Raw genomic sequence first — 57,671 nt, forward strand, 5'->3', positions numbered from 1 at the left:
AGGAACCCAAGGCACCCGCCGCGAAGGCCACCCCGGCCGCGAAGTCGCCCGGCGCCAACGTCCAGATCCCGAACCTCGGTTCCTTCACCGTGCCGGGTCTGAACGACAACCAGATTCCGCAGCAGTTCAAGCCCAAGGGTGGCGGAGCCATCTTCGGCGCACAGCCGACCGCAGCCCAGAAGGCCGTGCGCGTGGCCGAGAGCAAGATCGGCGCCCCGTACGTCTACGGGTCCGCAGGCCCCAACGCCTTCGACTGCTCGGGTCTCGTCTACTACTCGTACAAGCAGGCCGGCAAGACCATCCCGCGCGACAGCTACGGTCAGCTCGGCGGAGGCACCCCGGTGGCATCGCTCGCAGCGGCCAAGCCGGGCGACGTGCTGATCTTCAACGGCGGCGGCCACGCCGGGCTCTACGTGGGCAACGGCACCTTCGTCCACGCGTCGACCTCGGGTGTCCCGGTGAAGCGCGACAAGGTCAACAACTGGTCGCTCACCGGGATCCGGCGCTACTGAGCGTTCGGGCCGATGACGATGTGAGGTCTTAGTTTGGGCGGGTCACGCGAATGTGCGTGATCCGCCCAAACCACACACCCGGGAAACGGGATGATGGTCCAGACGGTCCATCTCCGAACCGGGTGGTCGGGGGGAAAGCGGTGGAGGAGAAGTGACAACCGTGGTTACCAGTTGGTCGGCCGCACGGAAGCGGTCGGTTCCCGCGATACTCGTGGCAGCGGTGACGGCGCTCGTGGTCTCCCTCTGCCAGTTGGGCGCGACGGCAGGCGCCGGCGATGCCACGGCGGTGCCGGTCCGGACGCCGGATCAGCTGCTCGTGCAGTACAAGAAGCTGAGCGACGACGCCGAGAAGTCGACCGAGGCGATGCACAACGCGCAGATTGAATACGACAAGCAGCGACGCATCGTGGCGACCGCGAAGAAGGCCTCGTCGACTGCGGATCGCACCCTCGTCTCCACGCAGCAACGTCTTGACGGCTATCAGGAGCGGGTCGACTCCGTCGTCCGCGCCAGTTACAAGGGCGCCCGCGTCAACCGCCTCTATGCCGTCCTGGTCAGCGATTCCCCACAGTCGCTGCTCGACCAGATGTCCGGGCTGGAACTGATCTCACGTCAGGCCGCGACAGATCTCAAGGGACTCAAGGAGGCCCGCCGCAAGACACTTGCGGCGAAGACCGCCGCCGACAAGACCGCCACCGAGGCGACCACGGCCGTCGCCGCCGCGGAGAAGACGCGCGGCGAGCTCCAGGCGAAGCAGGCCAACCTGCAGTTGCAGGCGATCCAGATCCGGGCCGTCTACCAGTCGATGACCGGCAAGCAGCTCGCCGCCCTGCGCGGACCCAAGTTCGACTTCGACCCGCGCTTCGTGCCCAAGGGCACCGCACCGGCGCTCGTCGCCGTCCAGGCCGCACTCACGCGAATCGGCGATCCGTACGTGTGGGGGGCGACCGGTCCCAGCTCGTTCGACTGTTCGGGTCTGATGGTCTGGGCCTACCGCCAGGCCGGCAAGACCCTGCCGCGCTCCAGCGAGGCGCAGAACAGCGGCGGCCAAGCGGTCGACCGCGGCAACCTGCGGCCCGGCGACCTGATCATCTACTACCCGGACGCCCACCATGTCGGGATGTACGTCGGCGACGGATACGTCATCCACGCATCCACCTTCGGTGTGCCGGTGAAGGTGGTGCCGCTCGACGAGGCCGGACCGTTCAGCTCGGCGCGCCGGTACTGATACATGTCCGCAATGGCACCCGCGTGAAGGGTGCGACGGGGTGATCCGTCCGGATCGCATGTGCCGGTCGGCCGCGGTGTGTTCCGGACTGGTCGTCGCCGCGGTGCTCGCCGGATGCGGAGGTCCGCAGGAGTCGACGTCGGCAGACCCGAGCAGCAGCACCCCCACGACGACATCGGTCAACGTCTACGAGCAGCAGCGCGCGGCGGGCGTGCAGGCCACCCTCGACGATCTGGGCAAGGCTCTGCGCGGCGGTGACCGGGCACGGATGAACGAACTTGTCGACGCCGCTGCATCGCCACAGTTCCGGCAACGCCTGCAGACGTCGATGGCCAATCTCTCCCCGCATGAGATGCCCGATGAACGACCAGCGCGGTCACCGTCGTCGACGGCCCGGCCCGACGGCTCGACGTCGGGTGCCGCGCCGAGCACGCCGCCCACCTCGTCCGAACGGATTCCGCCGCGCGGGACCGCGCTCGAGCTCGACGATTTCGGCTATCGACTCACGCCCACCGAGGAGGCCGAGACACCGGTGCCGACGCAGCTGCAGGCGCGCCTCGATGCGCAGGGGAGTTCGGACACCTGGGTCGCCCCGGTCGAACTCCACTATGCGCTCGGCGGTGCGGCGACCCCGGGGATCGACGAGCCCGACGTCGTCGTCCCGGGGCAACTGGTGATGGCGCGTTACGGCGACGCGTGGAAGGTCGTCGGCGACGCGACGGTGGTCGGCGGCACACCGGCGCCCACCCAGCTGTGGGACCTGCCCGGTCTCGCCGCCGACGACGTGTCCACGGCCGGCGGTACATCGGTGATCGCGTCGTACCCGGACACCGCCGCGGTGGTGGCGCGCGCACGACGGCTCCTGCCCGGCTCGATCGCGGCGGTGACCGAGTTCTGGGGTGCCGACTGGCCGCGTCGTGCGGTGGTGGTCGCCACGGACACGCCGGCCGAATTCCGGGGTCTCGCACAGAGCTCGGCGACCGACATCACCGGTGCGGCCGCCGCCACGGTCTACAGCCGCGTCGACACCGACGACCGGACCGCGATCGGGCAGCGGGTGATCCTCACTCCCAGCGCCGGTGAGCTCCCGGAGCCGGCGCTCGGGGTGGTGCTGCGTCACGAACTGACCCATGTCGCGGCGCGGGTCGTCACCGCGCCCGGCGCGCCGCTCTGGATCACCGAGGGTGTCCCGGAGTACGTGGGCCGCAAGGGCACATACACCCGATTCGAGGACGCCGCACCAGATCTGGCCATGCAGATCCGCGCCGGCGAGCTGCCGACCGGACTGCCGGCCGACGGCGACTTCGCCGTGGACGCCGACCGATCGATGGTTGCCTATCAATCCGCATGGTCGGTCGCGGCGTACGTCGCGGACCGCTACGGTGAGGACGATCTCAAGAAGCTCTACACCGGGGTGGCGGGGACCGACGATCCCCGACGGCAGGATGCCGCGATCAAGGACGCCCTGGGTGTGCCCCGGGCCGAGCTGGTCGCCGGCTGGCGGCGCTGGCTGACCGACCAGGTGCGCTGATGGAACGAACTCTGTTGATCACCAACGACTTCCCACCGCGGCCGGGAGGCATTCAGTCGTATCTGCAGAACCTCGTCGACCTGCTGCCGCCGGAGGACGTGGTGGTCTACGCCCCGCGCTGGAAGGGCCACGAGGAGTTCGACGCCCGGGTGCCGTACACCGTGGTCCGGCATCCGACGACGTTGATGCTGCCGACCCCGTTGGTCGCCCGCCGTGCCGCGAAGATCATTCGGGCCCACGACATCTCGGCCGTGTGGTTCGGCGCCGCAGCCCCGCTCGCGGTACTCGCACCTGCGATGCGCCGGGCCGGCGCCCGGCGGGTGATCGCGAGCACGCACGGGCACGAGGTCGGCTGGTCGATGGTGCCGCTGGCCCGTCAGGTGCTGACCTACATCGGTCGCCACGTCGACGTGGTCACCTTCGTCAGCCGGTACACGCGGGGTCGTTTCGCCGCGGCGTTCGGCGCCGAGGCGGCCCTGGAGTATCTGCCGCCGGGCGTGGACACGGCCCGATTCGCGCCGGATCCGCAGGCCCGGCAACGGATTCGGGAACGACTCGGACTCGGCGACCGGCCGACGGTGCTGTGTCTGTCGCGACTGGTCCCGCGTAAGGGGCAGGACGTGCTGATCCGGGCGTTGCCGTTGATCCGCCGGGAGATCGGCGACGTGGTCCTCGTCATCGTCGGCGGCGGTCCGTACGCGGAGACGCTGCACCGGATCGCCGCGGACACCGGCATGTCCGAACACGTGGTGTTCACCGGGTCGGTGCCCTCCGCGGAACTGCCCGCCCATCATGCCATCGCCGACGTCTTCGCCATGCCGGCACGCACCCGCGGCCGCGGGCTGGACGTCGAGGGCCTCGGCATCGTCTATCTGGAGGCCTCCGCGACCGGCGTCCCCGTGGTCGCAGGTCAGTCGGGCGGGGCGCCGGAGACCGTCGTCGAGGGTGTCACCGGAACAGTGGTCGACGGCACCGACATCGACGCCGTGGCGCTCGCGATCACCGCGATTCTCGCCGACCCGGCGGCGGCTGCCGAGATGGGTGCCCGGGGCCGCGAACACGCGGTGGCGACATGGGAATGGCGATCCATCGCGGCGCGGTTGCGGCAGCTGCTCTAGACGCAGCCGCCCGCGACACCGGGCGCATGACGAGCCGCCCGGTCACTTCGTGTAGATCGCCTCGATGTCACCCGCGAACTTCTGCACCACCACGTTCCGCTTGACCTTCAGGGTCGGGGTCATCTCCCCGGTCTCCTCGGTGAAGTCGTCGGGCAGGATGCGGAACTTCTTGATCGCCTCCGCATGCGAGACCGTCTTGTTCGCCTCGTCGACGGCCGACTGGACCTCGGCGCGCAGGTCGTCGTCGTCCATCAGATCGGTGACGGTCGCGTCGGCCGGCTTCCCATTGCGTTCCTTCCACGCGGGGAACGCCTCCGGATCGATGGTGATGAGCACGGCGATGAACGGTTTCGCGTCGCCGATCACGAGTGCCTGGGACACGAGCGCATTGGCGCGGATCACGTCCTCGAGACCGGCCGGGGACACGTTCTTGCCGCCCGCGGTGACGATCAGCTCCTTCTTGCGTCCGGTGATCGTGATGAACCCCTCACCGTCGACGCTGCCGAGATCGCCGGTGTGGAACCAGCCGTCGTCGAGAGCGGAGGCCGTCGCCTCCGCGTTCTGCCAGTACCCGTCGAACACGACGCCACCCCGCAGCATCACCTCGCCGTCATCCGCGATGCGTACGCTGTTGCCGGCCAACGGCTTCCCGACGGTACCGACCTTCACGGCACCGGGGGTGTTGACGCTGAAGGCCGCGGTCGTCTCGGTGAGTCCGTAGCCCTCGTAGACGGGGATGCCGATGCCGCTGAAGAAGTGCCCGAGGCGGGCGCCCAACGGGGCACCGCCGGAGATCGCCAATTCGCACTGCCCGCCGAGCGCTGCGCGCAGCTTGCCGTAGACCAACCGGTCGAACACCGCGTGCTTGAGTTTCAGCACGAGACCGACCGATCCGCGTTCACCGGCCGCGGAGTACTCGATCGCCGTCTCCGCGGCGGCATCGAAGATCTTGCCCTTGCCCTCGTCGTGGGCCTTCTGCCGCGCGGTGTTGTAGACCTTCTCGAACACTCGCGGCACCGAGAGGATCAGCGACGGACGGAAGTTGGCGAACTCGGGGACCAGGGTCCTGGTGTCGGCGTAGTGCCCGACCTCGACGCCGGCCTCGATCGCGACCAGGGTGATGGCGCGGGCCAGCACGTGCGCGAGGGGCAGGAACATCAGCATGCGCTTGCCCGGGCCCAGCAGGGTCCGCATCTCACCCTCGAGGACGCCGTACACCTCGGACAGCATGTTGGCGTGGGTCAGCTCGCATCCCTTGGGACGTCCGGTGGTCCCCGAGGTGTAGATCAGCGTCGCGGGATCGGCCGAGCCGACGGTCGCGCGGCGCTTGGCGACCTCGTCGTCGTGTACGTCGACGCCGGCAGCGGTGAGCACCCCGACCGCGCCGTCCCCGCCTGCCGGTGCGTCGATCTGGTAGATGCGCACCTCGTCGAGCCCGTCGATGGCATCGACGATCGCCCGGTGGCCGTCGTCCTCGAGGACGATCGCGGTGGCACCGGAGTCCTTCATGATCCACTCGACCTGCGGACCCGACGACGAGTCGTAGATGGGGACGGTGATCGCGCCGGCCGACCAGATGGCGAAGTCGACCAGGCTCCATTCGAGGCGGGTGCGGGACAGGAGTGCGACGCGATCGCCGGGGGAGATGCCCTCCGCGATGAATCCCTTGGCGATCGCGGTGATCTGTGCTGCCGCCTCCGCCGCTCGGACCGGGACCCAGTCCGAGCCCTCCTTCCGGCGGAACACCACCTTGTCCGGTTCACGTTCGGCGATCCGGAAGATGATGTCGGTGCAGTTCGCGTTCTCGGAGATGGAGAAATGTGCGGGAACACTGAACTCGCTCATCGAGGTACCCTTTCGCCGTTCGGTTCTCCCAGAGATCGTAGACCCGGCTCCCCGCCCGCCGTGGGCGCATCCTGAGAGGTCTCTGTCCCGGCGTCGGCCGAGTATGTGAAGCTAGTGGTCGTGACGAGTATTCAGGTGGCCGATGAGACCTTCGTGGCCGCCGCACCGTCGTTGGTGGCCGAGGTGATCGGCGATCGGGGCAACTGGCGACGCTGGTGGCCCGATCTCGATCTGGCCGTGACCGAGGACCGGGGGGCGCAGGGGGTGCGATGGCGGGTCGACGGCCCACTCACGGGCACGATGGAGATCTGGTGTGAGGCGGTGATGGACGGATTCGTGCTCCACTACTTCCTGCATGCGGAACCGACGCGACAGCTCGCCGGTGCGCGTGCACTCGCCGACGCCAACCGCGACCGGCGCGCGGCGGGCAAGTCGATGTCGTTCGAGGTGAAGGACCGACTCGAGGCGGGGCGACCGGTCGGCGGTCCCGCCGTCACCGACGACCGCGCCGACGACGCGCAACGGACGGTGGTGTGATGGCCGACCGTACCGAGCGGACCATCGTGATGAACGCCGACGCCGCCGACATCATGGCCGTGATCGCCGATTTCGAGAATTATCCGGAGTGGGTCTCGGCGGCCCGCGACGTCGAGGTCACCGAATCCGGCCCGGACGGACGTCCGCGTGAGGTCCGGTTCGTCCTGGACGCCGGGGTCCTGCAGGACACCTATGTGCTGGCCTATGACTGGGACCCTGACGGCCGGTCGGTGTCGTGGCATCTCGTGAGCAGCGACCTGCAGCGTGATCAGCGTGGACGTTATGTTCTCTCGCAGCAGGTTCCGGGGTCGACAAAGGTGACCTACGAATTGATGGTCGACCTGGTGGTGCCGATGATCGGCCAGCTGAAACGTCGAGCCGAGAAGGCGATCACCGAGGCGGCCCTGAACGACCTGAAGAAGAGGGTCGAAGACTGATCGATCTCACGCCCATCCATGTGGTGATCGGGCCGGGCGGTACCGGGGTCTCGGTGACCGCGGCCTCGGCCGCCCTGGGCCGGTCCGGCGCCCGCCGCACCGGCGGTACCCGTGATGCCGCCCGCAGCGGATCCCCCGTGACCGCGAACGACCGGGACACCCTGCTGATCACCATCGACAGGCACGCGCCGACGGCCGCCCTGCTCGGGGTGTACCGCCAGCCGGACGAACCGGTGATGGTCTCGTCGCGACTGCATCTGTTGTCGCTGGATCGTCTCGAGTTGCTCGAACGCACGTGGTCGGAGTTCACGTCCGTGCTGTCGGAGACGTTGTCCCGGTCGAAGGTGACGTTGCCCGGCCTCGGTGCGGTGGCCGACATCGCGGCAGGGGAGATCGCCACCCTGCCCGGGGTGGAGGACTTCCTCGTGCTGCGTCGCATCCGGGACGAGGCGATCAGCGGGCAGTGGCGACGCATCGTCGTGGACGTATCCGGACTCGGCGACCCCTTCGAGTTCCTACGCGCGTCGTCGGTGCTCAGCCAGACGTTGAATCGGTTGTGGCCCAGACATCGTCGCCTCGCAGCGGCATCCGAGCGACCGATGCTGGCGCAGCTGACCGGTGCCGTGGACGCGATCGACCGCGACTGTGTGGACATCACCGAGTTGGTGACAGATCCACACGTCGTCGCGGTACACGTGGTCGTCGGTGTCGACGATCGCGGCGAGCGACTGCTGCCGCATTTCCTCGCGACCGCCGACGTGATGGGCCTGGCATTGCGCTCTGTGGTGGTCAACCGCGGTGTCGGCGCCGACCGAGCGCACTCCGGATGCGAGGAGCGCGTCGCCCGCCTACGGTCGGTGGTGCAGGCCGACGGCGCCGACGTCGAGTGCACGGAGATACACCTGCTCGACGACGCGATCGATCGTGCGGCCCGGCTGCGCAAGCTCGGTGTCGGTCTACCGGCACCCAACGGTCGCTCGTACGGGTCCGGGGCGGCGCAGCTGACCGAGACGGCGGACAGCGGCGTCGGCACGTCCAGGGCATACGAACTCACCTGGCGGCAGCGGCTTCCGGACCCGGACGGCCTGCAGTTGGGCCGGTCCGGTGACGACCTGCTCGTCACCGTCGGCGGGTTCCGCCACCCGGTGCGCCTGCCGTCGGTGCTGCGACGCTGCGTCGTCGTCGACGCGGCGTGGGATGGCGTCCATCTCACCATCGGCTTCGTGCCGGACCCCGGCCTCTGGCCGCAGAGCCGCTGACGGCACCGGACCGCGTACACTACTGCCGGACCCGGACAGGAGAGTTGCCCAGATGACCTCGGACGACACGACCGGACCTGGCGACGACGACAACGTCGCAGGCCACGAGCGGGGCGCCACCGGCGACCCGGTGCGGGACTTCCTGCTCGGCGTGGCCACCCAGATCGATCAACTCGCCGCCGTGTTCGGCGGTACCGGCCAGCGCGGTGCGGCCAACGGATTCTCGGTCGACACCGCCGCCCTCGGTGACCTCTCCGGTGAGATCACCACCCTGATCACCGAGATCGGCGACCTGCTGGCGCGGCTGATCGCGGCACTGATCGCGGTCCTCGAGGCGATGGCCGGCGTACTCCGATCGGGACCAGCAACCGCCCCCGACGGCACCCCGCACTACCAGCCGATCTCGGTCCGGATCGACGTCACCGACCCGTCGTCGGCCACCCGACGACGGCAGCCCGAAGGCGAGAACTGATGCCGGACTTGACGATCGGCATCGACATCGGGGGCACCAGCGTGCGCGCATCGGTCGTCGACGACCACGGCGCCATGCTGGACACGCTGCGTGCGGCGACCCCGCCGACCGCGAACGCCCTCGAACACTGCCTGGACCGGCTGGTCGGGGAACTGACGTCGCGATGGGCCGCGAAGGCGGTCGGCCTGGCCATCGCCGGATTCCTCACCCCGGACCGTCGGGTCATCCGATTCGCCCCGCATCTGCCGTGGCGCGAGGCCGCGGTGGCGGAGGAGATGACCGCCCGCATCGGCATCCCGGTGTTCGCCGAACACGACGCGAACGCCGCTGCGGTGGCCGAATGGCGGTTCGGTGCGGCCGCCCGCGGCAAGAACTCGCTGGTCCTGGCGATCGGTACCGGGATCGGTGCCGGTCTGCTGCTCGACGGCGAGATCTACCGCGGCAGCTTCGGCGTCGCGCCAGAACTCGGGCATCTCACGGTGGTACCGGGCGGGCGGGTGTGTTCCTGCGGAAAGCTCGGCTGCTGGGAAAGGTACTGCAGCGGAACGGCTCTGGTGGATACGGTGCTCGAGTTGCTGGCCGACGGCGACTGGGGCCGCAGTCAGCTGGCCGCCGATGTCGCGGCCGATCCCGGCTCGCTCACCGGCCGTCGCGTGGCCGGTGCGGCCGCGGACGGGGACGCGGTCGCGCTCGCGGCGTTCGCCCAGTTCGCCGCGTCACTCGGTCAGGGGCTGGCCATGATCGCCGACATCTTCGATCCCGACCTGATCGTGCTGGCCGGGGGCGTCGGCGCGGCGTCGGGGCTGTTCCTCGACGAGGCCCGCGAGCACTACGCGCGCCTCGTGACCGGCGCCGGACACCGTCAACTCGCCCGGATCCGCGGCACGCAGCTCGGCGAGAGCGCCGGCGTGGTCGGCGCGGCTGAAGTTGCGCGGCAAGGAATCAGAGCGGCGATCGAACGCAATGTGCTCACCGAGACCTGAACAGGTCCGTATCGTTTTCTGCGGGTAAGGTCTGTGACGAGGTCGACTTCGGTGTGACGGCCGGAGACAAGTGGTGGCGGCGAGTACGGAGTCTTCGATGTGGTACTACACGTTCAAATACGTTCTGCTGGGACCATTGCTCCGCCTCATCGGCCGGCCGACGGTCGAGGGCCTGGAGAACATCCCCACACGTGGCCCGGCGATCCTGGCCAGCAATCACCTCGCCGTGATGGACAGCTTCTACCTGCCGCTGATGATCCGCCGGCGCATCTACTTCCTGGCGAAGGCCGAGTACTTCACCGGCACCGGTCCCAAGGGCGCGTTCCAGCGGTGGTTCTTCTCCGCGGTCGGTCAGATCCCCATCGACCGTTCGGGGGCGGAGGCCGCGGCGGGCGCCCTGATCTCCGCGCGGCGTCAGCTCGAGGCCGGTGAGCTGATGGGCATGTACCCCGAGGGGACCCGCTCGCCGGACGGTCGGCTGTACAAGGGCAAGACCGGACTCGCCCGGATCGCGCTCGACACCGGTGTACCGGTCATCCCGGTCGCGATGATCAACACCGAGAAACTCAACCCGCCCGGATCGGTGATCCCGCGTCCGGCACGGATCGTCGTGAAGATCGGCAAACCGCTCAACTTCGCCCGTTACGAGGGCATGCAGGGAAACCGATTCATCGAGCGTGCGATCACCGACGAGATCATGTACGAGCTGATGCAGCTGTCGGGTCAGCAGTACGTCGACATCTACGCGGCCTCGCTGAAGAACAAGGAGCCCAAGGCGGATTCCGAAGCGGCCACGCCCGCTTCGGCCGCCTGACCACGGCTGGGCGTCCCCGCCGGGACTCCGGCCGACGGCCGTCAGGGTGCCTGCGCGCCGGCCATCGCCGGTCGGGCGCCGGTGGTGCCGGTACCGGTGACCGGGGGCGGTAGCAGCCACACCACCAGGAGCACCGCGAGACCCCACAGCGTGTAGGAGTTGCCGATCAGATGGTCGACGGCCGACCACTGGCGGACCGCGGGCGACAGGAATTGGAACGGGCCGAGGGCGAAGATCACGAGCCCGGCGACGGCCAATGCGGTGTAGGCGGTTCGGACGCGACGATCGACGCTGCGCGCCGCGATGACCGCGGCGGCCAGGATCATCGGGATCGACCACACCCAGTGATGTGCCCACGATGTCGGGGAGACCAGCAATCCCCACACCGCGACGACGCACGTGATCAGCACCGTGGCGACGCCGGCCGCCGGATCGTCCGACGACGGACTGCGCAGCGACGCGAATGCGCTCACCGGTCGACAGGCGTGCACGGCCGCGAAGGCCAACAGGGTGACCACGAGCGAGCTCAGCACCCAGAGCAGTTGCTGCGCCGACTCGGAATGCGGCACGAGACGAATCCACATCGCGTTGAGGTTCTGGTTGATCCGACCGGCGGGGTCGCCGATCCGGGTCGTGTGGAACAAGGTGTGCGTCCAGTAGTCGAGCGAATCCGCCGGCAGCCAGACCCAGGCGAGTGCGCCGGCGCCGAGGAAGGCGCCTACGGCGGCCACCGCCCGCCGCCACTGCCGGGCGGCCAGGAAGACCGCCACGAAGACGAACGGCGTCAACTTCACGGCGGCGGCGATGCCGGTCAGCACCCCGCCGAACGGTGCGGCCGGGGTCGCGCGGCCGCGACCGATCACGAAGATGTCGACGACGATCATCGTCATCAGGATGATGTTGATCTGGCCGAACCCGAGCGTCATCCAGAGCGGGTTGAGCCACACCGCGCCCGCACCGATCAGCAGCGCCGTCCACCAGCGATTGGCGCCGGTGCCGACACCCAGGACGCCCAACAGGATGTGCAGGACGACGATCGTCAGCACCACGGTGAGCACCGAGATGAGCAGCCCGGCGACGTCGAGTCCGAGTGCGCCCAGCGGGACGAACCCGATCGCGGCGAACGGGGGATAGGTGAACGGCAGCCAGATCCCGTCGCTGGTGAACGGCATCGAGCCGTCCGCGTAGAGGCTCTGACCGTGCTGCCAGATCTGCGCCCCGAGGCGATAGACGTCCAGGTCGATACGGGTGCGGGTACCGAAACTCGACGTGAACGGGATGCCGACGATCTGCAGCGTGACCGACGCCGCGAACACGACGGCGATGGCGGCACGGGCCCGTCTCGACGGCGCCCATCGTCGCAGCCGGGTGTCGGCCTCGGTGAGGTAAGACATGGTCTCGGCGGTTCTCCGCTCGCGGGGGTGTGAATACTGGTGGGTATGCGGTTCTTCTACGACTCGGAGTTTATCGAGGACGGCACCACCATCGAGTTGGTCTCGATCGGTGTCGTCGCCGAGGACGGTCGTGAATTCTACGCGGTGTCCACCGAGTTCGATCCGGGGCGGGCCGGTGAATGGGTGCGCACGAACGTGCTGCCCAAGTTACCGTCACCCTCGTCGTCGTCCTGGCGCAGCCGTCGGCGGATACGCGACGACCTCCTCGCGTTCCTCACCGAGACCGGCGACGAGGTCGAACTCTGGGCCTGGGTCGGCGCCTATGACCACGTCGTCCTCTGTCAGCTGTGGGGTCCGATGACCGAATTGCCGCGGGTCATGCCCCGGTTCACCCGGGAGTTGCGTCAGCATTGGGAGGCGGCCGGACGGCCCACCCTGCCGCCGTCGCCCAAGGACGCCCACGACGCGTTGTCCGACGCCCGGCACAACTGGCGGAAGTGGCAGGCGATCGAGGCCGCACGCGCGTCGTCGCCGCGCTGAAAACGTCGCCGCCGCGCGGAAAACGCAGTACATCGCCGGGCACCCTCGCGATCGCCGGGAGCGGGACTCCACTACCCTGTAGCCGTGGTGACGAACTGGACCGTAGACGTTCCGATCGACGAGCTCCCGGAGCTGCCGCCGCTACCCGGCGACCTGCAGAACCGATTCGACGACGCACTGGCACGACCGGCGCTCCAACAGCCGAGCTGGCCGGCCGAAGAGGCGCGCAAGATGCGCACGGTCCTGGAGAGTGTCCCGCCGATCTGCATGCCGGTCGAGGTCCAGAGCCTGGCCCGCCAACTCGCCGACGTCGCCGAGGGGCGGGCGTTCCTGTTGCAGGGCGGTGACTGCGCGGAGACCTTCGTCGACAACACCGAACCGCACATCAAGGGCAACATCCGGACCCTGCTGCAGATGGCCGTGGTGCTCACGTACGGCGCCAGCATGCCGGTCGTCAAGGTCGCCCGGATCGCCGGGCAGTACGCGAAGCCGCGTTCGTCGAACACCGACGCGCTGGGGCTGCAGTCCTACCGCGGCGACATGGTCAACGGTTTCCCCGCCGACGAGGCCGCCCGCGTGCACGACCCGTCACGCCTCGTGCGCGCCTACGCCAACGCCGCCGCGGCGATGAATCTCGTTCGCGCGCTGACCGGTTCGGAAGCAGATCTGCGGCGGGTACACCTGTGGAACCGCGAGTTCGTGCGCACCTCACCCGCTGGTGCCCGCTACGAGGCGCTCGCCTCGGAGATCGATCGGGGCCTGCGGTTCATGGACGCGTGCGGGGTGGTCGACACCAACCTCGACTCGGCATCCATCTTCGCCTCGCACGAGGCGCTGGTCATCGACTACGAGCGGGCGATGCTACGGCTGGCCGACGACCCCGACGGCCCGGACAAGGTGCTCTACGACCTGTCGGCGCACTTCCTGTGGATCGGTGAACGCACCCGTCAGCTCGACGGTGCGCACATCGCGTTGGCCGAGCTGATCAACAATCCGATCGGCGTGAAGATCGGTCCCACGACGACACCGGCGCAGGCCGTCGAGTACGTCGAGCGTCTGGATCCGCACAACCGTCCGGGACGACTCACCCTGGTCGCCCGGATGGGCAACAACAAGGTGCGTGACGTGCTGCCGGCGATCGTGTCCGAGGTCGAGGCCACCGGCCACAAGGTGATCTGGCAGTGCGATCCCATGCACGGCAACACCCACGAGGCGTCGACCGGTTACAAGACGCGCCACTTCGATCGGATCGTCGACGAGGTCCAGGGCTTCTTCGAGGTGCACCGCGCACTCGGCACCCACCCCGGTGGTGTGCACATCGAGCTGACGGGCGAGGACGTCACCGAATGTCTCGGTGGCGCCCAGGACATCTCCGACCTCGACCTCGCGGGCCGATACGAGACGGCCTGCGATCCGCGGCTGAACACCCAGCAGTCGCTGGAGTTGGCCTTCCTGGTCGCGGAGATGCTGCGCGGCTGAGTCCTTCGCCGCTCCGTCGTTCTCCCGGCAAGCGCGCGCACGGGTGAGCGACTCAGCTCAAGTAGGTCTGTCCCACCCACCAGCCGACCGCGCCGATCGCGGCGGCGAGGACCAGGACAGCCAGGATCCAGAGCAACGCGCGTACCGCGCCGCCCTCGTCGGGCTCCACCGTGCTCACGTGCCGGTCGTCGCGACGGCGGTCGGTCGCCGCCGTGGCCGGACGTGCGACCTGTGACGGCGCGCCGGCGGGGACGGGCGCGACCGGCGCACCGGTCCCCGGGGTCATGCCGGGCCGGGACTGGACACGGGTGTGGTCGGGCACCGGCGCGGGCGGGGGTACCGCGCCGGGATGCGCTCCGCGTAGTCGTGCCATCGTCTCCCGCTCGGCCGATCGTCGCGGCGCGGGCACGGTGAACGGGGGGAGCTCGAGGTCGTCGGCGGCCGCGAGCAGCGCGCGCCGCATGTCGAATCCGTCGGCGTATCGGTCGCCGGGCTCGCGTTCGGTTGCGCGCAGGACGATCTCGTCGAACTCCTCGGGGACGCCGTCGACGACGTCCCCGGGTGCCGGGACGTCGTAGCTGAGTCGTTGGTAGGCGAGTGCCAGCGGCGTATCGCCACGGAAAGGGGTTCGGCCGGTGAGCAATTCGAACAGCATCACGCCCATCGAATAGACGTCGCTGCGGGCGTCCGCGTCGCCGGCCTCCACCTGCTCGGGCGACAGGTAGGCGGCGGTCCCCAGAATGACACTCGCCGAGGTCACCCCCGCCTCCGCCACGGCGCGGACGAGCCCGAAGTCGGCGACCTTCACCTCGCCGACCTCGGAGATCAAGACGTTCTCCGGCTTCACGTCCCGATGGACGAGTCCCGCGGCATGCGCGGTGCCGAGTCCGCCGAGCACCGGATCGGCGACAGCGGTGACCGCGTGCGGCGGCATCGGTCCCCGTTCCCGCAGCAGTTCGCGCAGACTCCCGCCCTCGACGAGTTCCATCACCAGGAACGCGATGCCGTCGTCGATGCCCTGGTCGTACACCGCGACCAGGCCCGGATGCTTGAGACCGGCGACCGCTCGCGCCTCGAACTCGAACCGCCGCAGGAACTGCGGATCGCCGCTGTAGCGGGCGTCCATCACCTTGATCGCCACCGAGCGCCCCAGCCGGAGGTCGACACCGAGGTAGACCGCCGACATCCCGCCGCGCGCGATCGGCGCGTCGATCCGGTAGCGACCCTCGAGGGTCGAGCCCAGAAGGGTGTCCGCGGGAGGTCTCACGACGCCGAATCTACCGGGCGAGGTCGCTCCGGCGGGTGATCGACCCGGGGACGTGGCGAGCAGGCCACCCGACCCAACCGCGGCCGTGGCGGTCGCCGAGCCGGTACGCTCTGCGGTGTGGGTTCACTACCGCTGTCCGAAGACAGTCTCCCGCCCGACCTCGACACGCTGACGATCGATGAGGTCTCCCGCCGATTGCGGGTGTCCTCCAACCGGGTACGCACGCTCATCCATGAACACCAGTTGCTGGCGGTGTCGCGTGGCGGCGCGCCTGCGGTACCCGCGGTCTTCTTCGACGACCTGGGCATCGTCAAGCATTTCACCGGACTCGTCGAGGTGTTGTTCGACGGTGGCTACACGCGCGACGAGATCATGGAGTGGCTGTTCACCGTCCAGGACGACCTCGAGATGTATCCGGCGCAGGCGCTGCACACACATTCCGCGCGCGAGGTCATCCGTCGGGCCCAGGCGCAGGCGTTCTGACCGCCCGCCGGCGGAATCCGTTCAGTCCGACCGGTGTCGGACGACGGCCTGGGCGGCACGCATCGCCCGACGAGGTGTGCCGACGACGGCGCGATGGTCCATGACCCGGTAGTCGACGCGTTCGATCTCGGTGAGGATGTCGCGATAAGTGGTCGCCGCCGCGTGGATCGATCGGCGAGACCGGCTGGGCAGCATCGTGATCGCCGGCCACGCCTGTCGGTATTGATCGCGATTGACGGCGATGATGTGAGCCAGTGCCCGCCGTAGCGGCCCGCTGGTGGTGCGGTGTGCCCGGCACCACCGCAGGTGGTCCTCGTCGACGCCGAATGCCGCGAGTTCGTCGGTGGGTAGATAGATGCGGCCGCGGTCGAGGTCCTCGGCGACATCGCGCACGAAGTTGGTGAGCTGGAAGGCCTCGCCGAGCCGGGCCGCCCCGGCGGTGATCGCCGGGCCCGGTGCATCGACACCGAGCAACGGGAGCATCTGGACCCCGATCACCGAGGCGGATCCGTAGGTGTACTCCGCGAGTTCGGCCCAGGAGCGGTAGCGGTCCCGGAACTCCGCGGTCCCCGGAACGTCCATCCGCATCGACCGCAGGAACGCATCGAATGTCGCGGTCGGGATGTCGAAGCGCGCCACGGTGTCACCGAGCGCGGCCAGGATGGCACCGATGTCGTCGTCGGGGTGACCGGGGTGACCGGGGTCGCCGGTGCGGCCGTGCACCGTCACGGTGCGGTGCAGCGCTGATTCGATCCGATCGATACCCGCCGCGGCGTCCGTACCCGTGGACCCGGCCGGGGGCAGATCGACGAGATCATCGACGACACGGGCGAATCCGTACAGGGCGAAGACGCCACGCCGTCGTGCGGGCGGCAACAGGCAGGCCGCGGCGTAGTAGGTGCGTCCGTGTGCGGCGGTCAGCGCCCGGGCGCGTCGATAGCCATGCCGGATCAGCTCCGGGTCGGTGGCGTCGCGTGCATCCACAGGGCTGGAGTCGTTGTCAGCCAACGGATGTCACCGACCCGTCGCGGACACCGGCACATCCCTGTCATCGTCGTCGGCGGGGCGATCCCGGAACCAGTTCACGAGTTGTCCGAGCCGCAACGGATCGGGCCGCAGCAGCGAGATCGCGGCGAGCGCGGACAATGCCATCGCCAGGATCACCTCGGGCACCTTGTAGAAGAGGATCGAATCGTCCGGCTGGAACACGATCAACATGAAGGTGGAGACGAAGACAACCGCCGCCGACACCCTGGGGGCAGGGTGAACGCCACCGCGAGACACAAGGCCCACGTGTAATACCAGGGGAGAGTGGATGGTTCGAGTATGAGCACGGCCAGCATGGCCCAGACCATCCCGGCCATCGCGCTGCGTTCGTCGCGGCGGTGCCACCACCACAGCCCGATCAGGACCACGGCGAGGATCACCGATCCGACGGCGCGCGTCACGACCAGGACCGGCTGCAGGTTCAGTGCGGTGAACGGCGCGGCCACCAGCGTCACCAGATGGCCGGCCAGGGTGGGCAGGGTGAACCAGTTGATGATCCGGTCGGCCCAGCCCAGGCCGGTCAGCCAGCCGAGTCCGAGTCCGAGGATGGCGGTGCAGGCCGCGAACACCGCCACGGTGATCCCGACGACGGCTGCGAACACCCCGGCCACATCCGCGGGCCGGACAGCACGCCGGGCGCGGATGTGGGACAGCCAGATCCACACGACGAACGGGATCGCGACCCCGGCGGTGACCTTGATCGACACCGCGAGTCCGAGCACCACGAGGCCGGGCACGTGACGGCCGGTGACCACCAACGTGACCCCCGCGACCAGTACGCCCATCATCAGCAGTTCGACATGGGTGCCGGCGACCAGGTGGATCAGCACCATCGGATTGGCCAGGGCCAACCAGAGGCCGGCCTGCGGCGACGCGGAGAAGTGTTCGGCGAGACGCGGAATGGCCCAGAGCGCCAGCAGGAGGCCGGGTAACAGCACGAGGCGGATCAGATAGACGCCGAGGATCGCGTTGTCGCCGGTGAGTTCGGTGATCACGCGCGTCATCCCGACGAAGAACGGACCGTAGGGGGCCGTCGTCGACGCCCACACCTGGGCCATGCTGTCCAGCAACGGACCCGGCTGGTGCGCCGGGCCGTCGGCGTACGGATCGAGGCCCGCGCGGAACACCGCGCCCTGTCCCAGATAGGCGTAGACGTCGCGGCTGTAGAGCGGGACCGCCACCGCCAGCGGCGCCGCCCAGGCGAGGACACCGAGGCGCATCGCGCGCACGGAGGGCACGGTCGGTGAGGGCACGGGGGAGGGCACCGCCGGTGAGGGCACGGGGGAGGGCACCGCCGGGGAGGGCCTCGAGCCGACGCCGATCCGGCGGCCGAGCCGCACCCAGGCGACGATCATCGTCGCGACGCCCAGCCAGAAGACGGTGCCGAACAGGGTCTTGCCGTGTCCATAGGTGATGGCGGACAGGCCGAGGTCCTGGGCGGTGGTGTTGTTCCGGGCGATGTCGCCGACGCCGAAACCACCGATACAGATCAGTACCGCGCCGATGAAACCCAGTATCAGATCACCCGATCCGGTCACCCGGCCGAGACCCGCGGTTCGGGCCGTCCCGGTGTCGTCGATCGTGGTCATCGCAGCATCCTACGGCGCGGCGAGATCTCGCCGAGGCTCTCGACGACACGTTCGGCGGCGAGCCGGCCGGACACCAGCACGGGCGGGATGCCGACACCCGGCACGGTCGCCGCGCCGGCGAGGACGAGATTCGGACTGCCCGGCCACCGATTCGGGGTGCGGAAGGGTCCGGTCTGGCGCACGGTGTGTGCCGCGCCGAACGGCGTCCCGGCCGGCAGGCCCGCCGCCGCCCAGGTGCCCGGATGGTCGATCCGCAGTATCGACAGTGCGGAGTCCATGCGGTGATAACCGCGCCGGGCCAGTGTCGGCAGGCATTCCGCCGCATACGCGCCGGCGAGTGCGTCCCACGGCAGGCCGGCCGTGTCCAGGTTGGGACACGGTGCGAGCACCGAGACCCGCTCGGTCGTGGCGTCGGCGTCGGGGTCGGACAGGTCGGGCCGCGTCACCAGGAACGACGGGTCGCGCATCAGGCGGCCCGGCGCGCGCGTCAGATCGCGGAAGGTGTCCGACCAGGCCGCACCGAAATCCAGTGTGTGGTGGTGCCCGGGCCACGCCTGCGTCACCGATCGCGGCGCGACCCCGTGGATCACCACAGCGCTCGGCGAATGACGGATCCGTCGCCATCGCGGACCGCGGGGCAGTCCGGTGCCGAGCAGATCCGCCACCGCGCTGATCGGGATGGCCGCGACGACCGCGTCCGCGGACAGTACCTCGCCGGTGGCGAGACGTACGCCGGTGGCCCGACCGTCGTTGTGGCACAGCGACGTCGCCGCGGTGGACAGCATCACGCGGGTGCCCGCGTCGCGCAGGGCGTCGGCCATCACCTCGCCGATCCGGCCCATCCCACCGGCCGGATAGTGGACCCCGAGTCCGACGTCCATGTGTGCGATCACGCCGTAGATGGCGGCCGCATGCTGCGGCGGTACGCCCGCGTAGAGGGCCTGGAAGGTGAAGATCCGTTGCAGCCGTTCGTCATCGACGTGGCGGGCCACCGCCGGGGTGAGCCGGCGGGTCGCGCCCATGGCGATCAGGCGCGCGGCGGCCGCGACGATTCGGCGATCGGCGAGATCGCGCACCGAGCTCAGGTTCCGATCGATGAAGGTGTCGAACTCGACGTCGTAGAGGCGGTTCAGCCAGGCGGTGAGGTCGCGCACCCCATCCGCGGCGTCGCGCCCGAAGGCGTCCCTGACGGTGTCGGCCAGTCGGTCGACGCCGCGCGGGACGTCGAGGGCGGTGCCGTCGGCGAACCGTGCGGAGTAGGAGGGATCCACGTCCACGAGAGCCAGACGTCTGCGGGTCTCGTCGGCGGAGACCCCCACGGCGGCAAGCGCATCGTCGATCAGGGTGGGCATGGTGAGCACCGTGGCGCCGGTGTCGAACCGATGCGAGCCGTCGTCGCCCAGCCGCTCGGTGCGGACGAGTCCGCCCGGTGTGTCGGCGGTCTCGACCACCGTCACCCGATGGCCGTGTCCGGTGAGGTGCAGGGCGGCGGACAGACCGGACAGCCCCGCCCCGATGACCACCACCCGGGCGCCGGAGTCGATCGGTGTCGGGCTCACGTCGTGCGGTGGGCGATCCGGTGGGCGAACCCGTCGAGTTCGGCGCGGACCGTCGCCGACAGGTCGGCCCGGGCCAGCGTCTCCAGCGCCGAGCCCAGCAGGCCCGAGATCTGCCGCTCGATCTCCTCGACCGCGCCGACATCGGTGAGAATGGCTCGGGCCGTTCGCACCTCGTCGTCGGTCAGGGCGCGACCGACCGCGTCGCGGAGCCGGTCGGCGCGGTCGCCGCCCTGCGCAGCGGCGCGGGCCAGACCCACCGCCAGCAGGGCGGTGCGCTTGCCGGCGATCAGGTCGTCGCCGGACGGCTTGCCGGTGCGTTCGGGGTCGCCGAAGACCCCCAGCAGGTCGTCGCGCAGTTGGAAGGCGATGCCGAGGTCGTGCCCGACGGATCGCAGATCGCCGATCAGTGCGGGGGATGCGCACGCCAGGGTGGCACCGAGTTCGAGGGGCCGTGCCACCGTGTAGGCGGCGGTCTTGAACTCCATCACGCGATACGCGGCGTCGATCGATTCGTCGCCGCCCGCCTCGTTGACGATGTCGAGGTACTGGCCGCCGAGCACCTCGGTACGCATCGCCGACCACACCCGGCCGACGGGTGCGGGCAACGGGCGTGGTGCGGGGACGTCGAGCGCGTCGGTGCCGGGGTGGTGGCCGTGGACCATGTCGTCGGCCCACGCCAGCGCCAGATCGCCCAGCAGGATCGCGGCCGATACCCCGTGGTGATCGGGTTGGCCGGCCCACCGGTCGACGCGGTGGCGACGTTCGAACTCCCGATGAACGGTCGCGTGTCCTCGACGGGTGTCGGACCTGTCGATGATGTCGTCGTGGATGAGCGCGCACGCCTGCACCAGTTCGAGTGAGGCCGCGACACGCAGGGCGTCCGCGGCGTCGGGATCGGCGGGTGTCGCCGGGTCGCGCGTCGAGCACGACGACCCGGCCAGCCATCCGGCGTAGGCGAACGTCGGGCGGACCCGCTTGCCGCCCTGTAGGACGAAGTCGCGCAGCACCTCGCCGGCCGCGCCGAACTGCGGATCGATGTCGACGGCCACCGGCACCGCACGGTCGAAGAAGACCCCGAGCGCGGCCTCGACGGCCGCGGGCACATCGTCGAGGGTGGTCGGTATCGGCGGGGAGGTCACCCTGTCAGGCTAGTGGCCGACGGACCCGGCGAGGCCGCGAGGCCGGTGCCCGGAGCGCGCCGCCGGTGATCCGTACAATGTCCTGGTGACCTCATCCTCCACCCCGGCTCCATCGATCATCGATCGGCTGTCCGCACCGCACCGCGGTCCGGTGCCGTTCTCGGTGGAGTTCTTCCCGCCCAAGGACGAGGCCGCGGAGGCCCGGCTGTGGCGGGCGGTCCGTACCTTCGAGCGCCTCGGTCCCGCATTCGTCTCGATGACCTACGGCGCCGGAGGATCGACCCGCGACCGAACCGTCCGGATCACCGGTCAGCTCGCCGCCCAGACCACGCTCCTGCCGGTGGCGCACCTGACCGCGGTGAACCACAGCATCGAGGAACTACGCGCGCTCGTGGGTGCCTACGCCGATCAGGGCATCACCAACATCCTCGCGCTGCGCGGTGACCCGCCCGGAAACCCGTTGGGCGAGTGGACCAAACACCCGGACGGGGTCGAGTACGCGGAGCAGTTGGTCCGGCTGATCGACGATCTCGGAGATTTCCACGTGGGTGTCGCATCGTTCCCCGAGGGGCATCATCGCGCCATCGACCTCGATCACGACACCCGCACCCTCGTCGACAAGCTGCGGGCCGGTGCCGAGTACTCGATCACCCAGATGTTCTTCGATGTCGACGACTATCTCCGCCTGCGTGATCGCGTGGCGCGCGCCGACCCGGAGCAGGGCAACAAACCGGTCATCCCCGGGATCATGCCGATCACCTCGCTGGCGAGTGTGCGCCGGATGACCGAGCTCTCCGGCTCGGTCATCCCGCCGGACGTCCAGGAGAGGTTCGCCGCGGCGGCAGGCGACGGTCCCGAGGAGGACCGCGAGGCCGTCCGCGCCGTCGGGATCGATTTCGCGACGGAGATCGCCGAGCGACTCATCGCCGAGGGTGCGCCGTGCCTGCATTTCTGCAGCCTCAACTTCGCGAAGGCGACGAGCGAGGTCCTCGAGCGGCTCGGTGTGGACATGACGTCCGTACTCCCGGTCGCGTCGGCGGCTCGCTGACCGATCCGGGTTCCCTCCGCGGGTGACCGATGCGGTCCGACCGGCCTACCGGCCGGTCAGCGACCGGCGCCCGAACCCGCCGTGGTCTTCGGGGTGGGTGGGCTCGTCGGTGGCTTCTTGCCGGCCGACGGCCGCGGCCTGCCGGGCCGCGGGCTGCGATCCCGCCTGGTCCACGCCAGCCCGGCGACCACCAGCACGGTGAGCAGGCAGATCAGCGCCAGGAACCACGACCAGCTGCTGACCGCGGCGGTCGCCGGGTCCGGATAGGTCGCGTCGGCGCTGAAGTCGGAAGGTTTGCGCGGCTCGGGCGTCCAGGTGACCGTGCTCTCGCCGATCTGGTCGCCGTTCGTCGCGGTCACCGGTCCGGCGAAGGTGACGGTCAACCGGACCAGGTCGCGGCCGGGGGTCAGATCGCTCAGGTCGGCGCTGCCGCGGAACCGCACCACGTCGCCACTGCGCTTCGCGGTGAGGTCCATACTCATCGCCGACTCGCCGAAGGCGGCGGCGACGATGTCGCCGAGTTGGCTGAACTGGCCGGCGGTGAGGTCGGTGAAGACCGCACGTGTACCGACCCGCGGTATCTCGGGGGCGTCCTCTGCGGCGTCGCCGGGTGCGCCGCTCGCCGGCGGAGCGGCGGGATCGGCCGCCGACGGCGTCGGCGCGGGAGCACCCGCGGTGGTCGAGGCCGACTCCGGGACGGAGTCGTAGTCGCTCAGGCTGACCCGCGACGCCATCGACTCGGGGACGTCGAGTTTCGGCGCGCCGCGCGGATTGTCCGGCGACGTCGCCACGACGATGGTTCCCGAATACCGGTCGCCGACCGTCGTCGAACGCTCCAGACACCCGCTGAGCAGGGGAGTTGCGGCAAGCAGAGACAGCAGCATCAGGATGGCGGACCAGCGGGATGACGAGCGCACGATGCTCATCGTGCCAGACGACCCGCGCCGACCGTGGCCGACGCACCACGGCGTGCCCGGACGTCGTCGCGATTCACCGTCGGCGCATCGCCAGGTGCGCGGAGATGCGCCCGCTGGCGCCGGTCACACCGCCGCCGGGATGCGTGGATGCCCCGGCCAGCAGGATGCCGTCGGCGCCGGGCACCCGGTGTGCGGACAGGTCGGGGTGTGGACGCCAGAAGAACATCTGGTCGATGCTCATCTCGACGTGCATGATGTTCCCGCCGATCAGCCCCAGCTCGCGTTCGAGTTCGTCGGGTGTCTGGATGTGCATGTGCTCGATGTGGTCGCCGAATCCGGGGGCGTGCCGGTCGAGTTCGGCGACCACGGCCGCCGCCGCACCCGGTCCGGCCTGCGCCCACGTCCGGCCACCGGCCAGGCGGTACGGATGCCATTGCGCCCAGACGTTGACCAGGTGTCTTCCGGGTGGTGCCAGGGTCGGGTCGATCGCCGAGTACCCCATCGAGACGCACGCCGGCCGCTCCGGCGACTCGCCGACCGAGGCCGCGGCGCGCGCGCGACGGAGCTGGGCACGGTCGGTGACGAGCAGACCGAGCGCCGAGTGCACCCCGTGCGGGGGGAGGTCGGACGGGAGATCTCGATAGGCGGGCAGCGCGTCGGTGCCGAGTCGCACCGCCATGCCGATGCCGTCCCCGACGACGATCTGCGAGCGCCAGCGGTCGACGGTCTGGGCGGGGAGGCCGCCCGCGGCCAGCAGGTCCAGAGTCGTCAGGATGTGACATGCGGCGATCACGGTTGTCCCGCAATGTTGTTCACCGCCGGCAGTCTCCACGCGCCAGTGATCGCCGCACCGGGTGATCGCGGTGGCACCGTCGCCCAGTGCCACCTCGCCGCCGTCGCTGCCGAGACGTCGGAGCAGCGCCTCGGTGAGCGCGCCGCTGCCACCGACCGCCCGTCCCGGCGGGATGTCGTGCTGGAGCGCGGCGAAACCGATCATGGGTGCGGTGCCGGGCGCGTCCATCGGCGGGCCCGACTGCGCACCGAACCAGGCCAACGCCGCTTTCAGTGGTTCCGCGGTGAACCACCGGTCGAGCAGTGCGTCGCCCGAGGACATCAGTTCCTGGGTGAGTGAGAGCATCGCACCGGTTCGACGGCCGACCGGGCCGCGACGGGCCGTGGTGGCGGTCCCCGTCAGGCCGGTGAACGCGGTGGCGAACCGGCCGGGCGTGGCCGGCCCGTAGAACGAACGCATGACCGACCGGGCACGTGGTCGCCACACCTCGACGAACCTCCGGTAGGCGTCCGCGTCGGCGGTCCCGACGGCCCGCTCGATCGAGGTGCAGGTGGCGTCGAGGTCGGTACGGAAGATGATCGGCGCCGAGTTGTCGGTGGCGGGGCTGAACGCCCACGGATCGCAGTCGACGTAGCGCAGGCCGTGATCGGTCAGCGCGAGCTCGTCGAGCACCGGCGAGTGACGGATCATCAGATGCGCCGACGATCCGCGATCCACCCGGTAGCCGGGGAACCGTTCGATGGTCGAGACGGCGCCGCCCGCGACGTCATCACGTTCGAGCACCCGCACCGACCGCCCGTCGCGCGCGAGGTACGCCGCGGCGACGAGGCCGTTGTGGCCCGCCCCGACGACGATCGCGTCGACGGCGGGATGGCCGGGCGTCGTGGAGGGTGTCGTCGATGAGGGTGTCGTCGAAGAGGGTGTCACTGTCGGATCATCTCGTGTGCCATGTCATCGATGCTCCACCCTCCGGCGTCATCGCCGACCCGGATCGTCGGGAACCAGCGGCAGCGGACGGCCGAGGAAGGCAAACGGACGAGGATCGCCGGTGAAGGTGAAGTGCCGGAGGACGTCGACGAAGCCGAGGCGTCGATAGAGCGACCACGCTCGGTTGTTCTCGGCGGGGATCTCCGGCGTGGACAGGAGCACCGATCGCTCGGTGCGACCGGTGAGCAGCCGACCGAGCAACCACTGGCCGATGCCGCGGCCCTGGGCGCTGGGGTGGACGTGCAGCTCGGTGAGTTCGAAGTAGTCGCGGGTGATCTCGTCGACCTGCGCGGCCGGCTGCCCGGACTGGCGTAGTCCGATCCGGAGTTGCTGATTCCACCACTGGTCGCGTGCACCCCGGTAGCCGTAGGCGATGCCGACCAGCACTTCGTTGTCGGCGACCGCGAGCGGCCGGGACAGCCGTCTGCGCACCCAATCCGGGGATCGGACCTCGGCGGGAGAGACGGTTGCCACGGCACCGACGGCCCGCCACCCCGGACGACTGATGTGGTCACGCCACAGCGCCGCCCGGTGGATCTCGGTGCCGCGGGGGTAATCCATGGCGGTCACATAGATGTCGAGCGCGGGCTCGAGCCACACCGGGGCATCCTGACCGGTCAGCTCAACGAGGCGGATCGTCAACGAACGTCTGTCCTCTCGTCGAACTCTGGGCATCCGTGTCCGCGGCCGTCTTGAAGCCGGCCCGCGTGCTAGCTATATTGAATATGTCGAACGGGTGTTCGATGAATCAGCCTCCGCAAGCTGTTCTGTCCCCACCCGCCGACGCATGCGCCGGCCCGACGGCCAACGAGGGAAGCGTCAGCTGTCGGGCCGGCGTTGTACAAAGCAGTTGTACAACGCAGACACGAGCCGGCCAACCCGAGGAGGAGTGCGATGCCCCGCTCGATCCCCACCTCGCAGACCGCGATGGACATCGATCCGATCATCGTGCGTCGAAGTCGTGACCTGCTCGATCGCGCCCAGGTGTTGTTCGACAACGCCGACGGCGTCGACGATCCGGCGGAGCGCTTCCGCCAGTACTATCTGACGGCCCTGCGTGCGGCAGGGGCGGCCATCGAGATCTACGAACCGTCCACACGCCCGGCCCGTCGCCGGCATTCCCGCAGCGCATGGAACCGTCTGCCGGTGGTCGTGCCCGAGCTCGGCGAACTCGCGGAGTTCTTCGCCGTGCGTTCACGCATCCGGCTCGACATCGAATCCGGGCTGATCCGCACGCTCGAGGAGTCGGCGGTACGCGTGATGCGCGAGCGGGTGATCGATCTGCTCGACGGGGTGGAGGCGCTCGTGATCGCCTACGAGCAAGGTAAGCTGCCTCATCAGAATGTGCGGTCCGACCGCACCGCGTGACACGGCGATCCGACTCAACCTCGGGTAATGGTGGTCGCCGGATGATTCTGCTCGTATCATGGGAATTGAAGTCGTATACAGCGGCTGAACGGCGTCGACAGCGCACACGGTTCGACAGCGGTCGTGTGGTCGGGTCGGTTGAGTTTGGGAGTTAGGAGGGTCGGTGCCTCTTTCGGAGCACGAGCAGCGCATGCTCGAACAGATCGAAAGCGCTCTGTATGCCGAAGACCCGAAGTTCGCGTCGAGCGTCAAGCGCCGTCGCCTCGGGAGGTCCAGCGGCCGGCGTCGGTTGCAAGCCGTGGCCATCTTCGTCGTGGGTCTGGTTCTGCTCGTCGGTGGTCTCATCGTGGACGTCAAGGTCGGCGGGTTCCCGATCATCAGCCTCATCGGCTTCCTGATCATGTTCGGGGCCGGTCTGCTCGCGCTCATGGGCGGGAACGGACGGACGCCCGGGCCTGATCGCGGAGCCGGCCGTGGCGGCGGCAAGGAACAGCGGGCGGGCGCACCCAAGCGCAAGTTCTCCGAGCGCATGGAAGACCGTTTCAACAGGCGTTTCGAGCAGGAGTAGATCCTTCGCCGGGCACGGCCCGGGCATTGGCTTCACCAAGGCCGCACACCAACTGGTGTGCGGCCTTGGTGCGTGTCGGGACGGCTCACGGCGTCCATCCACATCCACCCCGACGGACTCGCCGGTCTCCCCACGCTGACCCACCGTGGTCCCCACTTCGCCCCACCGGGGTGCCCCACTTTGCCCCACCGTCCCAATCAAGGGCATCTCACCTGGCACTTTGATGTGTTCCAGCACCACAAGCACCACCCAGAACCTGGCGCGACGCGCCGGATCTGATCGACGTCCCCACTTGCTCTGATGCCGTTGAACTGGGAGTTTGTGATCGTGTGGGGCATGGGTGGGGTGTTGGGGGTGGAAAGTGGTGGAAAGTGGGGTACTGTGGCAGCACTGGGTGAGACGGACCGGACGTCGAACCTGGTGGGGCAGGAGGTGACGACATGTCCGTGCGATTTGTCGGCACCTACACGCCCCGACTCGATGACAAAGGGCGACTCACGTTGCCCGCCAAGTTTCGCGACGCGCTGGCAGGAGGGGTGATGGTCACACGAGGCCAGGACCGCAGCCTGTCGGTGTATCGGGCCGAGGAGTTCGACGCGATCGCGGAGCGCACGATGGCGGCATCGCGCAACGACCCCGAGGCGCGGGCCTTTCAGCGGTACTTCTTCGCGAGTACCGATGAGCAGCGGCCCGACGGACAAGGCCGGATCACCTTGTCGGGCGAACACCGGACCTACGCCGGCCTGTCCAAGGAGTGCGTTGTGATCGGCGGTTTCGATCACCTCGAGATCTGGGACGCACAGGCCTGGCGCGACTACCAGAGTCAGCACGAGGAGGACTTCTCGGCAGCGGGCTCCGCCGCATTGGACTCGCTGCTCTAGCAGACAGTCGTGCGGGGCACACAGATGAACAGGGGATCGGGTGGGTCGAGGCCTCGGCCCGGAACGACCCTGGCGTACTTCCCCAACGCCAGGTGCGTGATCGGGCCGAGACCCCGCCTCATCGGACATCCCCTCGAGCGACAGTCAGTCGAACCGCACAGTCCGAGGAGTAGGTCGGTGAACGCACGCCAGGAGGAGCCCGGAGATCATCCCGGTTCGCCCCGGCAGTCCGGTGAGTTCGGTCACCTCCCCGTGATGGCCGACCGGATGATCGACCTCATCACTCCCGCCTTCTCCCGCGGCGACAGTGCCGACACCGCCCCGGTCTTCGTCGATGCGACGCTGGGCGCCGGTGGGCACACCGAACTCATCCTGCGCGCCGATCCCGCGGTCCGCGTGCTCGGCATCGACCGCGACAGCACCGCACTCGACATCGCGCGCGAGCGTCTCGCCGGGTTCGGCGACCGCATCACCTTCCATCAGGCGCGGTTCGACGAGATCGGCGACGTGGTGACCGAAGCGGGTCTCGACCGCATCGACGCGGCGCTCTTCGACCTCGGCGTCTCGTCGATGCAACTCGACCGGCCCGATCGCGGGTTCGCCTATGCTGTCGACGCCCCGCTCGACATGCGGATGAATTCGTCCGAAACCGTCACTGCGGCAGACATTCTGAACACCTATTCACACGGCGACCTGGCCCGAATCCTGTCCGAGTACGGTGAGGAGCGCTTCGCCGGCAAGATCGCGTCGGCCGTCCTCCGTGAGCGGGAACGCGCGCCGTTCACCACCAGCGGTCGCCTGGTCGAGTTGCTCTACGCCGCAATCCCCGCAGCCACCCGTCGCACGGGTGGTCATCCGGCGAAGCGCACCTTCCAGGCGTTGCGCATCGAGGTCAACCACGAACTCGACGCGCTGCGGCGGGCGATTCCCGCAGCCCTCGGGGTCCTGGGTGTCGGCGGGCGGGTCGCGGTGATGAGCTACCAGTCCCTCGAGGACCGGATCGTCAAGCGGGAGTTCGCCTCCCGGACAACATCCACGTCGCCGCGCGGGCTGCCGGTCGAATTGCCCGGTTCGGCACCGGATTTCCGGCTGATCACCCGGGGTGCCGAGCAGGCCGACGAGACCGAACGCGCGCAGAACCCGCGGTCCGCCTCCGTGCGGGTGCGTGTCATCGAACGTGTCGAGGAAAAGGATCGCTCATGACCCTGGTGCAGGACATCGACATCGACGACGACCTCCTCGAGGAACGTCCGCAGAGAGGTCGGCGGACCGGTGGCGCCGACGCCCAACGCGCGACGCGATCCCGTGCCGCGCAACGGGCGATCGACCGCAGGCGTAAGCGTCTCGACCGCGACGAGCGCGCCGGCCGCGTCGCCGAACGTGCATCGGCCACGGCGCGACCGGCCGGCCCCGGGTCTCGATGCGGGCGCGAATCGCGGGCGTTCCCTTCGTGGTTCCCATCCTGGCCCTGCTCGTCGTCGGTCTCGGTCTCAGTCTCTGGCTGTCCACCAAGGCGGCCGCCGACTCCTACCGGCTGGGCGAGGCTCGTCAGGAGAACCAGTCTCTGGTCGATCGCCGTGATTCCCTCAAGCGGTCCTACGAATCGGGTGATTCGGCGCCCGAACTGAGCGACAAGGCCTCGCGCCTCGGCATGATCCCGGCGAAGAACCCCGCCCGGATGATCGTCGACGGGACCGGAAAGCCGCGCGTCGTCGGCGATCCCGAACCGGCCGAGGGTAAGGCCATGCGATCGATCAACCCGCCGACCGGTCCCGACCCCGTCTCGACGATCGACCCCAAGAAGGTCGACGACTCGCAGGGGCTCCCGGGTGACGCGGCCAACACCGATGCGGCGAATGGCGCTGGTACACAGCAGGATTCGCAACCGGGAACGACCACAGCGCCGACCACCCCGGGTGCGGCGCCGACCTCGCCTGCACCGCAGGGTGCGACCCCGGCGACGCCGACGCCTGCCGCGCCCACCCCGTCGGCTCCGGGTGCGCCGGCGCCCGACGCGGCCACGCCGGGCGCGCCCGTTCCGGACGTCGTTGCTCCGGCGCCCAACGTGCTGCCCTCGAACGTCAACGCGCCGGGCGCAAATTCGCCGGAATCGCGTTAGCGGCAGGGACAATTGGCAACCATGACACGTGCCGTCTTCCAGCGCCTCGACATGGGTTCGTCCGGGCGCGGCCGCGGTGGTCGCGGTGGCCGCGGGGGATCGGGGTCGACCGGCGGAGGTGGTCCGCGCAGGCCGGAGGCGTTCCTGGGACGCAGCCGGATCGCCGGTGCGATCGTCATCCTCGCGGTGATCGCGGTTGCCGTCCGCATGATCGTGGTGCACACCATCGAGGCTTCGTCGATCTCCGCGGAGGCCGCCCAGCAACGCGAATACACCCAGGTGCTCACCGCGAAACGCGGTGCGATCGTCGACCGGAACGGACGTCCCCTCGCCTACACCGACGAGGCGCGGTCGCTGACATTCCTGCCCAAGGCGGTCCGCAAGACGATCGACGAAGCCCATCGCAAGGACGAGGCGCTGCCCGACGTGGACAAGCGACTCGGCGAGATCGCCAAGGGCGTGTCGTCGGCGCTCGGCGGATCGATCAGCGAGCAGGACCTGATGGCGAAGCTCAAGAGCGACGACACCTTCGTCTATCTCGCCCGTTCGGTCAGTCCGGAGACGGCCGGCAAGATCACCACCGAGTTCCCGGAGGTCGGCGCGGATCCGCAGAGCATCCGGCTCTATCCCGGTGGCTCGCTGGGCGCCAACATCATCGGCGACGTCAACTATGACGGCAACGGCCTGATCGGGTTGGAGGCCTCGCTGGATTCGACGCTGGCGGGCACGAACGGATCGAAGACGTATGACCGTGGCTCCGACGGGGCCATCATCCCGGGCAGCACCCGCAACGTGCACCCGGCGATCAACGGTGCGACGGTTCGGCTGACCATCGACTCCGACGTGCAGTGGTTCGTGCAGAGCCAGGTCTCCGCGGCCAAGGCGGCGTCGGGAGCCAAGAACGCATCTGCCGTGGTCCTCGACGCCCACACCGGGGAAGTCCTCGCGATGGCGAACGACAGTACCTTCAACGCCTCCGAGCCACTCGGCGACCAGAAGAACGCGGATCTGGGCAACAAGGCCGTGACGTCACCGTTCGAGCCGGGCTCGGTGAACAAGATCATCACGGCCGCCGCGGCCATCGAATACGGCGTCACCACGCCGACCCAGGTGCATCGGGTACCGGGCAGCATCAACATGGCCGGCGTCACCGTCAACGACGCCTGGGCGCATGGCGTCGAGCCGTACACGACCACCGGCATCTTCGGGAAGTCGTCCAACGTCGGCACCCTGATGCTGGCCCGCAAGGTCGGGGAGAAGCGCTTCGCCGACATGGTGTCCCGATTCGGCCTGGGTCAGCGCACCGGTGTCGGTCTGCCCGCGGAGAGTGCCGGCGAGGTCCCGGCCCTGAGTCAGTGGTCGGGTGGGTCGTTCGCGAACCTGCCCATCGGTCAGGGTCTTTCGATGTCGCTGCTGCAGATGACCGCGATGTACCAGGCGATCGCCAACGACGGCCTGCGGATCCCGCCGCGGATCATGGTCTCCGAGCAACGGGACGGCCAGCCGCCGGAGGACGCGACCCGGCCGGACGGCGTCCGGGTGGTGAGCCCGCAGACCGCGACGACCGTTCGCGACATGTTCCGGGCCGTCATGCAGAAGGACCCGATGGGCGTCCAGCAGGGCACCGGGTACACCGGTGCGGTCGCCGGGTATCAGATGTCGGGGAAGACGGGCACCGCCCAGCAGGTCGATCCCGGTTGTGGCTGCTATTCGAACTCGAACTACAACATCACCTTCGCCGGGATCGCACCGGCGGACGCCCCCCGGTACGTGATCGGCATCATGCTCGACAATCCGAAGCGCAGTTCGGACGGAAGTGGCGGGCAGTCGGCGGCGCCGATGTACGGGACCGTCGCTTCCTGGTTGTTGCAGCGCGACCGGGTGCCGCTGTCGGCGCGTCCGGCGCCGCGGCTGACCCTGGAGGCCCACTGATCGCACGACGGTGACCGGTGGACGGTCCGGCGTGACATCCACCGATTCCGTCGTGTGTGCCTGCGCGGCTCACCCGCACGGGAGGATGAGCGCACTGACGGTATCGTGAGTGCGTTCCGGCGAGCCCGACCCGGGCCGCCCAGATCGAGTACAGCGAGACGGGAGGCGGGAGGCACAGATGGCGTCGACTCGCCGTAAGCGGACGAAATCCCCAGCGGTGGCGCTCCGGCCGACCACGGTGGCCCCGACCCCGGTGTCGGTGCTGTCCACGGCCACCGGTGCGCGCCTGGACCTCATCGGTTCCGTCGCCGCCGACACCGAGGTCACCGGCGTGACCCTGCGTGCGCAGGACGTGCTGCCGGGTGACCTCTTCGCCGCGTTGCAGGGTGGCCGCGCGCACGGCGCGCAGTTCGCCGATCAGGCGATCGCCGCGGGCGCGACCGCGATCCTCACCGACCCGGCCGGTCGTGCCGAACTGACCCGCGTCCTGGGCCCCGACGCCGCGTGCGCGGTGCTGGTGCATCCTGAGCCGCGCACCGTCCTCGGACCGGTCAGCGCCCGGATCTACGGATATCCGTCCCAGCGGCTCAAGCTGATCGGCATCACCGGCACGTCCGGCAAGACCACCACGGCCTACATGGTCGAGGCGGCGCTGCTCGCGGCCGGGCATTCGGTTGGCCTGATCGGGACGGTCCAGACCCGGATCGACGGCGTCGCTCAGCCCAGCTCTCTGACCACGCCGGAGGCGCCGACGCTGCAGGCCCTGCTGGCCACGATGCTCGAACGTGGTGTCGACGCCGTGGTGATGGAGGTGTCGAGTCACGCACTCGCGCTCGGCCGCGTCGACGGTGCGCACTTCGCCATCGGGGCGTTCACCAACCTGTCGCAGGATCACCTCGACTTCCACCACTCGATGCGCGCGTACTTCGACGCCAAGGCGCGGCTGTTCGCCCCGTCGTCGTCGACCCGCGCGGTTCGGCCGGTCATCTGTGTCGATGACGAATGGGGTCGCCGGATGGTCGAGATCGCGCGTGCCGACCCCCAGACGACCACGGTGACCGTGTCGACGGGACCGGTGCCTGCGCAGTGGCATGCCGGGCCGTCGACCGTCGACGCCGACGGCAAGCAGCACGTCACGGTGACCGTGCCCGCCGGCGGCGACCAGGATCTGACGGTGCCGCTGCCCGGCCGCTACAACGTGGCGAACGCGCTGACCGCCGTGGCGATCGCCACGGGCGCGGGCGTCCCGACGTCGACGGCCGTGGAGGCGATCGCGTCGGTCTCGGTGCCCGGGCGGCTCGAGCGGATCGACCGCGGCCAGGGCTTCCTCGTCGTCGTGGACTATGCGCACAAACCCGCGGCACTCGAGGCGGTGATCGCGACATTGCGTGAGCAGAGCCGGGGACGGATCGCGGTGGTGGTCGGTGCAGGCGGTGACCGGGACACCGGGAAGCGCCCGATGATGGGTGAGATCGCCGCGCGCGCGGCCGAACTCGTCATCGTCGCGGACGACAACCCGCGTTCCGAGGATCCGGCGATGATCAGGGCCGAGGTGCTCGACGGGGCCCGCCCGGTCGCGGACGAGGGGACGACCGAGGTTCGCGAGATCGGCAACCGCGCCGATGCGATCCGTGCCGCGATCGCCTGGGCCGAGCCGACGGACGTCGTGCTGATCGCCGGCAAGGGCCACGAGACCGGGCAGGAGATCGGCGGCGTCAAGCACCCGTTCGACGATCGCCTGGTGGCCGCCGAGGCGCTCGACGCGCTGTCGGTCACGCCGACGAACCCGGCCGAGGACGGCTGATGGTCGACCAGACGACCACCGTGCTGGTGGCGCCGGTACCGGCGGGCATCGACGACGCCCGGGCCCTGTTGCGCGACCTCGCCGAGGCGGGATCGACGGCACGTGCACACGATGCCGCGGTGCGGACCTGGGCGATCCTCGGTGAGCTGGCGGTCGCCGGCGGCATGACCGAGAACGACGGTGTCGTCGAGCACGATCGTGTGGGACGCCAGGCGGTTCGGCTCGCGGTGGACAAGACGTTGTGCGTGGGCGAGACGCGATCCGTGCGCGCGATGCATCAGGGGGCCATCATGGAGGGCTCCTGGGGCGATGAGGCCCGGATGGTCGCGGACACCGACGAAGCCCGCGACCTGCTGACCGGTGACGGCGACTGGCGGCCCGGCCCCGGTGACGTCATCCTGCTGGCTGCGGCGGGGCCGGAGATCGTCGCCCTGGCCGGTCTGTGGCGGACAGATCACGCGTGAGGCCGGCACCCGCCCCGATCATGACCCACACGACCACGCCGAGGCGTGCGCATCCCGACGACAAGGAAGAGCGAGTGAGAGCGACGACGGTGACAGGACAGACGGGGATGACACGGTGACACAGATCCTGATCGCGGGCGGCATCGCCCTGGCGGTGTCGATCCTGCTCACACCCATCCTGATCCGCTTGTTCACCCGCCAGGGTTTCGGGCAGGAGATCCGGGTCGAGGGACCGCAGAGTCACCAGACCAAGCGCGGCACGCCGTCGATGGGCGGTGTGGCGATCCTGGCGGCGCTGTGGGCCGGCTATCTCGGGGCCCACATCGTCGGCCTGTTCACCGGCGGCACCGGGGCCACGGCATCGGGACTGCTGGTCCTCGGCCTCGCCACGGCGCTCGGTGGCGTCGGCTTCCTCGACGACATCATCAAGATCCGCAAGCACCGCAACCTGGGTCTCAACAAGACGGCCAAGTCGATCGGCCAGTTCGCCGCCGCCATCCTCTTCGGTGTCCTGGTGCTGCAGTTCCGCAACGACGCCGGCTACACCCCGGCGAGCACCCACCTGTCATACGTCCGCGACATCGACGCGATCTCGATGTGGTCGGCCGTGTTCGTGATCTTCTGCTGGCTGGTGGTCGCGGCCTGGTCGAATGCGGTGAACTTCACCGACGGCCTCGACGGTCTGGCGGCCGGTTCGATGGCGATGGTGCTGGGTTCGTATGTCCTGGTCACGTTCTGGCAGTACCGCAACGCCTGCACGGGCGGACCGAAGGCAACCCAGGAGATCACGCCCGGCTGCTACGTGGTCCGCGACCCGCTCGACCTGGCGCTGATCGCGGTCGCCGGTGGCGGCGCGTGCCTCGGCTTCCTGTGGTGGAACGCCGCTCCGGCCAAGATCTTCATGGGTGACACCGGTTCGCTGGCACTCGGCGGCATGCTGGCCGGACTCTCGATCACCACGCGGACCGAGTTGCTGGCCGTGGTGATCGGCGCCCTGTTCGTCGCGGAGATCATCTCGGTGGTCATTCAGATCGCGTTCTTCCGCACGACCGGACGCCGGGTCTTCCGGATGGCGCCGTTCCACCACCACTTCGAGCTCGGCGGGTGGGCGGAGACCACCGTGATCATCAGATTCTGGCTGCTCACCGCGATCGCGTGCGCGCTGGGCCTGTCCTTGTTCTACAGCGAGTTCCTGGCCGTCAGTGGCTGAGGACAGCGTGCTCGACGTGACCGCACTCGCCGACCTTCGGGTGCTGGTCGCGGGTGCGGGAACGGCCGGTCGATCGGCGGCCCGATATCTGCTGGGCGCGGGTGCACGCGTCACGGTGGCGGACGCACGGTTCGGGCCGGACCAGCCCGGCGACGACGAACTCTCCGACCTCGGTGCGGAGTTGATCGGGATGTCGTCGGTGCTCGACGGCGATCTGTCGGGTGAAGGAGGCCTGTGGGGTGAGACGGACCTCGTCATCACCTCACCCGGTTTCGCGCCGACGCATCCGCTGATGGCGCTCGCCCACGAGGCCGGAGTGCCGATCTGGGGTGAGGTCGAACTGGCGTGGCGCGTCGACCGTGCGGGACTGCTCGGCGAGCCGCGCACCTGGCTGGTGGTGACCGGCACCAACGGCAAGACCACCACCACCTCCATGCTCACCGACATCGTCGTCGGCGCCGGTCGCGCTGGTGCGGCCTGCGGGAACATCGGGCTGCCGGTACTCGATGCCATGCTGGCCGAGCCACGGGTCGACGTCCTGTGCGCGGAACTGTCCTCCTTCCAACTGCACTGGGCGCCGTCGGTGCGCCCCGAGGCCGGGGTGGTCCTCAACGTCGCCGACGATCACCTCGACTGGCACGGGTCGTTCGCGGCCTATGCCGACGCCAAGGCCTTCGCCCTCCGCGGCGCGGTCGGTGTGGTCGGCCTCGACGATCGCGTCGCCTCGGGTCTGCCGGTCGCCGGACGCCGGGTCGGATTCACCCTCGGCACGCCGGCTGACGGCACCCTCGGGGTCGACGACGGCACGATCGTCGACCGGGCCTTCGGTCCGGCCGGTACGTCCCGCCCGATCGTCGAGACCGCAGCGATCCATCCGCCCGGGCCGTCCGGTCTGGCCGATGCGCTCGCGGCAGCCGCGCTCGCGCTCGCGATCGACGTGCCGCCCGCCGCCGTCGCGGACGCACTGCGCGAGTTCCGCCCGGCCGCGCACCGCGGCGACGTCGTCGCACGCGTGGAGGACATCGACTACATCGATGATTCGAAGGCCACCAACCCGCACGCGGCCGAGGCGGCGATCCGCGGCCATCGGCGGGTGGTGTTGATCGCGGGCGGTCTGCTGAAAGGCGCTCAGGTCGACGACATGGTGCGCAACACCCGGGAGCGACTCGCCGGCGTCGTCGCCATCGGTCGCGATCGTGACGTGATCGCGGAGGCGATCGCGCGACACGCCCCAGAAGTCCCAACAGTCACAGTATTCACAGGGGACGATGGGCGCGTGATTGTTCAGCAGACCGCGAACCCCGTGGATGACCTGCCGTCCGACTTGTCGGAAGCGCTCGTCCCGACCCCGGAGACCGTCGGGACGGCGGCATCCGACAGTCCCGCCGACCACGCGGCCATCGCGGTGATGGACCGCGCGGTCGCCGTCGCCGCACACCTGGCACGGGCGGCGGAGGATCGGCCGGACGCGGTGCTGCTCGCACCTGCGGCGGCGTCGCTGGACATGTTCGCCGGCTACGGCAGGCGCGGTGACGCGTTCGCGACCGCCGCCCGGGCGCTGCCCGGCGCGGCGGATGCCGGCGGTTCGTCGCGATGAGCACGGAGGCGCCGGAGCGGGACACCCGCGAGAGCACGCGGGCCGCCTCCGACAAGAACGCGACGCAAAAGAACTCCGGGCAGAAGAGTTCCACCCAGAAGAATTCCACCCAGAAGAATTCCACCCAGAAGGGCTCGACTGGGCGGGAGTCGAAGCAGAAGGATTCGGCGACAACCGGATTCGCCGCCTCGTGGCCGGCGGCGGTGCTCGAGGCGGTCCGTAACCTCCTCTCGCGTCCGCTGGCGTCCTACCACCTGATCCTCACCATCGCCTTCCTGCTGACGGCATTCGGTCTGGTGATGGTGCTGTCCGCGTCGTCGGTCGAGGGGTATTCGCAGAACGGGTCGTCGTACGGACTGTTCGCGACGCAGGTGATCTTCGCGCTGCTCGGTCTGCTCGTCTTCTACGTCATGCTGCGTGTGCCGGTGCGGTTGCTGCGGCGTGCCGCCGCGCCGCTGATGGTGGTGACCACCATCCTGTTGGCCCTGGTGCTCATCCCGGGCATCGGCACCCTGAGCCAGGGCGCGCGTCGCTGGTTCGTCATCGGGGGACTGTCGGTGCAGCCGTCGGAACTCGTCAAGGTCGCGCTGTGTGTCTGGGGTGCGCACCTCCTGGCGTCGCGGCGCAAGGAGAACGCGTCGCTCAAGGAACTGCTGATCCCGTTGCTGCCGGTGGCCCTGCTGGTGTGCGTGCTGATCGTGCTCGAGCCCAACCTGTCGACGACGATCACCATCGCGATCATCGTCGGTGCGCTGTTGTGGTTCGCCGGGCTCCCGGTGAAGGTCTTCCTGACGTTCGCCGCGGTCGGGACCGCGATCGCCGTGCTCCTGGCCCTCGTCGAGGGGTACCGGTCGCAGCGCGTGCTCAGCTTCCTCGGCAGCATCGACGATCCACAGGGCGCGGGCTATCAGGCGCGCCAGGCCACCTATGCGCTGGCCAACGGTGGCGTGTTCGGCGTCGGGCTCGGGCAGAGTCGCGCCAAATGGAACTATCTGCCGAACGCGCACAACGACTTCATCTTCGCGATCATCGGCGAGGAACTCGGCCTCATCGGTGGCCTCCTGGTGGTGATGCTGTTCGCGATCCTGGCATTCATCGGATTCCGGATCGCGGTCCGTTCGGTGGACCCGTTCCTGCGGCTGATGACGGCCACGATCACGGTGCTGATCACGGCGCAGGCGTTCATCAACATCGGCTACGTCATCGGACTGTTGCCGGTCACCGGAATCCAGCTCCCGCTGCTCTCCGCCGGCGGCACGTCGACGTTGACCGTGCTGGCCATGCTCGGCCTGCTCGCCAACGCGGCGCGGCACGAACCGGAGGCGGTGGCGGCGTTGACCGCGGGCGGCGACGGCCGCGTCGGACGCTGGCTGCGGCTGCCGGCGCCGGTCGCGTACCGGCCGACCCGCGCCGACGCCCTACGGGACCGGCTCGATCGCCGACGCCCCGACCGCGCCCGGGGGCCGGGCCGCGGTGGTCCGGCACCCGCCGACACCGCACCGTCGAGGTGGGCGCGTCTGCGCCCGGGGCGGGCCGCTCGACCGGACCCGTCGTCGGGCCGACGTTCGGCGACGCCGGGCCGGGCACCGCGCACGTCTGCCGTGCGGGTCGACTACCGTACGGGGTATTCCGGCACGGGCGGCCGGGCCGCGGCGGGATCGAATCGCGGGGGAACGGACCGGGGGCGGAGCGGACACGCATCGCGCGGCGGACGGGCCGAGCCGACCGATCAGTGGCGGCCCGTGGGTCGTTCCACCTGGTCGCGACGCTGACGCCGGGCCGAGACGACCGGCCGTCGGGATCCGGCGGTCGACGATGCGAAATGGAGTAGGGCAGCGGTGAGTTCTGAGCGAGGCCGATCGCGGTCGGATCGGCCCCTGTCGGTCGTGGTCGCAGGGGGCGGGACGGCAGGTCACATCGAGCCCGCGCTCGCCGTTGCGGACGCGGTGACCCGACTCGACCCCACCGCACGGGTGACCGCGTTGGGCACGACCCGTGGACTCGAGACCACGCTGGTCCCCGAACGTGGATACAGCCTCGAACTGATCCCACCCGTTCCCTTGCCACGCAAGCCCGGCGTCGAGTTGGCGAAGACGCCGGGCCGACTGGTGCATGCGGTGACCGCGACCCGGTCCGTGCTGTCGGATGTCGGCGCCGACGTGGTCGTCGGCTTCGGTGGGTACGTCGCGCTCCCGGCCTACTTCGCGGCGCAGCTGCACGTGCGTGGCCGGAGTCGGCTGCCCATCGTCATCCACGAAGCCAATGCCTCCGCCGGGATCGCCAACAAGGTGGGTGCGCGCTTCGCCGACCGGGTGATGGCCGCGGTGGCCGGGTCCGGACTCGACGCCGAGGTGGTCGGCATCCCGGTGCGCGGCGTGATCGCCGAACTGGACCGACCGGCACTGCGGGCCAAGGCCCGCCACTACTTCGGCCTCGACGAGGAGGCCCCCACGCTGCTCGTCTTCGGCGGATCGCAGGGTGCGCAACGACTCAACGATGCGGTGGCCGGTGCGGCCGGCACGCTCGGGACGGCCGGGATCGGGGTACTGCATGCGTACGGACCCAAGAACTCGATCAACCCCGTGTCACCGCCGGGCGCCCCGCCCTACCGCGGGGTCGGTTACCTCAAGCGGATGGATCTGGCATATGCCGCAGCCGATCTGGTGATGTGCCGGTCGGGGGCGATGACGGTGGCCGAGATCTCGGCGACCGGACTGCCGGCGATCTACGTGCCGCTCCCACACGGCAACGGCGAGCAGCGCCTCAACGCACTCCCGGTCGTCGAGGCCGGTGGCGGTGTGATCGTCGACGACGGGGACATCTCCACCGACTGGGTGGCGCGAGAGGTCCCCCGGTTGCTCGCCGACACCGACCGCCTGGCCGCCATGTCGGCGGCGGCCACCGGCACCGGGCATCGCGATGCCGCGAACGCGGTCGCAGCGGCGGCCCTCGAGTTGGCCTCTGACCAGCGCGCCGGATCGCACCGAGGTCGGCTGCGGGCCGCGTTTCGTTCACCCGGATCGGGGTCGAAGCGGTGACAATCGGTAGACGTGGCGTCCGCCACGACGATGCGTGGTGCGCGACGGCCGGGGAGGTGACGCGATGACCGGGTCGACGCACGGCGGTGATCTCCCGGACCGGCTGCGCCGGGTGCACATGGTCGGCATCGGCGGGGCCGGGATGAGCGGACTGGCTCGCATCCTGCTGGCGCGGGGTGGTCAGGTCTCCGGGTCCGACGCGAAGAACAGCCGAGGTATCCTCGCGCTGCGCACCCGCGGTGCGCGCATCCAGGTGGGACACGACCCGTCCGCTCTCGATCAACTGCCCGGTGGCCCGTCGGTTGTCGTCACCACCCACGCCGCAATCCCCAAGACCAATCCGGAACTCGTCGCGGCCCGGTCGCGCGGTATCCCGATCCTGTTGCGCCCGCGCGTACTGGCGGACCTGATGGGCGGCTACCGCACCCTGCTGGTGGCGGGCACCCACGGCAAGACGTCGACGACATCGATCGCCGTCGTCGCGCTGCAGCACTGCGGCCTCGATCCGTCGTTCGCCGTCGGTGGCGAATTGAACGAATCCGGCACCAACGCCCACCACGGCAGCGGCGGCATCTTTGTCGCCGAGGCGGACGAGAGCGACGGTTCACTGCTCGAGTACACCCCGGACGTGGTGGTGGTCACCAACATCGAGGTCGATCACCTCGACTTCTTCGGCACCCGTGAGGCCTATACCGAGGTCTTCGACTCGTTCGCCGACCGCATCGCCCCCGGCGGATCACTGATCGTCTGTCTCGACGACGAGGGCTCGGCCGCGCTCGCCGGACGGTGCGCGGAACGACTCGCGCAGCGCGGGGTCTCGGTGCTCGGCTACGGCGAGGGACGCCACGCCGACCTGGCGCCGGCCGCGATCCAGGTCGCGACACTGCTCTCCTGGGACGCCCGGGGCGCCGGGGGAGTCGCGCGGGTCCGGTTCGAGGGGCCGATCGCCGACCCCGCCGTCGAACGCACCGTCGATCTGACCGTGCCCGGCAGGCACATGGCGCTCAACGCGATCGGCGCGGCCGTCGCCTGTGTCTGCGCCGGCGGCGAACTCGCCGGCGTGGTGGACGGCGTCGAGGCCTTCGGCGGGGTGCACCGCCGCTTCGAATTCCGCGGGCGGGCAGGCGATGTGGACGTCTTCGACGATTACGCGCACCATCCCACCGAGGTACGTGCGGTGCTCGTCGCGGCCCGTCAGGCGGTCGAGAGTGCGGCCGCCGAGGCCGCGGCGGCCGATGCCGCCGCGGAGCCGGCACGCGGGCCCGGCCGTGTCATCGCGGTGTTCCAACCGCACCTCTACTCGCGCACGCGGGACTTCGCCGCTGACTTCGCGGCCGCCCTCGATCTCGCCGATCAGGTGGTGGTGGCCGACGTCTACGGTGCGCGGGAACAGCCGATCCCGGGGATCAGCGGCGCCTCGATCGCCGATCGGATGACCCGGCCGGTCATCTTCGAGCCCGACCTCTCCGCGCTCGCGCGCACCGTCGCATCGGTGGCGCGGGCGGGAGACCTGGTGCTCACCCTCGGCGCCGGTGACATCACCATGCAGGGACCGGAGATCCTGGCCGCGCTGTCGGCGGCGCCCGGTGGTGACACCGCCGGGGAAGCGGTTGCAGCCGCGCCGGTCTCGACGGCGGAAGCGGAACCACAGCCATGATCGGGCGGCCATGATCGGGCGGGGGCGAGGTGGATCACGCCGATCTCGACTGCTGCTCGGCACCCTCGCGGTCGTCGTGGTGGTCGTCGGACTCGGCCTGATCGCCTACTTCACCCCGCTCATGTCGGTGCGGTCGACCGACGTCCAGGACAACCGCGCGGTGCCCACGGATCAGATCATCGGCGCCGCCCGGGTCCCGAACGGGACGCCGCTGCTGCAGGTCGACACCCAGGCGGTGGCCCAGCGCATCGCCGCGATCCCGTCGGTCGAATCGGTCCGCGTGCAGCGCAGCTATCCGTCGGCCCTCACCATCACCGTCGTGGAACGGCAACCCGTGGTGAAGGTGACCGACGGCCAGAAGGTCCATGTGCTCGACCGCACCGGTGTCGGGTATCTGGAGTACGACACGACGACCGGTGTACCGCCCGAGATGAACCGCCTGCCCGAGTTCTCCACGCCCAACCCGGGTCCCGGGGACCCGACCACGGTGGCCACCCTCAAGGCGGTCGCCGAACTGCCCGCATCGATCTCGGGCCGACTGCGCAAGGTGACCGCGTCCTCACCCGTGGACATCGAGTTCACCTTGACGGGCGACAAGACGGTGATCTGGGGGGACAGCACCCGCGGTGCGGAGAAGGCCAGGACCCTCGACGCGCTGTTGACGCGTCCCGCGACCATGTACAACGTGTCGAGCCCCGATTTCCCGGCCTTCAAATGACTTTCGCGGGTCGGCGGCCGCATCGGCCGTGCGGCCCGCTGCATCGCGACGACACCTCGACATCGGTGCCGGGACCCCGCCACGGTGTGACGTCGAGGAAAAATCGCAGGCCAACTTCGCGACACGCCGCCCGCTTGCTGGCCACCACGCCATTCGGTGCCTAGCGTCATCCCCAACATCCATCTACTTGACATAACTCTAAATCTATGGTTCAGGTTTAGAGTTTCGGGATCGAACGAGGAAGGCGGGCACATGACGCCACCGCACAACTACCTGGCCGTGATCAAGGTCGTCGGCATCGGCGGCGGCGGCGTGAACGCCGTCAACCGAATGATCGAGCAGGGGCTGAAAGGTGTTGAGTTCATTGCGATCAACACCGACGCCCAGGCTCTGCTGATGAGCGACGCCGACGTCAAACTCGACGTCGGTCGTGACTCGACCCGAGGTCTCGGCGCCGGCGCCGATCCGGAGGTGGGACGCCGGGCCGCCGAGGACGCGCGCGACGAGATCGAGGAACTCCTCAAGGGTGCCGACATGGTGTTCGTCACCGCGGGCGAGGGCGGCGGAACGGGCACCGGTGGTGCGCCGGTCGTCGCGTCCATCGCGCGCAAGCTCGGCGCATTGACCGTCGGTGTGGTCACGCGGCCGTTCTCCTTCGAGGGCAAGCGTCGTGGCGGTCAGGCAGAGGCGGGGATCACCGCCCTGCGGGAGTCCTGCGACACGCTGATCGTCATCCCCAACGACCGGCTCCTGCAGCTCGGTGACGCGCAGGTCAGCCTGATGGATGCCTTCCGCAGCGCAGATGAGGTGCTGCTCAACGGTGTTCAGGGCATCACCGATCTGATCACCACCCCCGGGCTGATCAACGTCGACTTCGCCGACGTCAAGGGCGTGATGAGCGACGCAGGCAGCGCCCTGATGGGTATCGGGTCCTCGCGCGGCGAGGATCGCGCGAAGAAGGCCGCCGAGTCGGCCATCAACTCGCCCCTGCTCGAGGCGTCCATGGAAGGCGCTCGCGGCGTGCTGATCTCGATCGCCGGCGGCAGCGACCTCGGACTGTTCGAGATCCACAACGCGGCCACGCAGGTGCAGGAGGCCGCCCATGAGGACGCGAACATCATCTTCGGCACGGTGATCGACGACAACCTCGGCGACGAGGTCCGCGTCACCGTGATCGCGGCCGGATTCGACGGCGGCACACCTCGGAAGCGCACCGAGGTGCCGGCCGCGGCGGGCAAGTCGACGGTGAGTTCCGGTCAGGCCGGCGCCGTGGCGGCGGGTGCGCAGGACAATGATCCGCTGTTCGGCAAACTGCCCAGTACCTCGGGCGATCCGTTCGTGGAACCGGAGCGTCCGCGGCGCAACAACGTCACCCTCGACGACGACGACGTCGACGTGCCGTCGTTCATGAAGCGCTGAGCCCCGCCATGCGGGTTCGCCGTGTGGTCACCGGCCGATCCGGTGGCGTCTCGGTGGCTCCCTACGACTCGTTCAACCTCGGCGATCATGTCGGCGACGACCCGAAGGCCGTCGCCGACAATCGCGTTCGGCTGGCCGAGCAGATCGGGTTGCCGCCGGGCCGGATCGTCTGGATGGAACAGATCCACAGCCGCAACGTCACCGTCGTCACCGGTCCGGTCGACGGAGCCGTCGAGGCCACCGATGCGCTGGTCACCACGGAGCCGGATCTGGCGTTGGCCGTCCTCTCCGCCGACTGCGTACCGGTGTTGCTCTCCGACGACGAGGCCGGCGTGATCGCCGGTGTCCATGCCGGCCGGGTCGGCGCGCGGATCGGGATCATCCCGGCGACGCTGCGTGCGATGATCGGTCTCGGTGCGCGCCCGGAGCGGATAGGCGTCCTGCTCGGACCGGCGGCCGCCGGAGACCACTACGAGGTGCCGCCGCACATGCAGCGCGACGTGGAGGAACACCTGCCCGGCAGTGCATGCGTGACCGCCTCGGGCACAACCGGTCTGGATCTTCGGGCCGGGATACGCCGGCAACTGCTCGCGGCGGGTGTGGCCGCGGTCGCCGCCGATCCGCGCGACACCATCGACGACCCGACCCTGTTCAGTCATCGGCGCGGTGCGCCCACCGGCAGGCTGGCGTCGCTGATCTGGATCGATTCACGGTCGTCCGGAGACGAGGACGGCGAGGGGTGACCGCGGCCGACGGGGGCGATGACTCGCGGACACACGAACTCGCCGAGGGACTTTCGGCGGCACGCGCGCGCCTCGCGTCAGCCGTGTCCGCAGCAGGTCGCGCACCCGGGGACGTGGAACTACTGGTGGTGACGAAATTCTTCCCGGCCGACGATGTCCGGCGCCTGATGGATCTGGGCGTGCGATCGTTCGGCGAGTCCCGCGAGCCCGAGGCGAGCCGCAAGATCGCCGACGTGGCGCAGGACACCGCGGCCGCAGGCGATGTCGTGTTCGACATGATCGGCAGTGTGCAGTCGAAGAAGGCCAAAAGCGTTGCCGCATGGGCGCGGACGGTCCACTCGGTGGACCGTGACAAGGTCGTCGATGCCCTCGCCGTCGGCGCCGAGGCGGCACTGGACGCCGGGGTGCGGTCTGCGCCACTCGGAATCCTCCTGCAGGTCAGCCTGGACGGGGATCCGCATCGGGGCGGCGTACTCGTCGACGACCTCTCCGGGCTCGCCGACCGGGTCGTCGAGGCACCCGGACTCGCACTGCGCGGGTTGATGGTGATCGCCCCAGTCGAGGGGTCGGCGGAGCGGTGGATGGCCCGGGCCGCGGAGATCCGCGAGGCCTTCATGGCGGACCACCCCGCCGCCCGTGAACTGTCGGCCGGCATGTCCGGGGACCTCGAATCCGCGGTTGTGCACGGATCGACATGCGTGCGTGTCGGTACCGCGATCATGGGGCCACGGCCGCTAATCTCTCAGTAATCACATTGGTCACACGAGAACCAACGAACACAGAGATACACAACTGCACCACCCTCACTGCTTCCCCGGCAGCGTTGGACGACAGAGAGGCCCGCAATGACCACGATGCAGAAGTTCAAGGCGTATTTCGGCATGGTGCCTCCGGGCGACTACGAGGACGACTACCTCGAGGAGCCGGGCGGGGGAGTGCCGCGCGGCGGTCGTGGCTATCGGGACGACTACTACGGCGACGCGCCGTTCCGCGACGGTGGTATGCGCGACGGGGGTATGCGCGACGGGGGCTTCCGTGAGGGTCCGCGCGACGCCGACTACGCCTACGTCGACGACCGCCGGTTCCCGGGAGAGTTCGAGCCGCAGGGATACGCGGGCAGCTTCGAGACGAACTCCTACGACGGCGGTGGATATGACGCGGTACCCGAATACGCCTACGCCGGGGGGCGGCACAACGGGGAGCCGGTCGAACGGATGCGGCAGGCTCGACTCGAGCCGCTGCAGCGGTCGGGGATGCGGACTGCAGGGGTGGTGCGTTCCACGATGAGCCCCGACCAGCGCGCCGAACTCGAGCGCGTCTTCGCCGATGGCCCGCTGCAGAAGATCACCACCCTGCGGCCGTCGGACTACGGCGAGGCGCGCACGATCGGTGAGCGTTTCCGCGACGGCAATCCCGTGATCATGGATCTGGTCGACATGAGCAACGACGACGCAAAGCGTCTCGTCGACTTCGCCGCCGGCCTGGCGTTCGCGCTGCGGGGATCGTTCGACAAGGTCGCCACCAAGGTGTTCCTGCTGTCGCCCGCCGACGTCGACGTCTCGCCGGAGGATCGTCGCAAGATCGCCGAGACCGGCTTCTACAACCACAGCTGACCGCACACGCACAGCGACCCGCCCCGGGGAATCGACCCCGACGGCGGGTCGTTGTCGTTTCACCTCGATGTCACCTCACCTCGATGTCACCTCATCCCGATGTCGCCTCATCACGTTGTCATCGCTCGGTGAGCTGGCCGAATACCTACCCGTCCGACATTTCAGGCAACCTGGAGGCGTGACGATTCTGTTTCAGGTTCTCTACTACCTGTTGTTCATCTACTGGCTGCTCCTGCTCGCGCGACTCGTGGTCGAGCTCGTCCGGACATTCGCCCGGGAATGGCGGCCCACCGGCATCGCGGTTGTGATCATCGAGATCGTTTTCACCACCACCGATCCGCCGATCCGGGCGCTGCGCCGCATCCTGCCACCGATCCCGCTCGGCCCGGTGCGTCTGGATCTGTCGCTGATGATCGTGATGATCGTCGTCCTGATCGCCATGCAGGTGGTGAGTTCGTTGAGTCGTAGCTCGGCGGCCGCCCTGGCGGGTCTCGCCTGACCTGCGGATTCGTCTGATGTCCGTAGCGCTCGTCGAATCCCGACACGCTGGACCGTGACCACTCTGTGACCATTGACGCCCAGTGGTTTACGGTTGGATGGTCATCATCGAGTGACTGTTTCATTTCAGGAGCGCATCGATCAGGTGCTACGAGCGGTTCTCGTGTGACAGGATTTGACGCCAGTTACCAATTGGACTGGTATGAATAAACAGTGACAGCCTGCAGCAAAGAGTGTGCAGACTGGTGCGGTGCCAACTGAACAAGCGTGATCCGACCCGCGCGCCGGGAGCGGCGCGAGCGGGCCCGACCGACCTGGGCCGGCAGCGAAGCGAGTCGGCGCGCGCCACAACACAATCGACCGACAAATGAGGGGAACCGACATGCGGCTGACACCAGCTGATGTGCACAACGTCGCGTTCAGCAAACCGCCTATCGGTAAACGCGGCTACAACGAAGATGAAGTCGATCAGTTCCTCGACTTTGTCGAGGCCGAACTGGCCCGTCTCATCGAGGAGAACGGCGACCTGAAGCAGCGGGTCGAGGAGCTCGAGGGCGAGGTCTCCGACGCGCGTTCTGCAGCGCCCGCAGGCACCGATACGCCGGCCGCCGAGGAGCGCACCCAGGTCTTCGCCGCGGCTCCCGTGGCCCAGGAGGCCCCGGCTCCTGCCGCCGCACCCCCGCGGGAGTTCTCCGACGATGACGCCAACGTCCGCGCCGCCCGCGTGCTCGCGCTGGCCCAGGACACGGCCGACAGGTTGACCTCGACGTCGCGTCAGGAAGCCGATTCGCTGGTCACCGATGCCCGGCAGCGTGCCGACGCGATGGTGTCCGAGGCGCAGTCGAAGGCCGACGCACTGCTCACCGATGCCCGCCAGCGCTCCGAGGCGATCCTTGCCGATGCCCAGACACGCTCGGAGGCCCAGGTCCGTCAGGCGCAGGAGCGTGCCGACGCGTTGCAGACCGATGCCGAACGTAAGCACAGCGAGATCATGGGCACGATCAATCAGCAGCGGACCGTCCTCGAGGGTCGGATCGAGCAGCTGAAGGTCTACGAACGCGAGTACCGGACCCGCCTGAAGACGTATCTGGAGTCGCAGCTCGAGGAGCTGCAGCAGCGCGGCAGTGCTGCGCCGGTCGAGGGCGGTCGTGCCGACACGTTCTCGTCGGACCCGGGTAACGGCGGGTTCACCAGCTACTCACCGAGTTAGTCGGCGGACGAGCGGGAGTACTTGTGCTGACGCTGGCCCTGGCGGCGACGCTCATAGGGTTCGTGTTCCTGGTGCTCGGACTGATCACCGGAACGGTATGGCTGGCCATCGCCTGCATCGTCGTGTGTCTGGTCGGCCTCGGATTCCTGATCGCCGACATCGTGAGATCGGGGCGTCGCCGCGACGAGCCGTCGATCGGTGACTTCGTGGACGCCGACGCACACGCCGACGACGACGAGGTCGTCCGTGATGAGCGGACCACCGGGTACCGCGCGTCCGACGACGTGGTGGATCAGCCGAGCCCGGACGTGGCAGTCCCCGAGCCCAGGCCGGGTGTCGGTGCGCCACGACCCCCGGCACCGGCAGCCGACCCGCGGCCCTCGGCCACCCGGGCCGGGAATGCTCCTGCTCGCGAGGGAAACCTCGACGACTATCTCCGATCGGTGGGTGGTGTCGGGCCGGCACCCGGTCAATCGCAGCAACCGGCGAACCGCCCCCCGATGAACCAGCCGCCGATGAATCAGCCCCCGATGAATCGGCCTGCCACGAATCAGCCGCCGCGACCGCCGGCAGGTCCGCAGTATGCGCAGCCGGGGGCGGGTGGTCCGCAGGCCCCGCGTCGGCCGCACCGCTATCGGGACGAGCCGGCCACCGAGTCGTTTCCGGACGCCGCAGGCGACCAGGACGCGCAGCCGCGCGAACCCCGCCCGCAGAAGTTCGATCCGCTCGACCCGAACTGGCGACCACCGCTGGACTAGGACTCGCCGGGTCTGATGTGGCGCTCGCGCCGTAATCGATTGGTCGGCGAGGTCGGTGCCCGGCTACACTCGGTGCTGCGTTGATCCGGCCATCACCGGGGAGCACCCGGAAGAACGGGACCGTTGCGGCGGTTCCCAGTAGACCTGGGCGGGTACGGCCCGACACAGCCGTGGGTCCGCGGATCTCCGCGGGCCATGGAGTGGCACCGATCGATTCGTCGGATCGGGCGGTGCAAGCGGGGTGGTACCGCGCGGATCGAGTGGTCGTCGACCACCAGGTGTGCGTCCCCGTGCCAGAGCAGATGTACGTATGCCGGCACGAGGAGAACGACCGATGACCGAGACGGTCCACAGCAACGACCCCACCGATGAGTCTGCCGGTGGCGGTGGAGCCCGCGTCTACCCGATCGTCGATATGACGACCGACGCCGGGAGCGGAGCGAGCGACGCCCTCAGTGGGCGCAGTACGCCATTCTTCCCCGACGTCGAGGAACGCGTTCTGGCGTACTGGGACGCCGACCAGACCTTCGCGGCATCCATCGAGAATCGCGCCGATGCCGAGGAATTCGTCTTCTACGATGGGCCGCCGTTCGCGAACGGCCTCCCGCACTATGGCCATCTGCTCACCGGTTACGTCAAGGATCTGGTACCGCGGTACCAGACCATGCGGGGGAAGAAGGTCGAGCGCCGCTTCGGCTGGGACACTCACGGTCTGCCAGCCGAGCTGGAGGCGGAACGTCAGCTCGGGATCACCGACAAGTCGGAGATCGAGACGATGGGCATGGAGAAGTTCAACGACTACTGCCGTGACTCCGTGCTGCGCTACACCGGCGAGTGGCGCGACTACGTGACCCGGCAGGCTCGCTGGGTCGACTTCGACAACGACTACAAGACGCTGGATCTCGACTTCATGGAGTCGGTGATGTGGGCGTTCAAGCGGCTCTACGACAAGGGGCTGATCTACCAGGGGTACCGCGTGCTGCCGTACAGCTGGTACGAGCAGACTCCGCTGAGCAACCAGGAATCCAAGCTCGACGACGCCTACCGGATGCGCCAGGACCCGGCGGTCACCGTGCGGATGCCGCTGGTGGTCCCCGACGGCCCGCTCACCGCCCTCGACGGCGTGAACGCGCTGATCTGGACCACCACCCCGTGGACGCTGCCGTCGAACCTCGCGATCGCGGTGAATCCGGACGTCGAGTACGTCCACGTCAAGGCCGCCGATGGCGAGGAGTACCTGCTCGCGAAGGCGCTGCTGGGCGCCTACGCGAAGGAGATCGCCGATCCCGAGGTCGTCGGCAGCTACGGCGGCGCCGAGCTGGCCGGCCTCGCGTACACGCCGCCGTTCGACTTCTTCGTCGGACATGAGAACGCGCACCGGGTGCTGCTCGGCGACTACGTGACCACCGAGAGCGGTACGGGTGTCGTGCATCTCGCGCCGGCGTTCGGTGAGGAGGACATGGACCTCTCCACCGCCAACGGCATCGAGGTGGTGCAGCCGCTGGACCCGGGCGGCCGGTTCACCGCGATGGTGCCGCCGTACGAGGGCCTGATGGTGTTCGACGCCAACCCGGTGATCATCAAGGACCTGAAGTCCGTCGGCAAGATCGTGCGCCACGACACCATCGAGCACTCGTATCCGCACTCGTGGCGGTCGGGAAAGCCGTTGATCTACATGGCGGTTCCGTCGTGGTTCGTCGCGGTCACGCCGATCAAGGACCGGATGCTCGAGCTGAACAAGCAGATCACCTGGGCGCCGGAGCACATCCGCGACGGCCAGTTCGGCAAGTGGCTCGAGGGTGCCCGGGATTGGAACATCAGCCGTAACCGATTCTGGGGCGCACCGATCCCGGTGTGGATCTCCGACGACCCGGAGTATCCCCGGATCGACGTCTACGGCTCCCTCGACGACCTCGAGCGTGATTTCGGAGTGCGACCGGACAACCTGCACCGTCCCTACATCGACGAACTGACCCGGACGAATCCCGACGATCCGACCGGGCGTTCGACGATGCGTCGTGTCCCGGAGGTGTTCGACTGCTGGTTCGAGTCGGGCTCGATGCCGTTCGCCCAGGTGCACTACCCGTTCGAGAACGCCGCCTGGTTCGACGGCGACGACGCGGCGGGCGAGCCGGCGCACAATCCGGGCGACTTCATCGTCGAGTACAACGGTCAGACGCGCGGCTGGTTCTACAACCTGCATGTGCTGGCGACCGCCCTGTTCGATCGCCCGGCGTTCAAATCGGTTGCCGCCCATGGCATCGTCCTCGGTGACGACGGACAGAAGATGTCGAAGTCCAAGCGCAACTACCCGGACGTCAACGAGGTCTTCGATCGTGACGGCTCGGATGCGATGCGCTGGTTCCTGATGGCCAGCCCGATCCTGCGCGGCGGCAATCTGGTCGTCACCGAGCGCGGCATCCGCGAGGGAGTGCGTCAGGCGCTGCTGCCGCTGTGGAACGCCTACAGCTTCCTGCAGCTCTATGCCGAGCGGCCGGCCACCTGGCGGACCGATTCGGCGAACGTGCTGGATCGTTACATCCTGGCGAAGCTCGCGGTGACGCGTGACGTCATGACCGAGTCATTCGACTCCTACGACGTGTCCGGTGCGTGCGACGCGTTCCGCGAGTTCGTGGAGTCGCTGACCAACTGGTATGTGCGACGTTCGCGGTCGCGGTTCTGGGCGGGTCAGGACGACGATCCGGAGGCGTTCGACACGCTGTTCACGGTGTTGGAGGTGGCCTCGCGACTGGCTGCGCCGCTGCTGCCGCTGGCGACCGAGGCGATCTGGCGTGGCCTCACGGGCGGCCGTTCGGTGCATCTGACCGACTGGCCGAGCGGCGACGACCTGCCGGCCGATGCCGCGCTGGTGTCGGCGATGGACGAGGTCCAAGAGGTCTGTTCGGTGGCGTCGAGCGTGCGCAAGGCGAACAAGTTGCGGGTGCGGCTGCCGCTGCCGGGTCTCACCGTCGCGTCGCCGACCGCGCAGGACCTGGCCCCGTACACAGATCTCATCGCCGATGAGATGAACGTGAAGTCGGTGACCCTGGCCACCGACGCGGATGTGTACGGCCGCTACGAGATCGCGGTCAACGCGCGCGCCGCGGGCCCGCGCCTGGGCAAGGATGTCCAGCGCGCGATCAAGGCGGTGAAGTCCGGCGACTGGTCGGTGCAGGCGGGCCCGGACGGTGCCGAAGTCGTCGTCGCCGACGGCATCGAACTGTACGACGGTGAATACACCCGCCGGCTCGTCGCGGTGGAACCCGATTCCACGGCGGAACTCCCCGGCGGACGTGGCCTGGTCGTGCTCGACACGTCGGTGACGCCGGAACTCGAGGCCGAGGGCTGGGCCAAGGACCGCATCCGCGAACTGCAGGACGCGCGACGGACGCTGGGCCTCGACGTCTCCGACCGCATCGCCGTGCGGCTCGTGGTGCCGGTGGAACGGCTGGCCTGGGCGCGTACGCACGCCGGGCTGATCGCGGGTGAGGTTCTCGCGGTCTCGTTCGATGTGGTGGACGCCGACAGCGGACCCGTCGGTGCGATCGACCTGGGCGACGGAGTGACGGCGGACGTGACGAAGGTGGCTCCCTGACGATCGCGGTGTGATCTGGGTCACCGTCGGTCACGCGTCGGGTGCCGGCGGTGTCCCGTGGTTGTCAACCGTCGAAAGGGAGCAACCATGAACACCACACACCGCCCGCGGATCGTCGTCCTCGGTGGCGGGTACGCGGGGACGATGGCCGCGAACCGCCTGAGTGCGGAGGGGAGCGCCGCGGACATCACCGTCGTCAACGCCCGGCCGCGATTCGTGCACCGGATTCGGCTGCACCAGTGGATCGCCGGCACCGGCACGGCCGAGGAGGACTACCGGCAGGTCCTGTCCGACCGCGTGCGCCTGGTCGTCGACACCGCGACCCGGATCGCCGACGGGCGGGTCGAACTGGCGTCCGGCGCGGCCCTCGACTACGACCATCTCGTCTACGCGGTGGGCTCGTCGGGGACCGCGGCCGACGCGATCGACGGGCTCGCCGAGTACGGATTCGCACTCGGGGAATGGGAAGCGGCGCAGCGCCTGCGGGGTCACCTGGCCGATGTCGACACGACCGACGAGGATCAGCCCGTGACCGTGGTCGGCGGTGGGCTGACCGGCATCGAGATGGCCGCCGAGCTGGCCGACGCCCGGATGGCGGTCCGACTGGTCTGCGGTGCGAACCTGGCACCCTCGTTCGGGGACGGGGCCCGGCGGGCCGCCCGTCGGCGGCTGCGGAGACTCGGTGTCGCGATCTTCGAGGGTTGCCATGTCACCGCCGTCGGACCCGATACCGTCACCGTGGTGGAGATGGGTGAGCGCAGGGTGATGCGCAGCGCGACGACGATCGTCGCGGCCGGCTTCGGCGTCCCCGATCTCGCCACCGCGAGCGGTCTGACCACCGACCCGCTGGGCAGGCTGGTCACCGACGAGACGCTGACCAGCGTCGACGACCCGCGGATCGTGGGTGCGGGCGATGCGGTGGCGCCGTCGGGCAGCGCGTTCCGGATGAGTTGCCAGGCGGCGAATCAACTCGGTCCGCACGCCGCCGACACCGTGCTGGCCCGCCTGGCGGGGACGGAACCGGTGCCGATCCGGCTCGCTTTCGTCGGACAGTGCACCTCGCTCGGCCGGCACGACGCGGTGATCCAGTTGACCCACCGGGACGACACGCCGTCGCGGGCGGTGATCTCGGGACGGACCGCCGTTGCGATCAAGGAGGTCGTCTGCCGCGGTGTGGTCTGGGGCCTTCGTCTGGAAGGCCGCCGGCCGGGCGTCACTCCCTCGTTCGGACGGCCGCGCGCGGTCGGCGTCGGGGACCCCGAGGTGATGGTGTGACCCACGCCGGGGACGAGCACGCACGCCGGTTCACCGAACTGCGGCCGCTGCTGTTCACGGTCGCCTACGAGATCCTCGGTTCGGCGACCGATGCCGACGATGTACTGCAGGAGAGCTACCTACGGTGGGCCGGTGTCGATCTGGTGGCCGTCGAGGACACCAAGGCCTATCTCGCCAAGGTGGTGACCCGACAGGCGCTCAACGCATTGCGTGCGTCGTCGCGGCGGCGGGAGCAGTATGTGGGCCCATGGCTGCCGGAACCGATCCTGCTCGACGAGCACGACGCCGCGGACGACGTCGTGCTGGCCGAGTCGGTCTCCACCGCGATGCTGGTCGTGCTGGAGACACTCAGTCCCGACGAGCGGGTCGTGTTCGTGCTGCGGGAGGTGTTCGGGTTCGGGCACGACGAGATCGCCGAGATGGTCGGCAGATCCGACGCGGCCGTCCGGCAGGCGGCACATCGGGCTCGCGCGCACGTCCAGGCCCGACGACGTCGCTTCGTCCCCGTCGACGCCACCCGTACGGCCGAGATCACCGATGCCTTCATGGCCGCGGCGCAGTCGGGTGAGATCGAGACGCTCATGACGATGATGTCGCCGGACGTGGTGTTCACGGCCGACAGCGACGGTAAGGCGAGCGCGGTGCGCAGGCCGATTCGCGGGGCCCTCGCCGTGGCCCGCCTGCTGGCCGGCTTCGCGCGTGTCGGGCCGACACTCGACGGCTTCCGGGTGGAGCCGGCGATCTTCAACAGTCTGCCGGGTATGCGGCTCTTCTTCGACGGTGAACTACAGGGGGTCTTCGTGCTCGATGTGGTCGACGGTCTCGTCGCCGACATCTACGCCACGCGTAACCCGGAGAAACTGGTCGGTGTCGGCGAACCGCGTCGCATCTCGCGGTGATGGTGGGTCAGATCCCGATGGCGTCGAGCATGCCCCGGACCATGGCGACACGGTCGGCGGTGAGCAGATCGAGGGTCGATCCCGGCACCAGGTCAGCGTCGTCGGCGGCGGCGAGCAGGTCGAGCGGTATCGCCGACACGACGTGTGCCGCGGCGAGCTGGATGTGGTGTGCCCGTTCGAGTTCGGCCGCCGGCACGTTCACCCCGCCGTCGACGAGCCCCGCACGGTAGGCGGGCAGGCACACCCGCTGCGTCTCGGCCAGACGCCCCGGCGACGTCTTCCGGAGTTCGATCTCGCTGATGACCAACTGACTCAGGTCGAAGCCCATCCGGCCGCGCGAGAAGAATGCCCAGTCGATGATCACGAACTCGTGGTCGCACGCGAGCAGGTTGTTGGGGCATGCGTCGCCATGCGCACTCAGCAACGGCAGTGACTCGATCTCGTCGAGCAATGCGGGCGCGCCGTCGATGAAGCGCGACATCCGTTCGCGGAACCCGGCATCGACATGGCGTGACACCACCGGGTCGTCCCAGGCGGTGCCGTCTACGTAGCTGCGGACGAACTCATCGGCCAATCGTCCGGCCCAGTACATCCGCGCCTGCCCAGGACCTCCCGGGTGACCGATACCGTCGGCGATGTCGGCGATCGACTGCGACGCCGCCAGTCGGCCGAGCAGGCGTGCGGCATCCCGGTAGCGCTGAGCGGTCCAGGCCGACCTGTCGTGCGCGACGAATTCCAGCCAGATCGCTGCGGAGTTCTCGTCGAGGTCCACGACGGCGTGGCATTCCGGCAGCCGCGATCCGTGCGGCATGTGCCGGTGCAGCGCGGAACGATAGACGTCGGGTTCGATCCGCCAGGGCAGCTCGCGGATGGCCGCGTCGCGCAGATCGGGCGGGATCATCGCCAGAATCGGCGACAGCGCGAAGCTGCGTGCGACCTTGACCACGTAGCAGCGATGCCCCTGCGGGGTCTTGACGCCCACGCGCCATCGTCCGCCCGTCGTGAGTGCCATCAGGTCGTACTCGACCTCGTCGATGCCTGTGACCGTCGCCTCCGGCACTCCGAGCATCGACTCCAGCGACGGGACGGGAAGTCCCGCGGGACCGAGCAGCGCCGCGACGTCCATGAGGTAGCCTTTGGTCAAGTAGCTTTACCAAGAAAGGTAAGTCTCTTGTCCAAATCGGTCAAGCCCCCGCACGCCGCACAGCTCCTCGGCGCCGCGCTCGGTGAGCTCCGTGCGTCATTTCCCGCCGAGGATTGGGATGGGCTGCGTCCCTCTCACTTCCGGATTCTCGAGGTGGTCGAGCGGGGTGGGATGCGGGCGGTTGATCTGGCCGCCGAACTGGGGATGACCAAACAGGGGGCCGGTCAGCATGTCGCCTATCTGACCGACCGCGGATTCGTCAGGCAGCAGCCCGACCCGGATGATCGCCGGGCCCGCCGGGTCGAACTGACCGATCGGGGCGCGGAGTTCCTCGGTCGCCTGCATCGTCGGCTGGCCGCCATTGAATCCGGCTGGACCCGACGCGTCGGACGCGAGGACTACGCGACGTTTCGTCGGGTACTGGCGAGCATTGCCGCGTCCTGACGGTCATCCGCCGATCGGCGCGAGCGCGCGCTCGATCTGCGCGACGAACAGTGCCTCCGGATCTTCGAAGGTGTCCGATCCGTACTGGCCGAAGACCTCGAGGCTGATCGCGCCGATCGTCGTCGCCCACAGGGTGGTGGCGATCAGCAGTGCGCCGTCGGGCAGGTCGCTGTCGAATTCCGTTCGGATGGCGTCGAAGTCGCGGGCCACCGATCGCGGCACCGGCTCCACGGCGGGGGATTCCCGAGCGGTGTGGGCACGTGCCACCTCGGTGATGAGCGTCCCGACGACCCGCGTGCCCGGCTCGACGGTCTGCTCGGCGGGCGCGCTGTACCCGGGGACGGGACTGCCGTAGAGCAGCGCCCACCGGGCCGGATCATCGACGGCCCATCGTCGCAGCGCGCGTGTCGCCGCGCGTAGTCGATCGCGCGGCCGCGCCTCATCGATGGGGGCGATGGCCGCATCGACCGTGTCCGCCAGGTCGGAGTAGGCCTCGACGAGCAGCAGGGTGAGAAGGTCGTCGCGACTGGGAACGTAGCGGTACACGGCCGACGACACCACGCCCATCTCGCGGGCGATCGCGCGCAGGGACAGACCGGCTGCGCCGTGGGTGCGGAGGTGCTCCCGGCCCAGTCGGCGGATCTCCGATTCCATCGCGGCGCGGTTTGCCGCGCGTGTCCCACCCGTCATGCAGACAGTCTCGCACAAATGAGAGCACTGCTCTTGATTTATCGTTCGACGGGGTTCAGAATGATTTTGCGAGAGCGGTGCTCTCGAATCGACCTCCGAAGGGACAGGCACATGACCACCACGCATTACAGCGCACCGAAGGGCTTCGACAATCTCTTCAACACCAGCGTGCGCTGGCTCGCCGATCACGGCGTCAACCTCGCCGGCGCGCAGACCCTCACGGTCACCGGCCGCGTGAGCGGGCGGCCGCAGAGCGTGCCGGTGAACCCGCTGCGTCTCGACGGCCACGAGTACCTCGTGGCGCCGCGCGGGACGACCCAGTGGGTGCGCAACGTCCGGGTGAACGACGCCGCGGAACTGCGGCGTGGTCGTCGTCGGCGGTCGGTCCGCCTCGTCGAGGTGGCACCCGCCGACCGGGCGCCGATGATCCGGGCCTACCTGTCGAAGTGGGGTTGGGAGGTCGGCCGATTCCTGCCGGAGGGCATGGGCACCGACCCTGACGACGCCACGCTCGCCGCGCACCTCGACGATCTGCCGGTGTTCGAGATCCGGTCCTAGGCCGGTCCGGGGCTCGCCGGCGCGGTCGAACTACGATGCGGGAGTGGCGTCCGCCGTCCCATCATCGTCCGGGCCCATCGGCCCCGAGTCCGCGCGCAGTGCGCGGTGGGTGATGCATCTGGACATGGACGCCTTCTTCGCATCCGTGGAGCAGCTGACGCGACCGACGCTGCAGGGCCGGCCGGTGCTCGTCGGCGGGACCGGCGGCCGGGGTGTGGTGGCCGGGGCCAGCTACGGCGCCCGCGCGTTCGGTGCCCGCTCGGCGATGCCGATGCACCAGGCGCGCCGGTTGGTCGGTTCGGGAGCCGTGGTGCTTCCCCCTCGCGGCAACGTCTATCGCGTGGTGAGTGCCCGGATCTTCGGCCTCGTCCGCGACGCGATCCCGGTGATCGAGATGCTCTCCTTCGACGAGGCGTTCGGTGAACCCGTGGAACTCGCCGGCGCATCAGTCGAGGAGGTGACGGCGTTCGCCGAACGTCTGCGGGCCCGGA

At 69.3% G+C, this 57,671-nt stretch carries 54 protein-coding genes (2 of these 54 only partly in view); 41 read left to right on the forward strand and 13 right to left on the reverse strand.

Translation table 11 applies throughout. The features are described from left to right. From D7316_RS01160 to D7316_RS01175, 4 genes are all read left to right on the forward strand, one after another. Positions 1-512 carry the 3' portion of a C40 family peptidase gene (locus tag D7316_RS01160; RefSeq protein WP_124706674.1) on the forward strand. It extends 193 nt beyond the left edge of the window, so only the last 512 of its 705 coding nucleotides appear in the window; its start codon lies off the left edge, out of view; it ends in the stop codon at positions 510-512. A 151-nt stretch (positions 513-663) separates the two neighbouring features. Continuing rightward, complete coding sequence (locus tag D7316_RS01165; RefSeq protein WP_408609956.1) at positions 664-1,740, forward strand: C40 family peptidase; 1,077 nt, start codon at positions 664-666, stop codon at positions 1,738-1,740. A 40-nt stretch (positions 1,741-1,780) separates the two neighbouring features. After that, positions 1,781-3,271, forward strand: a complete 1,491-nt coding sequence (locus D7316_RS01170) for a hypothetical protein (protein ID WP_331852554.1) — start codon at positions 1,781-1,783, stop codon at positions 3,269-3,271. Beyond that, on the forward strand, positions 3,271-4,389 hold the full coding sequence (locus tag D7316_RS01175) for a glycosyltransferase family 4 protein (protein ID WP_124706675.1): 1,119 nt from the start codon (positions 3,271-3,273) through the stop codon (positions 4,387-4,389). The genes D7316_RS01170 and D7316_RS01175 overlap by 1 nt, the downstream gene beginning before the upstream one ends. Positions 4,390-4,431: 42 nt before the next feature. On the opposite strand, the gene D7316_RS01180 is transcribed toward D7316_RS01175, so the two are convergent. Continuing rightward, positions 4,432-6,234, reverse strand: coding sequence for an AMP-dependent synthetase/ligase (locus D7316_RS01180; RefSeq protein WP_124706676.1), 1,803 nt, complete (start codon positions 6,232-6,234; stop codon positions 4,432-4,434). A 105-nt stretch (positions 6,235-6,339) separates the two neighbouring features. On the opposite strand from D7316_RS01180, the gene D7316_RS01185 reads away from it, so the two are divergent. The 6 genes from D7316_RS01185 to D7316_RS01210 all read left to right on the forward strand — a co-directional run bounded on the left by D7316_RS01185 (position 6,340) and on the right by D7316_RS01210 (position 10,736). Beyond that, positions 6,340-6,771, forward strand: a complete 432-nt coding sequence (locus D7316_RS01185) for a hypothetical protein (protein WP_124706677.1) — start codon at positions 6,340-6,342, stop codon at positions 6,769-6,771. Then, the gene (locus D7316_RS01190) at positions 6,771-7,208 is read left to right on the forward strand and encodes an SRPBCC family protein (RefSeq protein WP_124706678.1); all 438 of its coding nucleotides are present in this window, start codon (positions 6,771-6,773) and stop codon (positions 7,206-7,208) included. The genes D7316_RS01185 and D7316_RS01190 overlap by 1 nt, the downstream gene beginning before the upstream one ends. Positions 7,209-7,228: 20 nt before the next feature. Further along, positions 7,229-8,467 carry an ArsA family ATPase gene (locus tag D7316_RS01195; RefSeq protein ID WP_124706679.1) on the forward strand — a complete coding sequence of 413 codons (1,239 nt, stop codon included), beginning with the start codon at positions 7,229-7,231 and terminating at the stop codon, positions 8,465-8,467. A 52-nt stretch (positions 8,468-8,519) separates the two neighbouring features. Further along, positions 8,520-8,939, forward strand: a complete 420-nt coding sequence (locus D7316_RS01200; protein ID WP_124706680.1) for a hypothetical protein — start codon at positions 8,520-8,522, stop codon at positions 8,937-8,939. Continuing rightward, positions 8,939-9,922, forward strand: coding sequence for an ROK family protein (locus D7316_RS01205; RefSeq protein WP_124706681.1), 984 nt, complete (start codon positions 8,939-8,941; stop codon positions 9,920-9,922). The genes D7316_RS01200 and D7316_RS01205 overlap by 1 nt, the downstream gene beginning before the upstream one ends. Before the next feature lie 97 nt (positions 9,923-10,019). Then, positions 10,020-10,736 (forward strand): lysophospholipid acyltransferase family protein, encoded by a 717-nt coding sequence (locus D7316_RS01210; protein WP_124706682.1) that lies wholly within the window; start codon positions 10,020-10,022, stop codon positions 10,734-10,736. A 41-nt stretch (positions 10,737-10,777) separates the two neighbouring features. On the opposite strand, the gene D7316_RS01215 is transcribed toward D7316_RS01210, so the two are convergent. After that, on the reverse strand, positions 10,778-12,130 hold the full coding sequence (locus D7316_RS01215) for a glycosyltransferase 87 family protein (RefSeq protein ID WP_124706683.1): 1,353 nt from the start codon (positions 12,128-12,130) through the stop codon (positions 10,778-10,780). A gap of 45 nt (positions 12,131-12,175) precedes the next feature. Between D7316_RS01215 and D7316_RS01220 the strand changes: the two genes are divergently transcribed. Together D7316_RS01220 and D7316_RS01225 are read left to right on the forward strand one after the other, a co-directional pair. Continuing rightward, positions 12,176-12,670, forward strand: coding sequence for a polyadenylate-specific 3'-exoribonuclease AS (locus tag D7316_RS01220; protein ID WP_124706684.1), 495 nt, complete (start codon positions 12,176-12,178; stop codon positions 12,668-12,670). A gap of 87 nt (positions 12,671-12,757) precedes the next feature. Then, positions 12,758-14,149: a class II 3-deoxy-7-phosphoheptulonate synthase gene (locus D7316_RS01225; protein WP_124706685.1), complete on the forward strand. Its 1,392-nt coding sequence runs from the start codon at positions 12,758-12,760 to the stop codon at positions 14,147-14,149. Positions 14,150-14,201: 52 nt separating this feature from the next. Here the strand turns inward: D7316_RS01225 and D7316_RS01230 are convergent, their stop codons facing one another. Beyond that, positions 14,202-15,416 carry a protein kinase domain-containing protein gene (locus tag D7316_RS01230; protein ID WP_124706686.1) on the reverse strand — a complete coding sequence of 405 codons (1,215 nt, stop codon included), beginning with the start codon at positions 15,414-15,416 and terminating at the stop codon, positions 14,202-14,204. 117 nt (positions 15,417-15,533) lie between these two features. On the opposite strand from D7316_RS01230, the gene D7316_RS01235 reads away from it, so the two are divergent. Beyond that, on the forward strand, positions 15,534-15,899 hold the full coding sequence (locus tag D7316_RS01235) for an Rv2175c family DNA-binding protein (RefSeq protein ID WP_124706687.1): 366 nt from the start codon (positions 15,534-15,536) through the stop codon (positions 15,897-15,899). 21 nt (positions 15,900-15,920) lie between these two features. Here D7316_RS01235 and D7316_RS01240 read toward each other — a convergent pair whose 3' ends face one another. From D7316_RS01240 to D7316_RS01255, 5 genes are read right to left on the reverse strand one after another with little or no spacing between them, the layout of a single operon-like run. After that, entirely contained in the window at positions 15,921-16,883 is a 963-nt protein-coding gene (locus tag D7316_RS01240; RefSeq protein WP_232016715.1) for a phytoene/squalene synthase family protein, read from the reverse strand. Between the two features lie 30 nt (positions 16,884-16,913). After that, positions 16,914-17,117: a hypothetical protein gene (locus tag D7316_RS27700; protein ID WP_408609957.1), complete on the reverse strand. Its 204-nt coding sequence runs from the start codon at positions 17,115-17,117 to the stop codon at positions 16,914-16,916. Beyond that, positions 17,111-18,535: a polyprenol phosphomannose-dependent alpha 1,6 mannosyltransferase MptB gene (mptB, locus tag D7316_RS01245; protein WP_408609958.1), complete on the reverse strand. Its 1,425-nt coding sequence runs from the start codon at positions 18,533-18,535 to the stop codon at positions 17,111-17,113. Before mptB ends, D7316_RS27700 begins: the two co-directional genes overlap by 7 nt. Beyond that, entirely contained in the window at positions 18,532-20,094 is a 1,563-nt protein-coding gene (gene crtI / locus D7316_RS01250; protein ID WP_232016716.1) for a phytoene desaturase family protein, read from the reverse strand. The genes mptB and crtI overlap by 4 nt, the downstream gene beginning before the upstream one ends. Then, entirely contained in the window at positions 20,091-21,233 is a 1,143-nt protein-coding gene (locus D7316_RS01255; RefSeq protein ID WP_124706688.1) for a polyprenyl synthetase family protein, read from the reverse strand. Before D7316_RS01255 ends, crtI begins: the two co-directional genes overlap by 4 nt. Before the next feature lie 85 nt (positions 21,234-21,318). Here D7316_RS01255 and metF point away from each other — a divergent pair, with 85 nt between their 5' ends. Continuing rightward, complete coding sequence (gene metF / locus D7316_RS01260) at positions 21,319-22,281, forward strand: methylenetetrahydrofolate reductase [NAD(P)H] (RefSeq protein ID WP_124706689.1); 963 nt, start codon at positions 21,319-21,321, stop codon at positions 22,279-22,281. A 56-nt stretch (positions 22,282-22,337) separates the two neighbouring features. Here metF and D7316_RS01265 read toward each other — a convergent pair whose 3' ends face one another. From D7316_RS01265 to D7316_RS01275, 3 genes are all read right to left on the reverse strand, one after another. Beyond that, entirely contained in the window at positions 22,338-23,207 is an 870-nt protein-coding gene (locus D7316_RS01265; RefSeq protein WP_197718162.1) for an LppM family (lipo)protein, read from the reverse strand. Between the two features lie 64 nt (positions 23,208-23,271). Further along, on the reverse strand, positions 23,272-24,846 hold the full coding sequence (locus tag D7316_RS01270; protein WP_232017109.1) for a phytoene desaturase family protein: 1,575 nt from the start codon (positions 24,844-24,846) through the stop codon (positions 23,272-23,274). A 120-nt stretch (positions 24,847-24,966) separates the two neighbouring features. Beyond that, on the reverse strand, positions 24,967-25,620 hold the full coding sequence (locus D7316_RS01275) for a GNAT family N-acetyltransferase (protein WP_124706691.1): 654 nt from the start codon (positions 25,618-25,620) through the stop codon (positions 24,967-24,969). A 252-nt stretch (positions 25,621-25,872) separates the two neighbouring features. Here D7316_RS01275 and D7316_RS01280 point away from each other — a divergent pair, with 252 nt between their 5' ends. From D7316_RS01280 to sigJ, 24 genes are all read left to right on the forward strand, one after another. Beyond that, complete coding sequence (locus D7316_RS01280; RefSeq protein ID WP_124706692.1) at positions 25,873-26,346, forward strand: SAV_6107 family HEPN domain-containing protein; 474 nt, start codon at positions 25,873-25,875, stop codon at positions 26,344-26,346. Positions 26,347-26,509: 163 nt separating this feature from the next. Beyond that, positions 26,510-26,914: a DUF3040 domain-containing protein gene (locus tag D7316_RS01285; protein ID WP_124706693.1), complete on the forward strand. Its 405-nt coding sequence runs from the start codon at positions 26,510-26,512 to the stop codon at positions 26,912-26,914. Between the two features lie 440 nt (positions 26,915-27,354). Beyond that, positions 27,355-27,795, forward strand: coding sequence for a division/cell wall cluster transcriptional repressor MraZ (gene mraZ / locus D7316_RS01290; RefSeq protein ID WP_124706694.1), 441 nt, complete (start codon positions 27,355-27,357; stop codon positions 27,793-27,795). 177 nt (positions 27,796-27,972) lie between these two features. Then, the gene (gene rsmH / locus D7316_RS01295; RefSeq protein ID WP_269462477.1) at positions 27,973-28,998 is read left to right on the forward strand and encodes a 16S rRNA (cytosine(1402)-N(4))-methyltransferase RsmH; all 1,026 of its coding nucleotides are present in this window, start codon (positions 27,973-27,975) and stop codon (positions 28,996-28,998) included. 217 nt (positions 28,999-29,215) lie between these two features. Then, positions 29,216-29,914, forward strand: a complete 699-nt coding sequence (locus D7316_RS27045; protein ID WP_331852555.1) for a hypothetical protein — start codon at positions 29,216-29,218, stop codon at positions 29,912-29,914. A gap of 21 nt (positions 29,915-29,935) precedes the next feature. Continuing rightward, positions 29,936-31,846: a peptidoglycan D,D-transpeptidase FtsI family protein gene (locus D7316_RS01305; protein WP_124706696.1), complete on the forward strand. Its 1,911-nt coding sequence runs from the start codon at positions 29,936-29,938 to the stop codon at positions 31,844-31,846. A 178-nt stretch (positions 31,847-32,024) separates the two neighbouring features. Then, a complete protein-coding gene (locus tag D7316_RS01310; RefSeq protein WP_124706697.1) occupies positions 32,025-33,650 on the forward strand; it encodes a UDP-N-acetylmuramoyl-L-alanyl-D-glutamate--2,6-diaminopimelate ligase in 1,626 nt (541 codons plus the stop codon). Continuing rightward, positions 33,650-34,114 (forward strand): UDP-N-acetylmuramoyl-tripeptide--D-alanyl-D-alanine ligase, encoded by a 465-nt coding sequence (locus D7316_RS01315; protein ID WP_124706698.1) that lies wholly within the window; start codon positions 33,650-33,652, stop codon positions 34,112-34,114. Before D7316_RS01310 ends, D7316_RS01315 begins: the two co-directional genes overlap by 1 nt. Positions 34,115-34,229: 115 nt before the next feature. After that, positions 34,230-35,324, forward strand: coding sequence for a phospho-N-acetylmuramoyl-pentapeptide-transferase (mraY, locus tag D7316_RS01320; RefSeq protein ID WP_124706699.1), 1,095 nt, complete (start codon positions 34,230-34,232; stop codon positions 35,322-35,324). After that, positions 35,317-36,921, forward strand: a complete 1,605-nt coding sequence (murD, locus tag D7316_RS01325; RefSeq protein ID WP_232016717.1) for a UDP-N-acetylmuramoyl-L-alanine--D-glutamate ligase — start codon at positions 35,317-35,319, stop codon at positions 36,919-36,921. The genes mraY and murD overlap by 8 nt, the downstream gene beginning before the upstream one ends. Beyond that, a complete protein-coding gene (gene ftsW, locus D7316_RS01330; RefSeq protein WP_124706700.1) occupies positions 36,918-38,693 on the forward strand; it encodes a putative lipid II flippase FtsW in 1,776 nt (591 codons plus the stop codon). Before murD ends, ftsW begins: the two co-directional genes overlap by 4 nt. 66 nt (positions 38,694-38,759) lie before the next feature. Continuing rightward, a complete protein-coding gene (gene murG / locus D7316_RS01335) occupies positions 38,760-39,959 on the forward strand; it encodes an undecaprenyldiphospho-muramoylpentapeptide beta-N-acetylglucosaminyltransferase (RefSeq protein WP_124706701.1) in 1,200 nt (399 codons plus the stop codon). Positions 39,960-40,023: 64 nt separating this feature from the next. Then, positions 40,024-41,616 (forward strand): UDP-N-acetylmuramate--L-alanine ligase, encoded by a 1,593-nt coding sequence (gene murC / locus D7316_RS01340; protein ID WP_124706702.1) that lies wholly within the window; start codon positions 40,024-40,026, stop codon positions 41,614-41,616. Between the two features lie 10 nt (positions 41,617-41,626). Then, positions 41,627-42,334 carry a cell division protein FtsQ/DivIB gene (locus tag D7316_RS01345; protein ID WP_124706703.1) on the forward strand — a complete coding sequence of 236 codons (708 nt, stop codon included), beginning with the start codon at positions 41,627-41,629 and terminating at the stop codon, positions 42,332-42,334. 252 nt (positions 42,335-42,586) lie between these two features. Further along, a complete protein-coding gene (ftsZ, locus tag D7316_RS01350) occupies positions 42,587-43,753 on the forward strand; it encodes a cell division protein FtsZ (RefSeq protein ID WP_124706704.1) in 1,167 nt (388 codons plus the stop codon). Between the two features lie 8 nt (positions 43,754-43,761). Beyond that, positions 43,762-44,496: a peptidoglycan editing factor PgeF gene (pgeF, locus tag D7316_RS01355; RefSeq protein WP_124706705.1), complete on the forward strand. Its 735-nt coding sequence runs from the start codon at positions 43,762-43,764 to the stop codon at positions 44,494-44,496. Continuing rightward, on the forward strand, positions 44,493-45,245 hold the full coding sequence (locus D7316_RS01360) for a YggS family pyridoxal phosphate-dependent enzyme (RefSeq protein WP_124706706.1): 753 nt from the start codon (positions 44,493-44,495) through the stop codon (positions 45,243-45,245). Before pgeF ends, D7316_RS01360 begins: the two co-directional genes overlap by 4 nt. 96 nt (positions 45,246-45,341) lie before the next feature. Beyond that, on the forward strand, positions 45,342-46,109 hold the full coding sequence (locus tag D7316_RS01365; protein WP_124706707.1) for a cell division protein SepF: 768 nt from the start codon (positions 45,342-45,344) through the stop codon (positions 46,107-46,109). Positions 46,110-46,287: 178 nt separating this feature from the next. Further along, positions 46,288-46,608: a YggT family protein gene (locus D7316_RS01370; RefSeq protein ID WP_124706708.1), complete on the forward strand. Its 321-nt coding sequence runs from the start codon at positions 46,288-46,290 to the stop codon at positions 46,606-46,608. Between the two features lie 381 nt (positions 46,609-46,989). Further along, a complete protein-coding gene (wag31, locus tag D7316_RS01375) occupies positions 46,990-47,817 on the forward strand; it encodes a DivIVA-like cell division protein Wag31 (protein ID WP_124711031.1) in 828 nt (275 codons plus the stop codon). A 23-nt stretch (positions 47,818-47,840) separates the two neighbouring features. After that, positions 47,841-48,575, forward strand: a complete 735-nt coding sequence (locus tag D7316_RS01380) for a hypothetical protein (RefSeq protein ID WP_124706709.1) — start codon at positions 47,841-47,843, stop codon at positions 48,573-48,575. 334 nt (positions 48,576-48,909) lie between these two features. Beyond that, a complete protein-coding gene (gene ileS, locus D7316_RS01385; protein ID WP_124706710.1) occupies positions 48,910-52,170 on the forward strand; it encodes an isoleucine--tRNA ligase in 3,261 nt (1,086 codons plus the stop codon). A gap of 87 nt (positions 52,171-52,257) precedes the next feature. Next, positions 52,258-53,445 (forward strand): NAD(P)/FAD-dependent oxidoreductase, encoded by a 1,188-nt coding sequence (locus D7316_RS01390; RefSeq protein ID WP_124706711.1) that lies wholly within the window; start codon positions 52,258-52,260, stop codon positions 53,443-53,445. Further along, a complete protein-coding gene (sigJ, locus tag D7316_RS01395) occupies positions 53,442-54,344 on the forward strand; it encodes an RNA polymerase sigma factor SigJ (RefSeq protein WP_124706712.1) in 903 nt (300 codons plus the stop codon). Before D7316_RS01390 ends, sigJ begins: the two co-directional genes overlap by 4 nt. A 7-nt stretch (positions 54,345-54,351) precedes the next feature. Here sigJ and D7316_RS01400 read toward each other — a convergent pair whose 3' ends face one another. Beyond that, positions 54,352-55,488: a hypothetical protein gene (locus D7316_RS01400; protein ID WP_164473707.1), complete on the reverse strand. Its 1,137-nt coding sequence runs from the start codon at positions 55,486-55,488 to the stop codon at positions 54,352-54,354. Positions 55,489-55,515: 27 nt separating this feature from the next. On the opposite strand from D7316_RS01400, the gene D7316_RS01405 reads away from it, so the two are divergent. Further along, positions 55,516-55,932: a MarR family winged helix-turn-helix transcriptional regulator gene (locus D7316_RS01405; protein ID WP_164473708.1), complete on the forward strand. Its 417-nt coding sequence runs from the start codon at positions 55,516-55,518 to the stop codon at positions 55,930-55,932. A gap of 3 nt (positions 55,933-55,935) precedes the next feature. On the opposite strand, the gene D7316_RS01410 is transcribed toward D7316_RS01405, so the two are convergent. Then, complete coding sequence (locus D7316_RS01410) at positions 55,936-56,622, reverse strand: TetR/AcrR family transcriptional regulator (RefSeq protein WP_124706715.1); 687 nt, start codon at positions 56,620-56,622, stop codon at positions 55,936-55,938. Between the two features lie 111 nt (positions 56,623-56,733). On the opposite strand from D7316_RS01410, the gene D7316_RS01415 reads away from it, so the two are divergent. After that, the gene (locus D7316_RS01415; RefSeq protein ID WP_124706716.1) at positions 56,734-57,180 is read left to right on the forward strand and encodes a nitroreductase/quinone reductase family protein; all 447 of its coding nucleotides are present in this window, start codon (positions 56,734-56,736) and stop codon (positions 57,178-57,180) included. Positions 57,181-57,292: 112 nt separating this feature from the next. Continuing rightward, on the forward strand, positions 57,293-57,671 hold the beginning of the coding sequence (locus D7316_RS01420) for a DNA polymerase IV (protein WP_232017111.1). 1,055 nt of this gene lie beyond the right edge of the window; 379 of the gene's 1,434 nt are visible here — the first part of the coding sequence; the start codon lies at positions 57,293-57,295; its stop codon lies off the right edge, out of view.

This window comes from Gordonia insulae (assembly GCF_003855095.1).
GTDB lineage: Bacteria > Actinomycetota > Actinomycetes > Mycobacteriales > Mycobacteriaceae > Gordonia > Gordonia insulae.

What these genes read in the sequence shown, in the direction of transcription:
- D7316_RS01310 (WP_124706697.1), top strand. Translation starts at nt 32,025, where the DNA reads ATGGCGTCGACTCGCCGTAAGCGGACGAAATCCCCAGCGGTGGCGCTC.
- D7316_RS01315 (WP_124706698.1), top strand. Translation starts at nt 33,650, where the DNA reads ATGGTCGACCAGACGACCACCGTGCTGGTGGCGCCGGTACCGGCGGGC.
- D7316_RS01280 (WP_124706692.1), top strand. Translation starts at nt 25,873, where the DNA reads ATGCCCCGCTCGATCCCCACCTCGCAGACCGCGATGGACATCGATCCG.
- D7316_RS01200 (WP_124706680.1), top strand. Translation starts at nt 8,520, where the DNA reads ATGACCTCGGACGACACGACCGGACCTGGCGACGACGACAACGTCGCA.
- pgeF (WP_124706705.1), top strand. Translation starts at nt 43,762, where the DNA reads ATGCGGGTTCGCCGTGTGGTCACCGGCCGATCCGGTGGCGTCTCGGTG.
- D7316_RS01265 (WP_197718162.1), bottom strand. Translation starts at nt 23,207, where the DNA reads ATGAGCATCGTGCGCTCGTCATCCCGCTGGTCCGCCATCCTGATGCTG.
- D7316_RS01215 (WP_124706683.1), bottom strand. Translation starts at nt 12,130, where the DNA reads ATGTCTTACCTCACCGAGGCCGACACCCGGCTGCGACGATGGGCGCCG.
- D7316_RS01305 (WP_124706696.1), top strand. Translation starts at nt 29,936, where the DNA reads ATGACACGTGCCGTCTTCCAGCGCCTCGACATGGGTTCGTCCGGGCGC.
- mptB (WP_408609958.1), bottom strand. Translation starts at nt 18,535, where the DNA reads ATGACCACGATCGACGACACCGGGACGGCCCGAACCGCGGGTCTCGGC.
- D7316_RS01205 (WP_124706681.1), top strand. Translation starts at nt 8,939, where the DNA reads ATGCCGGACTTGACGATCGGCATCGACATCGGGGGCACCAGCGTGCGC.
- D7316_RS01345 (WP_124706703.1), top strand. Translation starts at nt 41,627, where the DNA reads ATGATCGGGCGGGGGCGAGGTGGATCACGCCGATCTCGACTGCTGCTC.
- D7316_RS01390 (WP_124706711.1), top strand. Translation starts at nt 52,258, where the DNA reads ATGAACACCACACACCGCCCGCGGATCGTCGTCCTCGGTGGCGGGTAC.
- D7316_RS01220 (WP_124706684.1), top strand. Translation starts at nt 12,176, where the DNA reads ATGCGGTTCTTCTACGACTCGGAGTTTATCGAGGACGGCACCACCATC.
- D7316_RS01190 (WP_124706678.1), top strand. Translation starts at nt 6,771, where the DNA reads ATGGCCGACCGTACCGAGCGGACCATCGTGATGAACGCCGACGCCGCC.
- D7316_RS01180 (WP_124706676.1), bottom strand. Translation starts at nt 6,234, where the DNA reads ATGAGCGAGTTCAGTGTTCCCGCACATTTCTCCATCTCCGAGAACGCG.
- murC (WP_124706702.1), top strand. Translation starts at nt 40,024, where the DNA reads ATGACCGGGTCGACGCACGGCGGTGATCTCCCGGACCGGCTGCGCCGG.
- D7316_RS01175 (WP_124706675.1), top strand. Translation starts at nt 3,271, where the DNA reads ATGGAACGAACTCTGTTGATCACCAACGACTTCCCACCGCGGCCGGGA.
- mraZ (WP_124706694.1), top strand. Translation starts at nt 27,355, where the DNA reads ATGTCCGTGCGATTTGTCGGCACCTACACGCCCCGACTCGATGACAAA.
- ftsZ (WP_124706704.1), top strand. Translation starts at nt 42,587, where the DNA reads ATGACGCCACCGCACAACTACCTGGCCGTGATCAAGGTCGTCGGCATC.
- D7316_RS01415 (WP_124706716.1), top strand. Translation starts at nt 56,734, where the DNA reads ATGACCACCACGCATTACAGCGCACCGAAGGGCTTCGACAATCTCTTC.
- wag31 (WP_124711031.1), top strand. Translation starts at nt 46,990, where the DNA reads ATGCGGCTGACACCAGCTGATGTGCACAACGTCGCGTTCAGCAAACCG.
- ftsW (WP_124706700.1), top strand. Translation starts at nt 36,918, where the DNA reads ATGAGCACGGAGGCGCCGGAGCGGGACACCCGCGAGAGCACGCGGGCC.
- D7316_RS01210 (WP_124706682.1), top strand. Translation starts at nt 10,020, where the DNA reads ATGTGGTACTACACGTTCAAATACGTTCTGCTGGGACCATTGCTCCGC.
- D7316_RS01410 (WP_124706715.1), bottom strand. Translation starts at nt 56,622, where the DNA reads ATGACGGGTGGGACACGCGCGGCAAACCGCGCCGCGATGGAATCGGAG.
- D7316_RS27700 (WP_408609957.1), bottom strand. Translation starts at nt 17,117, where the DNA reads ATGTTGATCGTGTTCCAGCCGGACGATTCGATCCTCTTCTACAAGGTG.
- D7316_RS01365 (WP_124706707.1), top strand. Translation starts at nt 45,342, where the DNA reads ATGACCACGATGCAGAAGTTCAAGGCGTATTTCGGCATGGTGCCTCCG.
- ileS (WP_124706710.1), top strand. Translation starts at nt 48,910, where the DNA reads ATGACCGAGACGGTCCACAGCAACGACCCCACCGATGAGTCTGCCGGT.
- D7316_RS27045 (WP_331852555.1), top strand. Translation starts at nt 29,216, where the DNA reads ATGCGGGCGCGAATCGCGGGCGTTCCCTTCGTGGTTCCCATCCTGGCC.